45 protein-coding genes, 2 tRNA genes and 1 CRISPR repeat array (1 of these 48 running past the window's edge) are annotated in these 57671 nt (G+C 66.5%); of the genes, 31 read left to right on the forward strand and 16 right to left on the reverse strand.

Annotated elements, in window-relative coordinates:
- Positions 1–18 precede the first annotated feature (18 nt).
- A tRNA-Met gene (locus FHT19_RS00005) sits at positions 19–95 on the forward strand.
- A gap of 116 nt (positions 96–211) precedes the next feature.
- Here FHT19_RS00005 and FHT19_RS00010 read toward each other — a convergent pair.
- Entirely contained in the window at positions 212–439 is a 228-nt protein-coding gene (locus FHT19_RS00010) for a hypothetical protein (protein ID WP_169473151.1), read from the reverse strand.
- 258 nt (positions 440–697) lie between these two features.
- Between FHT19_RS00010 and FHT19_RS00015 the strand changes: the two genes are divergently transcribed.
- The 7 genes from FHT19_RS00015 to cas2 all read left to right on the forward strand — a co-directional run bounded on the left by FHT19_RS00015 (position 698) and on the right by cas2 (position 8805).
- A complete protein-coding gene (locus FHT19_RS00015; protein ID WP_169473161.1) occupies positions 698–3016 on the forward strand; it encodes a CRISPR-associated endonuclease Cas3'' in 2319 nt (772 codons plus the stop codon).
- A gap of 133 nt (positions 3017–3149) precedes the next feature.
- Positions 3150–3821 carry a type I-C CRISPR-associated protein Cas5c gene (gene cas5c / locus FHT19_RS00020; protein WP_169473163.1) on the forward strand — a complete coding sequence of 224 codons (672 nt, stop codon included), beginning with the start codon at positions 3150–3152 and terminating at the stop codon, positions 3819–3821.
- Complete coding sequence (gene cas8c, locus FHT19_RS00025) at positions 3818–5656, forward strand: type I-C CRISPR-associated protein Cas8c/Csd1 (RefSeq protein ID WP_169473165.1); 1839 nt, start codon at positions 3818–3820, stop codon at positions 5654–5656. The genes cas5c and cas8c overlap by 4 nt, the downstream gene beginning before the upstream one ends.
- Complete coding sequence (gene cas7c / locus FHT19_RS00030) at positions 5653–6585, forward strand: type I-C CRISPR-associated protein Cas7/Csd2 (RefSeq protein WP_169473167.1); 933 nt, start codon at positions 5653–5655, stop codon at positions 6583–6585. Before cas8c ends, cas7c begins: the two co-directional genes overlap by 4 nt.
- Before the next feature lie 220 nt (positions 6586–6805).
- Complete coding sequence (cas4, locus tag FHT19_RS00035) at positions 6806–7468, forward strand: CRISPR-associated protein Cas4 (protein ID WP_169473169.1); 663 nt, start codon at positions 6806–6808, stop codon at positions 7466–7468.
- Between the two features lie 3 nt (positions 7469–7471).
- Positions 7472–8512 (forward strand): type I-C CRISPR-associated endonuclease Cas1c, encoded by a 1041-nt coding sequence (gene cas1c / locus FHT19_RS00040; RefSeq protein WP_169473171.1) that lies wholly within the window; start codon positions 7472–7474, stop codon positions 8510–8512.
- Positions 8513–8514: 2 nt separating this feature from the next.
- Positions 8515–8805: a CRISPR-associated endonuclease Cas2 gene (gene cas2 / locus FHT19_RS00045; RefSeq protein ID WP_169473173.1), complete on the forward strand. Its 291-nt coding sequence runs from the start codon at positions 8515–8517 to the stop codon at positions 8803–8805.
- A 203-nt stretch (positions 8806–9008) separates the two neighbouring features.
- Positions 9009–11820: a CRISPR direct-repeat array (repeat unit 32 nt; unit sequence GTCGCCCCCTGCGCGGGGGCGTGGGTCGAAAC).
- A 494-nt stretch (positions 11821–12314) separates the two neighbouring features.
- On the opposite strand, the gene FHT19_RS00050 is transcribed toward cas2, so the two are convergent.
- Complete coding sequence (locus FHT19_RS00050; RefSeq protein ID WP_169473175.1) at positions 12315–14009, reverse strand: acyl-CoA dehydrogenase family protein; 1695 nt, start codon at positions 14007–14009, stop codon at positions 12315–12317.
- A gap of 99 nt (positions 14010–14108) precedes the next feature.
- On the opposite strand from FHT19_RS00050, the gene FHT19_RS00055 reads away from it, so the two are divergent.
- A complete protein-coding gene (locus FHT19_RS00055) occupies positions 14109–14717 on the forward strand; it encodes a TetR/AcrR family transcriptional regulator (RefSeq protein WP_169473177.1) in 609 nt (202 codons plus the stop codon).
- Between the two features lie 135 nt (positions 14718–14852).
- Here FHT19_RS00055 and FHT19_RS00060 read toward each other — a convergent pair whose 3' ends face one another.
- Positions 14853–15425: a ferritin-like domain-containing protein gene (locus tag FHT19_RS00060; RefSeq protein WP_168553775.1), complete on the reverse strand. Its 573-nt coding sequence runs from the start codon at positions 15423–15425 to the stop codon at positions 14853–14855.
- Between the two features lie 218 nt (positions 15426–15643).
- On the opposite strand from FHT19_RS00060, the gene FHT19_RS00065 reads away from it, so the two are divergent.
- The 4 genes from FHT19_RS00065 to FHT19_RS00080 all read left to right on the forward strand — a co-directional run bounded on the left by FHT19_RS00065 (position 15644) and on the right by FHT19_RS00080 (position 18296).
- Positions 15644–16561 carry a heme o synthase gene (locus FHT19_RS00065; RefSeq protein WP_168553776.1) on the forward strand — a complete coding sequence of 306 codons (918 nt, stop codon included), beginning with the start codon at positions 15644–15646 and terminating at the stop codon, positions 16559–16561.
- A 16-nt stretch (positions 16562–16577) separates the two neighbouring features.
- Positions 16578–16766 carry a hypothetical protein gene (locus FHT19_RS00070; protein WP_210425592.1) on the forward strand — a complete coding sequence of 63 codons (189 nt, stop codon included), beginning with the start codon at positions 16578–16580 and terminating at the stop codon, positions 16764–16766.
- A 43-nt stretch (positions 16767–16809) separates the two neighbouring features.
- On the forward strand, positions 16810–17364 hold the full coding sequence (locus tag FHT19_RS00075) for a cytochrome c oxidase assembly protein (RefSeq protein WP_169473179.1): 555 nt from the start codon (positions 16810–16812) through the stop codon (positions 17362–17364).
- A gap of 107 nt (positions 17365–17471) precedes the next feature.
- Complete coding sequence (locus FHT19_RS00080) at positions 17472–18296, forward strand: cytochrome c oxidase subunit 3 (RefSeq protein ID WP_168553779.1); 825 nt, start codon at positions 17472–17474, stop codon at positions 18294–18296.
- Between the two features lie 106 nt (positions 18297–18402).
- Here the strand turns inward: FHT19_RS00080 and FHT19_RS00085 are convergent, their stop codons facing one another.
- Positions 18403–21060, reverse strand: coding sequence for a M1 family metallopeptidase (locus tag FHT19_RS00085; RefSeq protein ID WP_169473181.1), 2658 nt, complete (start codon positions 21058–21060; stop codon positions 18403–18405).
- A gap of 247 nt (positions 21061–21307) precedes the next feature.
- A complete protein-coding gene (locus tag FHT19_RS00090; protein ID WP_169473183.1) occupies positions 21308–22882 on the reverse strand; it encodes a helicase HerA-like domain-containing protein in 1575 nt (524 codons plus the stop codon).
- Positions 22883–22986: 104 nt separating this feature from the next.
- On the opposite strand from FHT19_RS00090, the gene FHT19_RS00095 reads away from it, so the two are divergent.
- From FHT19_RS00095 to arfB, 4 genes are all read left to right on the forward strand, one after another.
- On the forward strand, positions 22987–24879 hold the full coding sequence (locus FHT19_RS00095) for a chorismate-binding protein (RefSeq protein WP_169473185.1): 1893 nt from the start codon (positions 22987–22989) through the stop codon (positions 24877–24879).
- A gap of 6 nt (positions 24880–24885) precedes the next feature.
- Positions 24886–26061, forward strand: coding sequence for a pyridoxal phosphate-dependent aminotransferase (locus tag FHT19_RS00100; RefSeq protein ID WP_248290202.1), 1176 nt, complete (start codon positions 24886–24888; stop codon positions 26059–26061).
- Between the two features lie 100 nt (positions 26062–26161).
- A complete protein-coding gene (locus FHT19_RS00105; protein ID WP_169473186.1) occupies positions 26162–26815 on the forward strand; it encodes an RNA pseudouridine synthase in 654 nt (217 codons plus the stop codon).
- A 32-nt stretch (positions 26816–26847) separates the two neighbouring features.
- On the forward strand, positions 26848–27231 hold the full coding sequence (gene arfB / locus FHT19_RS00110) for an alternative ribosome rescue aminoacyl-tRNA hydrolase ArfB (protein ID WP_168555358.1): 384 nt from the start codon (positions 26848–26850) through the stop codon (positions 27229–27231).
- A 156-nt stretch (positions 27232–27387) separates the two neighbouring features.
- Here the strand turns inward: arfB and rimO are convergent, their stop codons facing one another.
- Positions 27388–28803 carry a 30S ribosomal protein S12 methylthiotransferase RimO gene (gene rimO, locus FHT19_RS00115; RefSeq protein WP_248290203.1) on the reverse strand — a complete coding sequence of 472 codons (1416 nt, stop codon included), beginning with the start codon at positions 28801–28803 and terminating at the stop codon, positions 27388–27390.
- Between the two features lie 186 nt (positions 28804–28989).
- On the opposite strand from rimO, the gene FHT19_RS00120 reads away from it, so the two are divergent.
- On the forward strand, positions 28990–29403 hold the full coding sequence (locus tag FHT19_RS00120) for a DUF1761 domain-containing protein (protein ID WP_168553786.1): 414 nt from the start codon (positions 28990–28992) through the stop codon (positions 29401–29403).
- A 45-nt stretch (positions 29404–29448) separates the two neighbouring features.
- Here the strand turns inward: FHT19_RS00120 and FHT19_RS00125 are convergent, their stop codons facing one another.
- Entirely contained in the window at positions 29449–30255 is an 807-nt protein-coding gene (locus tag FHT19_RS00125) for a M23 family metallopeptidase (RefSeq protein ID WP_169473188.1), read from the reverse strand.
- A gap of 2 nt (positions 30256–30257) precedes the next feature.
- Entirely contained in the window at positions 30258–31538 is a 1281-nt protein-coding gene (gene serS, locus FHT19_RS00130; RefSeq protein WP_169473189.1) for a serine--tRNA ligase, read from the reverse strand.
- A gap of 93 nt (positions 31539–31631) precedes the next feature.
- On the opposite strand from serS, the gene FHT19_RS00135 reads away from it, so the two are divergent.
- Together FHT19_RS00135 and FHT19_RS00140 are read left to right on the forward strand one after the other, a co-directional pair.
- A complete protein-coding gene (locus tag FHT19_RS00135; protein WP_169473190.1) occupies positions 31632–32417 on the forward strand; it encodes an enoyl-CoA hydratase-related protein in 786 nt (261 codons plus the stop codon).
- 369 nt (positions 32418–32786) lie between these two features.
- The gene (locus FHT19_RS00140) at positions 32787–35750 is read left to right on the forward strand and encodes a TonB-dependent receptor (RefSeq protein WP_169473191.1); all 2964 of its coding nucleotides are present in this window, start codon (positions 32787–32789) and stop codon (positions 35748–35750) included.
- A gap of 71 nt (positions 35751–35821) precedes the next feature.
- Here the strand turns inward: FHT19_RS00140 and FHT19_RS00145 are convergent, their stop codons facing one another.
- From FHT19_RS00145 to FHT19_RS00155, 3 genes are read right to left on the reverse strand one after another with little or no spacing between them, the layout of a single operon-like run.
- Positions 35822–37039: a Xaa-Pro peptidase family protein gene (locus FHT19_RS00145; RefSeq protein WP_169473192.1), complete on the reverse strand. Its 1218-nt coding sequence runs from the start codon at positions 37037–37039 to the stop codon at positions 35822–35824.
- Between the two features lie 27 nt (positions 37040–37066).
- Positions 37067–38326 carry an FAD-binding oxidoreductase gene (locus FHT19_RS00150; RefSeq protein WP_169473193.1) on the reverse strand — a complete coding sequence of 420 codons (1260 nt, stop codon included), beginning with the start codon at positions 38324–38326 and terminating at the stop codon, positions 37067–37069.
- 39 nt (positions 38327–38365) lie between these two features.
- On the reverse strand, positions 38366–41116 hold the full coding sequence (locus FHT19_RS00155; protein ID WP_169473195.1) for a DUF5695 domain-containing protein: 2751 nt from the start codon (positions 41114–41116) through the stop codon (positions 38366–38368).
- Positions 41117–41260: 144 nt separating this feature from the next.
- Here FHT19_RS00155 and FHT19_RS00160 point away from each other — a divergent pair, with 144 nt between their 5' ends.
- The 4 genes from FHT19_RS00160 to FHT19_RS00175 are packed head-to-tail and all read left to right on the forward strand — an operon-like array spanning position 41261 to position 47082.
- A complete protein-coding gene (locus tag FHT19_RS00160) occupies positions 41261–43672 on the forward strand; it encodes a glycoside hydrolase family 127 protein (protein WP_248290204.1) in 2412 nt (803 codons plus the stop codon).
- Between the two features lie 46 nt (positions 43673–43718).
- Positions 43719–44642 carry a dihydrodipicolinate synthase family protein gene (locus tag FHT19_RS00165; protein ID WP_169473197.1) on the forward strand — a complete coding sequence of 308 codons (924 nt, stop codon included), beginning with the start codon at positions 43719–43721 and terminating at the stop codon, positions 44640–44642.
- Positions 44643–44653: 11 nt separating this feature from the next.
- On the forward strand, positions 44654–45652 hold the full coding sequence (locus FHT19_RS00170; protein WP_169473199.1) for a 4-hydroxyproline epimerase: 999 nt from the start codon (positions 44654–44656) through the stop codon (positions 45650–45652).
- A gap of 14 nt (positions 45653–45666) precedes the next feature.
- On the forward strand, positions 45667–47082 hold the full coding sequence (locus FHT19_RS00175) for an amino acid permease (RefSeq protein ID WP_168553797.1): 1416 nt from the start codon (positions 45667–45669) through the stop codon (positions 47080–47082).
- Here the strand turns inward: FHT19_RS00175 and FHT19_RS00180 are convergent.
- The 4 genes from FHT19_RS00180 to FHT19_RS00195 form a co-directional block, all read right to left on the reverse strand.
- On the reverse strand, positions 47079–47726 hold the full coding sequence (locus tag FHT19_RS00180) for a GntR family transcriptional regulator (protein WP_169473201.1): 648 nt from the start codon (positions 47724–47726) through the stop codon (positions 47079–47081). The two genes, FHT19_RS00175 and FHT19_RS00180, sit on opposite strands and share 4 nt — an antisense overlap.
- 97 nt (positions 47727–47823) lie before the next feature.
- Entirely contained in the window at positions 47824–49635 is a 1812-nt protein-coding gene (locus FHT19_RS00185; RefSeq protein ID WP_169473203.1) for a DUF885 family protein, read from the reverse strand.
- Positions 49636–49669: 34 nt separating this feature from the next.
- Positions 49670–51007 carry a peptide MFS transporter gene (locus FHT19_RS00190; protein ID WP_169473205.1) on the reverse strand — a complete coding sequence of 446 codons (1338 nt, stop codon included), beginning with the start codon at positions 51005–51007 and terminating at the stop codon, positions 49670–49672.
- A gap of 262 nt (positions 51008–51269) precedes the next feature.
- Positions 51270–51344 (reverse strand) — tRNA-Val (locus tag FHT19_RS00195).
- A gap of 111 nt (positions 51345–51455) precedes the next feature.
- Here FHT19_RS00195 and FHT19_RS00200 point away from each other — a divergent pair.
- On the forward strand, positions 51456–51806 hold the full coding sequence (locus FHT19_RS00200; RefSeq protein WP_168553801.1) for a DUF3297 family protein: 351 nt from the start codon (positions 51456–51458) through the stop codon (positions 51804–51806).
- A 25-nt stretch (positions 51807–51831) separates the two neighbouring features.
- Here FHT19_RS00200 and FHT19_RS00205 read toward each other — a convergent pair whose 3' ends face one another.
- Positions 51832–52632, reverse strand: a complete 801-nt coding sequence (locus FHT19_RS00205; protein ID WP_169473207.1) for a CHAP domain-containing protein — start codon at positions 52630–52632, stop codon at positions 51832–51834.
- A 200-nt stretch (positions 52633–52832) separates the two neighbouring features.
- Between FHT19_RS00205 and der the strand changes: the two genes are divergently transcribed.
- The 6 genes from der to FHT19_RS00235 form a co-directional block, all read left to right on the forward strand.
- On the forward strand, positions 52833–54209 hold the full coding sequence (gene der / locus FHT19_RS00210; protein WP_169473210.1) for a ribosome biogenesis GTPase Der: 1377 nt from the start codon (positions 52833–52835) through the stop codon (positions 54207–54209).
- Entirely contained in the window at positions 54206–54643 is a 438-nt protein-coding gene (locus tag FHT19_RS00215) for a DUF983 domain-containing protein (RefSeq protein ID WP_168553803.1), read from the forward strand. The genes der and FHT19_RS00215 overlap by 4 nt, the downstream gene beginning before the upstream one ends.
- A 199-nt stretch (positions 54644–54842) precedes the next feature.
- Entirely contained in the window at positions 54843–55148 is a 306-nt protein-coding gene (locus FHT19_RS00220; RefSeq protein WP_169473212.1) for a hypothetical protein, read from the forward strand.
- Between the two features lie 55 nt (positions 55149–55203).
- A complete protein-coding gene (locus FHT19_RS00225) occupies positions 55204–55941 on the forward strand; it encodes a response regulator transcription factor (protein ID WP_168553805.1) in 738 nt (245 codons plus the stop codon).
- 13 nt (positions 55942–55954) lie between these two features.
- Positions 55955–57340 carry an ATP-binding protein gene (locus FHT19_RS00230; protein ID WP_248290205.1) on the forward strand — a complete coding sequence of 462 codons (1386 nt, stop codon included), beginning with the start codon at positions 55955–55957 and terminating at the stop codon, positions 57338–57340.
- 105 nt (positions 57341–57445) lie between these two features.
- Positions 57446–57671 carry the 5' end (the start) of a carbonic anhydrase gene (locus FHT19_RS00235; RefSeq protein ID WP_168553806.1) on the forward strand. It continues 470 nt past the right edge of the window, so 226 of the gene's 696 nt are visible here — the first part of the coding sequence; the start codon lies at positions 57446–57448; its stop codon lies off the right edge, out of view.

The raw sequence follows: 57671 nt of genomic DNA on the forward strand, positions 1-57671 counted from the left end.
GGGCTTTGTTGCTAACATCGCGGGGTGGAGCAGCCCGGTAGCTCGTCAGGCTCATAACCTGAAGGTCGCAGGTTCAAATCCTGCCCCCGCAACCACTTACACACTCACAACATCTCAGCCGCCTCTCACAACGAGGCGGCTTTGCTGCGTCTGGCGCATGCGCAGGACCAACAACCCTTCCCGTGAACGGGTGAGGCTTTGGGCGTTCAGCCTAGCTGCGTCGGGTCGACGCGGGGAAGGCGGACACCAGATCGCTTCCTTGGGCGACCAAGGCTGCCTCGCTCAGCGCTTGCGCCTTCGCCATCAGCAACCAATGGCGGCCCAGCGCGGCGAGGTGATCGTGGGTCGGCGTGCCCGATAAGGCCGCCAGGCGCGCGGCGATCCAGCCGGTCGTGCAAGCGAAGCCAATTGCAGGCAGTACACCAACGGCTTCGATCATCCGCGTAGGTCCCATTCATACCTGGGCAGGCTGAGGCTGCTCGCATTCGAGACCAGGCTTGCGTATTGAGGTATGTGACTGGGACGACGCGTTACAAATCCATATCTCTGCCACAACGCAGCTCTTCTCGGCGGTGCTCCCGCCGGGCCGTATCGGTCCATACCAACGTTCACTATCACTTTTTGTAAGGCGGGTTTTAGCTGTAAAAAATGAAATACATTAACAAAGTCCAGATCAACCTCTGAGGCAAGAATGTTGATGACCTACGCGCATTCGAAACAGGGCGAGCGAGAGGCAAACTGGGAACCTCTGGAGCATCATTTATCGGCAGTTGGACACCGGGCCGAGGGTTTTGCGACTTGGTTTGGCGCTGGAGTCATGGCGCGCGCGATGGGCCTGCTACATGACATCGGCAAGTGTTCGGCGGCGTACCAGGCCTATATTCGGCGTCCGGCCAACAGCGGGGGGCCAAAAGGGCCGGATCACAGCACCGCCGGCGCGCGGGAAGCCTGCAACATCTATGGCGAGGGCTATGGGCGCATCTTGGGCTTTGGCATTGCGGGCCATCACAGTGGGTTGATGAACGGCAGCGGTGAAGAGGGCAGGACCTTGTCAACCCGGCTGTCGAAGGCAGTCGAAAACTATGCCGGCTGGCAAGCGCATGTGGCTGGCCTGCCCGACGCCGCCACACTGAAAGCCGCGGCGCCCATGCTTCGCGCCAATACGATCGACAAAGGGTTCAGTGCTCCCTTTCTCACCCGCATGCTGTTTTCCAGCCTGGTTGATGCGGATTTCCTTGAAACCGAGACGTTTTACGCGAATGGCAATTCGCCGCGGCGCGGTGGTTGCTTGCAGCCGACGCATCTTGAGCAGTTGCGGACGTTCCTGGCCCGGCATCGTCGTGCCGACAGCGAAGTCAACAAACTGCGTTCGCGCATTCTCGACCATGCCAATGCCAAGGCTGAACTGGAGCCTGGCCTGTTTACCCTGACGGTGCCAACCGGCGGTGGCAAGACGTTGATCTCGCTCAGTTTTGCGATGGAACACGCGGCGCGCCACGGCCTGCGCCGGATCGTCTATGTCATTCCCTTCACTTCGATCATCGAGCAGACGGCGGCGATCTTTCGCGACGACGTGGGCCTGGCCGATGCCGTGCTAGAGCATCACGCCAGCTTCGACTGGGATCAGCGCCGCCCACGCAGCGATGACGAGGATGGGGAAGGCGCGGGCGGCCTTGCCAAGCTGCGGCTGGACGCGGAAAACTGGGATGCGCCAGTGGTGGTGACCACGGCGGTACAGTTCTTTGAAAGCCTGTTCGCCGCCCGCACCAGCCAGGCGCGCAAGCTGCACAATCTGGCCCAAAGCGTGATCGTGCTGGACGAGGCGCAATCCATCCCCGTGCACCTGCTGCGCCCATGCATGGCCGCGATCGAGGAACTGGCCCGCAACTATGGCGCCAGCGTGATCCTGTGCACGGCCACCCAACCCGCCTTGCGGATAGAGGATGGCGCGCTGCCCCTGCGCACCGACAAATCCGCCGATGGCCTGGATATTCCCGAGGAACGCGAACTGGCGCCCGATCCGGCAGACCTCTATCGCCGCCTGCGCCGCGTGGCGGTGGCGTGGCGCAAGGCGCCCGTGGCCGACGAAGAGATCGCCGCCCGCTTTGCCCAGGCGCCGCAGATGCTGTGCGTGGTCAACAGCCGCGCCCATGCCCAGGCGCTGTTTGCCCGCCTGCATGCAGAAGGGCAGCAGGGCGCAGCCCATCTGACCACGCTGATGTGCGCGCGCCATCGGCGGGAAGTTCTCGCCCGGCTGCGCCACGATTTGCAGCAGCAGCGCCCGGTGCGGCTGGTTTCCACCAGCCTGATCGAGGCGGGGGTGGACATCAGCTTTCCCGAAGTGTGGCGCGCGGCGGCCGGGCTGTTCAGCGTGGCGCAGGCCGCCGGGCGCTGCAACCGCAGCGGGGAACTGGGCGCCCTGGGTGAAGCGTTCGGCAAGGTGGTGCTGTTCGAATCCGCCGATCACGCCACGCCCCGGATGATCGAGGCGTTCTATGCCCCGGCGCGCACGGTCTTGCGTCGCGGGCTGGACGATCCATTGGGCCTTGATGCGGTGCGTGCCTATTATGAGGAACTCTATTTCCGCAAGGGCTATGCCGCGCTCGATGCTGGGCGGCTGGACGGGGTGGTCTATTCCATTGTCGAAATGCTGCGGTTGGGCGGGCGCGGGCAGGCCTGGCCTTTTGCCGATGTGGCCCGGGCCTTTCGCATGATCGATGATGTGATGGACCCGATCATCGTTCGGTTCGACGATGCGGCCGAAGACGCCGTACATGCGCTGTATCACGCGCCAGTTCCGCCGGCGGGCTTGTCGCGGCTGTTGCAGCAATATGTCGTGCCCGTGCCCGCGCGGGTGCGGGCTGAGATGATCGCGCTGGGCGCGGTGCAATGCATCCGGCCGGAAGACTATGGCGATCGCTTTGCCGTGCTGGAAAACCGGGCGCTTTATGATGCGCGCATCGGCCTGCGGCTGGACGATCCGGTCTGGCGCGCTGCGGAAACGAATGTCTTTTGAAGTTCCAAAATGGATATTTTATAGTGTGCCTTGAATGATTATAATCAATCATGTCATTTGCTTATGCAGATAGGGTAAAGAACGATTGCCCCGTTATATTCATAACGAATGTATCGAGGCGCAAAGGGGGCATATGGGGATTCGGCTGCATGTCTGGGGTGAGCGGGCGTGCTTCACGCGCCCCGAACTCAAGGTGGAGCGCGTCAGCTATGACGTGATCACGCCTTCGGCGGCGCGCGGCATTCTGGAGGCGATCCACTGGAAGCCGGCGATCCGCTGGCATGTCGATCGCATCCATGTGCTGCGGCCCATCCGGTTCCAGTCGTTCCGGCGCAACGAGGTGGGCGCCAAGGCCAGCGCGCGCAATGCCGCCAGCGCGATGGAGCGCGGCACCACGCAGGGGTTGGGGCTGGCGGTGGATGAAAACCGCCAGCAGCGCGCCACCTTGGCGCTGGTCGATGTGGCCTATGTGATCGAGGCGCATTTCACCCTGACCGACCGCGCCGGGCCGGAAGACAGCGCGGCCAAGCATATTTCCATGTTCAACCGCCGGGCCGAGCAGGGGCAGTGCTTTCACCGCCCCTGCCTGGGCACGCGCGAATTCGCGGCGGAATTTGCGCTCGTGCCGGACGGGGCCGCCCTGCCGCCGTGCGAACTGGCACCGGACAAGCGCGATCAAGATTTCGGCTGGATGCTGCACGATATCGATTTCGATCATGGCAACACCTCGCGCTTTTTCCGCGCGGTGATGCACGATGGGGTGATCGATGTGCAGGCCTGCCTGGCGCAAGGATCGGCGCGATGACCATGCTGCAGGCGCTGGATGGATACTATCACAGGCTGGCTGCGCGGGGCGAAGTGACGGCGCCGGGGTGGAGCCCGGAAAAGTTCGGCTGGTGTATCGTGATCGATGCCGATGGCGCGCCGGTGGATGTTTACGATCTGCACGATGTTTCGGGCAAGAAAGCGCGGCCCACGCTGCATTCCGTGCCGGCTGCGATCAAGCGCACCGTGGGCATCGCGCCGAATTTCCTGTGGGACAAGACCGCCTATGTCCTGGGCCGCACGGCGGGCGAGGGCAGGCGCACGGCGCAGGAACATGCGGCCTTTGTAAAGCACCATCAGGAACGGCTGGCCGGGCAGACGGATGAAGGCTTGGTGGCGCTACTGCGTTTTCTGGAACGGTGGACGCCCGAGCGTTTTGATGCAGCGCCGTTCAAGGCCGAGATGCTGGATGCCAATGTCTTGTTCCGCTTGCAGGGCGAAATGGGCTATATTCATCAGCGGCCGGCGGCGCAGGCCCTAGTTGGCACGGGCGCGGCAGCGGCTGGCGAGGGGGACGGAATTTTTTGCCTCGTCACTGGCGGGCGCGGTTCGCTGGCCCGGCTGCATCCCACGATCAAGGGTGTTGAAAACGCGCAATCTTCTGGCGCCGCGCTTGTCTCGTTCAATCTCGATGCCTTCACCTCGCTGGGTAAGGAGCAGGGCGCCAATGCGCCAACCAGCGAAGCGGCCGCGTTCCGCTATGGCACGGCGCTCAACCACCTGCTCACGCGCGGTGGCCCCAACCGGGTGAAGCGCCCGATCGGCGATGCCACCGTGGTGTTCTGGGCCGATGCCAGCGATGCCCAGGCGGCAGAGGATGCCGAGGCGCTGTTCGGCGGCGCGCTCGACCCGCCCGAGGATGCCGAAGAAGCGCGCAAAATTGCCGAGGTGATGGAGGCCATTGCCCAGGGGCGTGCGCTGGCGGAATTGCGGCCCGGGATCGAGCAGGGCACGCGGTTTCATGTGCTGGGCCTTTCGCCCAATGCCGCTCGGCTTTCGGTGCGGTTCTGGCTGACCGACGATTTCGGGGTTTTCGCGGCCAATCTTGCCTCTCACTTCAACGATCTGCGTGTCGAGCCTCGGCCGCTGAACTGGAGTGGGGCGCCTGCTGTCAACCGCCTGTTGGCACAGACCACCGCGTTGCAAGGCGATTACAAGAATATCCCGCCCCTGCTCGCCGGCGAAGTGATGCGCGCGGTGCTGACCGGCACGCGCTATCCGCAAAGCCTGCTCGCCGCCGTGATCACGCGCCTGCGCGCCGGGGAGACGGCCAACATCGGCTGGCATGCGGCGGTGCTGCGCGCCGTTCTCGTCCGCGCGCGGCGCACATCCCACCCGCATCACGCCATTTCCGCAAAAGGAGAAGTGCCTGTGGCGCTTGATCGAGAGCATCGCAACATCGGCTATCTGTTGGGCCGGTTGTTTGCCGTCTATGAACTGGCGCAAGTGGCCGCGCTGGGGCGCGGGGTGAAGGCGACCATGCGCGACAAGTATTTCGCCAGCGCCGCTGCCACGCCCGCCACGGTATTTCCGCTGGTGATCGCCCATGGGCAAAACCACCTGGCCAAGGCGCGCAAGACGCCCAAATCGGCAGGCTGGGCCTTTCTGATCGAGCAGGAATTGAACGCGATCATCAACCAGATCGAACCGGCGCAGCCGCACAGCCTGCCCCGGTCGCTGCGGCTGGAGGATCAGGCCGAATTCGCCATCGGCTATTACCACCAGCGCAGTGCCAAGTTGAAGAGCGACAAGGGCGAGGAAATCAGCCTGGCGAACGAGGAATCCGTTGCCGGCCAAGAGGGGGATGAGGGATGAGCACGCCCGTTAGCAACCGTTATGAGTTCGTCCTGTTCTTCGATGTGACGAACGGCAATCCCAATGGCGATCCCGATGCCGGCAACATGCCCCGGCTCGATCCGGAAACCAACCAGGGGCTGGTGTCCGATGTGGCGCTCAAGCGCAAGGTGCGCAACTATGTGGCGCTCGTCGGCGAAGAGAAACCCGGCCTGGAAATCTATATGAGCGAAGGCGCCACGCTCAACAACCAGCACAAGAAAGCCTGGGCCGCTGTCTTGCCCGAGGTGAAGGACGACAAGACGCTCAAGGAAGGCCCCAAGGACAAGGCCAAGGCACGCGACCTGACGCAATGGATGTGCGCCAATTTCTGGGACATCCGCACGTTCGGCGCGGTCATGTCCACCGGGGTGAATGCCGGGCAGGTGCGCGGGCCAGTGCAGTTCTCGTTCGCGCGCTCGGTGGAGCCGATCCTGCCGCTGGAAGTGTCGATCACCCGCATGGCCGCCACGACCGAGGCCGATGCCGAGGCCAAAGGCGGGCGCACCATGGGGCGCAAGCATATCGTGCCGTATGGCCTGTATCGCGCACATGGCTATGTCTCGGCGCCGCTGGCCTCGCATCCGACCAAGGGCACGGGCTTTTCTGAGGATGACCTGGAATTGCTGTGGCAGGCGCTCGATCAGATGTTCGACCATGATCGCTCTGCCGCGCGTGGGGAAATGGCCACGCGCAAGCTGATCCTGTTCCGCCATGCCAGCGCGCTGGGCAATGCCCGCGCGCAAAGCCTGTTCGACCGGGTAACGGTGGAGCGGATGTATCAGGGGCGGCCTTATGTGATCGGCAGCGAGGGCACTGGCAACCTGCCGCCCGCGCGCCACTGGTCCGACTATCGCGTGTCGATCGATCGCGCCGATCTGCCGCAGGGCGTGGATGTCATCGAGCGGTGAAAATGGGCTTCGGATTGTTATTCCGAAGCCCACATACTCCATCTACGGAGCAATAAGATTTCAATCCACGTCCCCAGATTGTGGACGACAACGTGCGCTATGGAGGCTCCCACTCAACCTTCACGACAAAACTGCCAATCGAGATTTTCAATCTCCAACCCCGTTTTCGCATGTCGGTCACCTCGGATAGCACCTGGGAGCTATAAGGAAGTAGGTGTCTATGTCAAGAATTGAGCTTGATCCGGCTGCGGAAGACCGCCTGATCCCGCTTTCGGCCTTGCAGCACTATCTGTTCTGCCCGCGCCAATGCGCGCTGATCCATGTGGAGCAGATGTGGGCTGAAGATGGCGCTACGGCCGAAGGGCGGCTGCTGCACGAGCGCGTGGACAGCGGCGGGCCAGATCGGCGCGCTGGTGTGCGCACCGTGCGCGGGCTGGCGATCCGTTCGTTCGCGCTGGGCGTGGCGGGCAGGGCTGATGCCGTGGAATTCCACGGCACGGGGCCGGACGCAGCGATTTTCCCGGTGGAATACAAGCGCGGCCGGCCCAAGGCCCATCGTGCCGATGAAGTGCAGCTTTGCGCGCAGGCCATCTGTCTTGAGGAAATGCTGGGCCTTCCGGTGCCCGAAGGGGCGCTGTTCTATGGCGAGACCCGGCGGCGCCTGGTGGTGGATTTCGATGCCGAACTGCGCGCCCTGACCGCCGATGTGGCGCGCCAGGCAAATGCCATGATCGGCGCGGGCACAACGCCGCCCCCGCATCTTCAGCCGGGATGCCGCAAGTGCTCGCTGCAGGATCTGTGCGCGCCGGGTGCCCTGGAAAAGCCGCGCAAGGTTGCTGCTTGGCTGGCGGCGCAGATCAACACGAGCTTGGGGCAGGAGTGAACCATGCGGCGGCTGCTCAACACGATCTATGTGACCAGCGAAGATGCCTGGCTGCGCAAGGACCGCGAGAACATCGTGATAGAGATCGAGGGGGCAGAAAAGGGCCGCGTGCCGCTGCATATGCTGGAAGGGCTGGTGTGCTTCAACCGGGCGGGCGTTTCGCCCGGCGCCATGGCGGCCTGTGCGGAAAAGGGCATCGCGCTCTCGTTCCTTCAGCCCAACGGTCGATTTCTGGCCCGGGTGGAAGGGCAGCGCAGCGGCAACGTGTTGTTGCGGCGGGCGCAATACCGGATTGCCGATGATCCGGCGCGCGCCGTTCCGGTGGTGCGCGGCATCGTGGCGGGTAAGGCCGCGAACCAGCGCACCGTGATCATGCGTGCGCTGCGCGATCATGCGGCGACGCTGGCGGCAACTCACAAGGATGCGCTTCAGGCCGCTGCCCTGCAATTGTCCCACGCGGCCCGGCGCACGCTGGCGGCGGCTGACATTGCGGAACTGCGCGGAGTGGAAGGGGATTGCGCGCGAATCTATTTCGCCGCCATGCCGCATCTGATCCGCCATGACGATCCGGCCTTTGCCTTCACCGGCCGATCGCGTCGGCCGCCGCTCGACCGGGTCAATGCCTTGCTCTCGTTCCTCTACGCCATGCTGGGCCATGATTGCCGATCGGCGCTGGAAGGTGTGGGGCTCGATCCGCAGGTTGGCCTGCTCCATGCCGATCGCCCGGGGCGTGCCAGCCTGGCGCTCGACCTGATGGAAGAGATACGCCCGGTTCTGGCCGATCGCGTCGCGCTCAGCCTGATCAATCGCCGCCAGCTCGCCGCGCGCGATTTCATTGTGGAGGAAAGCGGCGCGGTGCGCATGACGGACGATGCGCGCAAGGCGGTGCTGGTCGCCTGGCAGCACCGCAAGAAGGAAGAGCTGCGCCATCCCTTCGTGGGCGAGGTTGTGTCGATCGGGCTGATCGCGCACGTGCAGGCACAATTGCTGGCCCGCCACTTGCGCGGCGATCTGGATGGCTATCCGCCCTTCATCTGGAAATAGGCATGCTGGTTCTGATTACATATGACGTGAATACCCAGGACACGGCCGGCAAGCGGCGCTTGCGCCGGGTGGCTAAGGCATGCCAGGATTTTGGTCAGCGGGTGCAGAATTCCGTGTTTGAGTGTGAGGTGAACCCGGCGCAATGGGCGGGCCTGAAAGCCGCCCTGGCCCGCGAAATCGTGCCGGAGAAAGACAGCTTGCGCTTCTATCAGCTCGGCGCGGCCGGCAAGCGCCGGGTGGAACATATCGGTGCCAAGCCCGCGCTTGATCTGGATGGGCCGCTGCTGTTTTGAAAGGCGGACGGGGCAGTCTCGGGCATCTGCGCGAACCTGTAGCTGTTCCCGAAATTCCGGTAGGTTCGCGGAAAATCATGTTGCTGAAACGATGTCATAGTTTTTGCTGTTACTGACAACTGGCCGCTTCGGCGTCGTCAAGCGACTTGGTTCGCGGACGATGGTGATTTTCCTGTTCATTCTCATCGTGTAACACAAACCCAGTCGCCCCCTGCGCGGGGGCGTGGGTCGAAACGCCGACACGCTGCCATACCTGCTGAAGCCCCGCAGTCGCCCCCTGCGCGGGGGCGTGGGTCGAAACACGTCGTCAGGCAGCGTCTCCATCGTGCGCAGCGGTCGCCCCCTGCGCGGGGGCGTGGGTCGAAACCGCATCGGAAAATCCTGTGTCGCCGCCGAACTCGAGTCGCCCCCTGCGCGGGGGCGTGGGTCGAAACACCGACTGGAAGCAACTCGTCTACACGTACCTGTCGTCGCCCCCTGCGCGGGGGCGTGGGTCGAAACACCTCGCTAGTACGTCTCGCCGTTGGCGTCCACCGTCGCCCCCTGCGCGGGGGCGTGGGTCGAAACCGGTGAAGGGCGTCCTGCTCAACAACTTCCCGTAGTCGCCCCCTGCGCGGGGGCGTGGGTCGAAACACTTCGACGGTATGGTAGCGTCCCGAATACGATGGTCGCCCCCTGCGCGGGGGCGTGGGTCGAAACGAGATCCGGGGAAGGGATCCGCTGCGCATTGTGGTCGCCCCCTGCGCGGGGGCGTGGGTCGAAACAGCGCCTCGTCCACCATGCGCGGAAGCGGGGCGAGGTCGCCCCCTGCGCGGGGGCGTGGGTCGAAACACGACTGCTGCTCCCTGGCAGAGCAGGGCCGATTGTCGCCCCCTGCGCGGGGGCGTGGGTCGAAACGGTCGCATGTTTCGTTTCCTCGATCTGGGCGCGCGTCGCCCCCTGCGCGGGGGCGTGGGTCGAAACGCGCGGCTATCGCGTGCTTGAGGGGTATTGGCTCGTCGCCCCCTGCGCGGGGGCGTGGGTCGAAACACGGTGGAGGAATCCGCGTGATCGAAGTGGCGTGTCGCCCCCTGCGCGGGGGCGTGGGTCGAAACTTGGGCGTTCGCAACTTGACGCGAATGCGTGTGGTCGCCCCCTGCGCGGGGGCGTGGGTCGAAACATGGCTGAGACGCCCAGCAAGCACGCCGCTGCCCTGTCGCCCCCTGCGCGGGGGCGTGGGTCGAAACGAGACAAGCGGCAGTGACCGCCACCATGGCCAAGGTCGCCCCCTGCGCGGGGGCGTGGGTCGAAACGGCAATGGCACCACGGCCTGGAACAGCCTGCCCTAGTCGCCCCCTGCGCGGGGGCGTGGGTCGAAACCGTAAGCGGCTCTACTACACGGCGCCCCGGGTGAAGGTCGCCCCCTGCGCGGGGGCGTGGGTCGAAACCATTGCCAAAATGAAGGATGGCACTGTCGCTGTTGTCGCCCCCTGCGCGGGGGCGTGGGTCGAAACAGGCATGTTGGTAATCAAGCGCCGTGTCTGGGTGTCGCCCCCTGCGCGGGGGCGTGGGTCGAAACCGTGCCTATGGCTACAGCGTCAACATCGACACCCGTCGCCCCCTGCGCGGGGGCGTGGGTCGAAACGTCTAGCGAGCAGGGCAAACCCTCCGGCTGGGCCGTCGCCCCCTGCGCGGGGGCGTGGGTCGAAACTACCACGAGGAGATCTGACGATGACGGCCAAGCGTCGCCCCCTGCGCGGGGGCGTGGGTCGAAACCAATGCCACGGCGGTGGAGTTCCAGCGGGTGGCCTGTCGCCCCCTGCGCGGGGGCGTGGGTCGAAACCCCGAGCAGAAGGCCCTGGAAGACTATCGGCAGAGTCGCCCCCTGCGCGGGGGCGTGGGTCGAAACGTTTGCGGACGATTTGGACGACGAAATTCCGCCGGTCGCCCCCTGCGCGGGGGCGTGGGTCGAAACAAGCACTGCAATACGGACGCATTGATGGCGAAATCGTCGCCCCCTGCGCGGGGGCGTGGGTCGAAACCGCCTGATCGACATGGACGATGACGGGCTGGCAGGTCGCCCCCTGCGCGGGGGCGTGGGTCGAAACCACTACGACTTCCAGTGGAAAGGGCGGCGCTATCGTCGCCCCCTGCGCGGGGGCGTGGGTCGAAACTTCGATATCGGCTTCGGTACGCTGACCGATCCGCGTCGCCCCCTGCGCGGGGGCGTGGGTCGAAACACCTGCGACGCGATGACGCGGACCGCCGCAAGCGGTCGCCCCCTGCGCGGGGGCGTGGGTCGAAACATTGTCGAACACATCTGCCAGTGACGCGCAGAACACGTCGCCCCCTGCGCGGGGGCGTGGGTCGAAACGTGAAGTCGGCGCCCAGAAAGCCTGTGATTGACAGGTCGCCCCCTGCGCGGGGGCGTGGGTCGAAACAGCACGCCGGAAGCAATGGAAATCATCATGCGTGGTCGCCCCCTGCGCGGGGGCGTGGGTCGAAACTTCGCGACGCGAAACAGCTCCGCGCAGGCGACCGGGTCGCCCCCTGCGCGGGGGCGTGGGTCGAAACCACTCACCGGGGGTGAACCGCATGTTGCCGCCCTGTCGCCCCCTGCGCGGGGGCGTGGGTCGAAACCAGCCAGCCATGTGCGGCAGTCCACGCGCAGCCGGGTCGCCCCCTGCGCGGGGGCGTGGGTCGAAACACGTCTGTCGCCAGTTCCGGCGGCACCGGTGTCGTCGCCCCCTGCGCGGGGGCGTGGGTCGAAACGGTCAACGGCATGGTCGGCGCCGTGGTGCTCAATGGTCGCCCCCTGCGCGGGGGCGTGGGTCGAAACTTCCCCTTGGGAATATAGACCAGCATGTTCTTGAGTCGCCCCCTGCGCGGGGGCGTGGGTCGAAACAGCGGCGTTGCAGGCTCAAGGATCGGCCACGCCGTCGCCCCCTGCGCGGGGGCGTGGGTCGAAACATCAGCCGACTGATTTTGGACAGCGCTCTCCTGTGTCGCCCCCTTGGCCATGGCGACGATGTGCAGGCCTGGGCCGTCTGATTTCTTGATCGGCGAGGTACGGCATAGGGACGTGATCAATTGATCGGTCACCCGAAGCTCGCCGTGCTGAACGACCATCAGCGTTTCATATCGCGAGATTTTGGCATCGCTCATCGCGATCACCGTCATCGTGCGCACATCACCGTTGCCGAGGGTAGCATCGCATCTAGCTGCTGCGAAACAGAGGTTGTCCAGTGTCTGTGTTGCCCGCCAGCAGTTCGTCGCGCATCTTGGGTATCACATCGATCTAAGCAATATTGGGGGTAAAATCAGGGGTGTCGCCTAACATTGTGCCAATATTATTTAGGAAAATTAAGTACTTGTGTATTTGTAGATGGCTGTTCAAATCCTGCCCCGGCAACCATAGTCTCACGAAGCCCCGTCGCTAACGCCTCGGGGCTTCGTTGCGTCCAGCACTCGCGCAGCTTCACAACAGCCCCTCCCCATACCCCTCCCACTCGCGCGTGGGCTTTGGGCGTTCAGCCTAGCTGCGTTGGGTCGACGTGGGGGTAGGCGGACACTAGATCGCTTCCGTGGGCGACCAAGGCTGCCTCGCTCAGCGCTTGTGCCTTTGCCATCAGCAACCAATGGCGGCCAAGCGCGGCGAGATGATCGTGGATCGGCGTGCCGGACAAAGCCGCCAGGCGCGCGGCGATCCAGCCGGTCGTGGCAAGCGAAGCCAATTGCAGGAACGGATAGGCGACGATGACGCCTTTGGTCTTGTCGAGGCCGGCGGTGGCTTGCTCCAGCATGTCCAGCAGTTCGCCCAGCGCGTTGTTGCCCAGCTGAGCCGCGTCTGCCCGCGCGCGGGTGAGGAATGCGTGGTAGGCGCGGCCTTCGTCGCCCAGCACGCGCCGCAACACGAGGTCGAGCGCCTGCATGCCGCTGGTGCCTTCGTAGATCGCCAGGACGCGGGCATCGCGCAAGTATTGCTCCGCCGGCCATTCGCGCGTGTAGCCCGCGCCGCCCAGAACCTGGATCGCTTCGCTGGCGCAGAGACTGGCTGCTTCGGCTGCAAAGTTCTTGGTGATCGGAAGCAGCCACGACAGCAACAGGCCAGCTTGCGATCGGGCCGCTTCGTCCGGTTCGCGCGCCTGAAGATCTGACACGGCCGATGCGGTGAGCACGAGCCCGCGCGTGACTTCCGCCCGCGCCGCAAGCGAGAGCAACATGCGCTGTACATCGCCGTGCCGGTCGATAGTGACTGGCGGCGCGTCGGCCTTGCCACCCTGGCGACGTTCGGCGGCATAGCGCCAGGCGAGGGCCGTCGCCGCGCCGGCAATGCCTGCACCCTGACTTCCGACCGACAGGCGCATGCCGATGATCATCGTGAACAATTGCGCCAGCCCGCGCCCCGGCGTGCCGATGAGGTGGCCGATCGCCCCGTCGAAGCCCATCGCGCAGGTGGGCGAGCCATGCAGGCCAAGCTTTTCCTCGATCCGCCTCACGATCACGGCGTTGCGCGCGCCGTCGATATCGGACGGCACCAGAAACAGGCTGAGCCCGGCCGAGCCCGGCCCGCCTTCGGGCGTGCGCGCCAGGACCATGTGGGCGATGCGCGGGGTGAGATCATGGTCGCCATAGCTGATCCAGATCTTTTCCCCCGTCACCCGCCAGGTGCCATCTTCGTGCGGCGCGGCCATGGTGCGCAGGCGCGGCACGTCGGACCCGGCATCTGGTTCGGAAATGCAGATCGTGGCGGCCCAACTCCCATCCACCAGGCGCGGCGCCCATTCCGCGCGCAGTGCCGGCGCCGCATAGCGCTCGATCACTTTGGTGGCGCAGCGCATCGGCGTGGGCAGCATGCCGAACGCCGGTGAGGCGCGGTTGAACAATTCCTCGCACGCCGAATGGACCAGCATCGGCAAGCCCGCGCCGCCCCATTCGGTGGCGCCTTCGAGCGTGGGCCAGCCCCCTTCGACAAAGGCCTGCCAGGCCGCATGGTGGCCAGGGGCAAGTCCGACGCGGCCCTGGTCGAGCGTGCATCCCGCGCGGTCTGCCTGCAGGTTGAACGGGGCGATCACGCCTTCGGCCAGATCGGCCGCGCCGCCAACGATTTCGGCCAAGGTCGCTTCATCCAGCCCGGTATCGGGAAACAGCGCCTGGACGCGGGCAAATTCCGGCAGCGCCAGGATCTGGGCAACGATCGTACCGGCAGCGGCGGCGTAGGACATCGGCGTTTCCTCTCTCAATACGCTACCGTATGGTGAGGCGCGACGCCCCGGTCAAGACCGGTTCTGGACGCGCTGCTGCCGTCGGCCTAAGCCCAGGGCATGACGCAAGCCGCGCCCCCGCACCCAAACCCGCCTGCCGCCAAGCGCCTCACGCGGTCAGACTGGATCGCGGCCGCGATCAGCGTGATGGCCAACAGCAGCGTGGAGCAGGTGCGGGTGGAAAAGCTGGCCGTGGACCTGGGCGCGTCAAAGGGCAGTTTCTATTGGCATTTCAAGGATCGAAGTGCCTTGCTGGCAGCGGTTCTGGAAGAATGGCAGGCGCGGTCGACACTGGCGGTGCAGGACCGCCTGGTCCGCGAGGAGCCCGACGTGCGGCTGCGCATCCTGCGCTTGATGGAACTGCCGTTTCATTCGCAGGCTGCCGCTCGCGCTGCCGATCTCGAACTGGCAATCATGGGCTGGGCGCGCCGGTCGGACGCAGCGCGCACGGCGGTGGCGGCGGTGGACGACGCGCGCACGGCCTATCTGGCGGACTTGTTCGCCAGCCTTGGCCTTGGTCAGGAGGATGCCGCCTGGCGCGCGCACCAGGCCTATGCCTTGCTGCGCTATGTGGCCCAGCGCACCGATCTGCCATTGGCCGAGCGCAAGGGCATGGTGCTGCGCCTCCATGCGCGGCTGACGGAAGGCCATGCGGCCGAAGGGGCCTGACGATCGCGCGATCATGGCACGCGGTGGTCTGGGGCGGTAGTAGCAGCCCAGCCAGAGCTTTAGGCGCGCGTGCGACCGGGCTTATCCGGGCCCACGCGCGCCGATACAGGGGAAATGCTGTGGGCGGCGAAGCAGTTATTCGCCCTGCCAGCCTTCCAGCAGATCACGGAATTCGTCGGCGTGGTCTTCTTCCTGGGCCAGGATGCCTTCGAGCATGATCCGGGTGGTGGAATCGCGATCGCCGACATAGGCGATCAACTCGCGATAGGCCTCGACGGCAATGCGCTCGGCGATCAGGTCTTCCTTGACCATGTCCTTGAGCGTCTTGCCCACCTGGTATTCGGCGTGGCTGCGCTGGGTCAGCGTGGCGGGATCGAGGTCGGGCTCGCCGCCAAGCTGCACGATACGCTCGGCCAGCTTGTCGGCATGGGCGCGTTCTTCGTTGGCGTGCTCAAGGAAATGGGCCTTGATCGGTTCGGAAACCAGGCCGTCGGCGGTATAGTAGTGGCGCATGTAGCGCAGCACGCAGACCCATTCGGTGGCCAGCGCCTTGTTCAACTGGGCGATGATCACCTCGCGGTCCTTGGGGAAGGACTGGGTCACGGGCCCCTGGTCGATATGCTTGCGGGCCTGCGCACGCAGCGTTGCGGTGTCGGTGAACGTGGCTTCGGGCGGGGTCGTCGGCTTGGCAATGCTGGCGGTGGCCATGGAACATGCTCCTGCAATGGGGCGGCATGCGCGCGGGGCCATGCCGTGTCATCGGGCAAATGATCGGGCTGCCTTGCGGTTCCAATGCACCTTTGGGGCCAGGGCGTTTGCGGCATGCGGATCAATGCCGCCCGCGCGATCGCTCTGCCGGGTAATCCGGTCCGTCGCCGTTCGGATTGCCTTCCCCTCATGAGCGGGACTGCTATAGCCCCCTCACGATGGACCTTGTGACGACTCCGCTGCGCATGCCCGCAGACTGGCGCGATTTCTTTGCGCTGACCAAGCCGCGCGTGATGACGCTGGTGATCTTTACCGGCCTGTGCGGCTTGTTGGCCGCGCCCGGAGAGATTCATCCGGTGCTGGGCTTTGCCGCGATCCTGTGCATTGCCGTGGGCGCGGGCGGTGCCGCCGCGCTCAACCAGTGGTGGGAAGCCGATCTGGACGCGGGGATGAAGCGGACGGCCAAGCGGCCGGTGCCCGCAGGCCGGATGGAGCGCGAATCGGCGCGCGATTTCGGCTTTGCCCTGTCGGGCGGCTCGGTCGTGGTCATGGGCCTGGCGATCGGATGGCTGGCCGCCGCGATCCTGGCCGTCTCGATCTTTTATTATGCGTGGGTCTATACCGTGTGGCTCAAGCCGCGCACGCCGCAGAACATCGTGATTGGCGGTGGGGCCGGGGCCTTTCCGCCGTTGATCGGGTGGGTGGCCGTGACCGGGCACATCACCTGGATGCCGGTGGTGCTGTTCCTGATCATCTTTTTCTGGACGCCGCCACACTTCTGGGCACTCGCCCTGTTCGTCCAGACCGACTACGCCAAGGTCGGCATCCCGATGCTGCCGGTGGTGGCCGGCGAACGGGTGACGCGGCGGCAGATCCTGCTCTACACGCTGCTCTTGGTGCCGCTCAGCCTGGTGCCCTGGGCGCTGGGTGGTACAGGGCTGGTGTTCGGCGTGGCGGCGGCGCTGCTGGGCTTGGGCTTCCTGGCGTTGGCGCTGCGCGTGGGGCTGCGCCAGAGTGTGCCGAACGACACGATGAAGCCGGAAAAGCGGCTGTTTGCCTATTCGGTGCTCTATCTGTTTGCATTGTTCGCCGCGCTGGTGCTGGATCGGTTTGCCGGGCTCCATGGGTGGGCCTGACGGGAGAGGACGAGACGTGGGCAAAGACCCGGAACAATTTGATCTCAAGGCTTTTCGCAACCGGCAAAAGGCGCGCAACCGTGCGCTGGGCGTGCTGCTGGGTGCGCTGGTCGTGCTGTTCTTTGCCATCACCATCGTCAAGCTGGGCGTGCAGGCGGAACATCGCCAATCGGCGCAGCGGCCGGCCGGCGCGAGCCATGCCTGAAGCCATGACGCGGGCCTGAAGGCTCCATAACGGGAGAATGACGATGGCAGCGGCAATCGAGAAAACCGCCCGTGCCAATCGCAAGGTGGCAGCCATCGCGGCAGGCGTGGCGCTGGGGATGCTGGGGCTGGGCTATGCGGCCGTGCCGCTTTACCGCATGTTCTGCCAGGCCACCGGCTTTGCCGGCACCACCCAGCGCGCCACCGCGGCGCAGGCGGCGGCGGTCAAGGCCACGCTGCGCCCGATCACCATCCGCTTCGACGCCAATGTCGCACCGGGCCTGCCCTGGACGTTCAAGCCCGAACAGGTGACCCAGGACGGGCGAATCGGCGAGCGCAAGATCGCCTTCTTCACCGCACGCAACAATTCCGACTCACCGATCGTGGGCCGCGCGGTGTTCAACGTGACGCCCGAGCAGACCGGCGCCTATTTCCACAAGATCCAGTGCTTTTGCTTCAACTATCAAAAGCTTATGCCTGGACAGGAAGTGCGCATGCCGGTGGTCTACTACGTAGACCCCGCTATGCTGGATGACGCGAACACGCGCAACGTGCCGGAAATCACGCTGAGCTATACGTTCAACAAGGCCGCAAATTGACTGGACCGGCAGTGCGCAGGCCGATAGACGTTGCAACCATCACAAAATTGGCTCCCGCTGCGCAAATGGCGAGGATGCCAGGCAAGCCTTGGGGGAAGTAGACGATCATGGCCGGTGCCAAGAACCACGATTATCACATCCTGCCGCCTGATATCTGGCCACTGATGGGGGCTTTGTCCGCCCTGGTGATGACCAGTGGCGGCGTGCTGTTCATGCACAAGATCACCGGCGGCACGCAGATCATGCTGCTGGGCCTGCTCGGCGTGATCCTCACCATGTTTTCCTGGTGGGGCAAGGTGATCAAGGAAGCCCACGCCGGCGATCATACCCCGGTGGTGCAGTTGCACCAGCGCTATGGCATGATCCTGTTCATCGCTTCGGAAGTGATGTTCTTCGTCGGTTGGTTCTGGGCGTTCTTCGATTTCTCGCTGTTCCCCAGCAAGATCAACACCGACGTGATCGGTGGCGTCTGGCCGCCCAAGGCGATCGAGGCGGTGATCAACGCGTTCGACCTGCCGCTGCTCAACACGCTGATCCTGCTGTGCTCGGGCACCACGCTCACCTGGGCGCACCACGCGTTGATCCACGGCGATCGCAAGAGCCTCAAGCAGGGCCTTGCTGCCACGATCCTGCTTGGCCTGCTGTTCACCTCGATCCAGGCCTACGAATACGTCCACGCGCCCTTCGGCTTTGGCCAGAACACCTATGGTTCGGCCTTCTTCATGGCCACCGGCTTCCACGGGTTCCACGTGATCATCGGCACGATCTTCCTGATCGTGTGCTGGATCCGCGCCGAACGCGGCGAATTCACCCCGCGCCAGCATTTCGGCCTGGAAGCGGCGGCCTGGTACTGGCACTTCGTCGACGTGGTGTGGCTGTTCCTGTTCGTGGCAATCTACGTGTGGGGCAACTGGGGCGCGGTGGTCGAATAAGCCACTGCTTTTCCGCACCGCCTAAAAAAGGGGCGCCTTCCAGATGAGGAAGGCGCCCCTTTTTTTTGGCTGCGGGGGAAGGCCGGCTGGCCTCCCCGCTCGACCATTACTTCACAGCGGCGAGTTCGGCAGACAGCCCGGCCGCGCGCTGGTCCTTGAGCACGGCGCAGTCCTGCACCCGCTCGATCGCGCGATCGAGTTCCAGCGCACCCGAGTTGTTGGCAAAGCGGGGCCGCCACGCAACAATCGCCTTGGCCTTGTCGGCCGAACAGAACCCGCTCACCACCTGCGGCAGGCTGCGTGCCAGGAAAATGCCGCCGCCGCTCGACAACAAGCTGTCGAGATGCGCATCGGCCCAGGCAAAGGCCTGATCCGCCGTCTTGGGGGAAGCGATGGCCAGCGAAATGCCCATCAGCTTTTCCGAAAGGCGCAGGCGCTTGTCGGAAAAGTCCTCGACCAACCACTTGGCCACGGCCGGATCGTTGCTGCGCCCCACGGCGCGGAGCAGGGCCGGGCGCAGCACCGGGTCTTCCGAAGACAGCGCCTTCTCCATCAGCGTCTTGGCGCCGGCCAGTCCATGCGGCTTGAGCCAGGCCTTGAACGCGCTGTTGTAGAAGGCAGGATCGAGCGCCTTGGCATCGCCCGCCAGCATGGCATCCACCGCGCCCGCCAGCTTGGTGTTGAGCGCAGCATCTTCGGCGGTGTCGGCCAGTTCGGCCACCAGCGCCACGCGGCGTTGCTGCGTATCGGGATCGTCGCCGGCATGGGCGCCTGCGCGCGGATCGAAGCCCAGCTTGGCCAGTTGGGGAGCGCGCACTTCGCCCACCAGGCGGCGCAGTCCATCGTGCGCGGCAGGCGTCAACAGGCCCTGGGTATCGAACGCGATCAACTGGCCGGTGGCGCCATCGCTGGCATAGCTGTCGAGATTGGCCGCAAAGCTGCGCGCGGCGGCCACCAGTTGGGCCGGGGTGGCACGGCCGGCCATGAAGCTCGCTTCCAGGCTGTCGATCGTGGCCAGCGCTTCGCCGCCGGGCAAGCTGGCCCCTTGGGCGATCAGGCTGTCCCACTGCGCGGCGGGCAATTCGAAGCGGTAATAGCCGGTGCCGCCGGCATTGGGCACCAGCGCGCCGGTCCCGGCAATCGAGACCGTGGCGGTCTTGTCCACCAGCAACTGGCAGGCGCGGGCGTCGCCCTGGCGCAGGCACAGCGGCACGCCCCAGGTTTGGGTCGGCGCCTGGGTGCCCAGTCGCGCATAGCGGCTTTGCGTCACCGTCCACTTGCCCTGGCCCGCCGGCGCGAAGGTGACGAGTGGCACGCCCTGCTGGTCGGTAAAGCTTTGCATCGCGGGCAGGATACGCGGATCGCCGGCAGCATCGGCCATGGCGCCAAAGAAATCGGCGGTGCTGGCATTGCCGTACTTGTGCTTGGCCATGTAGCCGCGCACGCCATCGCGGAACTTGGTATCGCCCATGAACGCGGCGATCATCGATACGACGTGGCCGCCCTTGCCATAGGTGATCGTGTCAAACGCGGCATCGATCTGGCTGTTACGCGTGATCGGCTGGTGGATCGGCCGGCCAACGAGCAGGGCATCGGTGCGCATCGCGGCAAAGCCTTCTTCCAGCGCGCCGGCGCCGATGTTGAGATCGGGCCGCCATTCGTTGCCGATGCGGAAGCCCATCCAGTTGGCAAAGCTTTCGTTCAGCCAGATATCGTCCCACCAGGCCGGGCTGACCATGTCGCCAAACCATTGGTGGGCCAGCTCGTGCGCCACGACCATGCCGAAATTGCGCTTTTGCGACGTGGAGGCCTTGTCATCGAGCACGAGGAGCGAATCCTCGTAAAGATCGGCCCCGGCGTTTTCCATCGCGCCCGGCATGATCGGCGCGGTGATCTGGTCGAGCTTGGGGAAGGGGAAGGCCTGGCCGAAATAGTTCTCCAGATGGCTGACGATGCCCTTGGTGCCTTCCAGCGCGAAAGTCAGTTTCTCGGCATTGGGCCGGGTGGACACGACCCGCAACGGCAGCGGGGTGGCGCGCTGGGGCGTGGCCGGCACGGTGCCGTCCACGCTCACGAACGGCCCAGCCATCACCGCCACCAGATAGCTGGGCAGCGGCAGGGTTTGGGCAAAGCGGTGCACGGTCTGGTTGCCACGGGTCTCGGTCGCCACTTCGGGCGCATTGCTCACCGCGCGCTGGCCGGCGGGCGTGGTGATCGTCACGGTATAAGGCGTCTTGAAGCCGGGCTGGTCGAACGACGGGAAGGCACCGCGCGCATCGATCGATTCGAACTGGCTCCAGCTATACCACTGGTCGCCCACGTGGACGCGGAACAGGCCGGTGGGGCCATCGTTGAAGCCGGCGTCATAATCGAACACCAGCGTTGCCGGCCCGGCAGGAAGGCCCTGTGCAAACGTGACGAGCGCCACGCCGGTATCATCGGCTTGGCTGAACGTGCCGGCAATGGTCTTGCCGCCCACTTTGGCAACCACACGCTTCACCCCCAGGTTTAGCCCGTGCATCCACACATAACGGCCGCCCTCGTTCACGGTCACGTCGATCTCGGCATGGCCAGAAAAGCGCGGCTGGGCCGGATCGAGCGTGAAATCGAGGCGATAGGCCTTTGGCACCACTGCGTTGCCCAGCTTGCCTACCGGCATGGTGCCTGCAGCGGCGGGAATGGCCTTCGCCTCGGGAGCGGCGAGCGCTGGCGTAGCGGCAAGAGTACCCGCCAGCATGGTGGCAGCAAGAAGCAGAGCGCGCATGGGATCCTTTCACGCGAAAAAGAGCATGCCCGCGTGCTTGCGCGCGCTTTGTTGCAGGGGCAACCGGTTTCGACGAACCGCAGGCAACGATCTGCCAACGGCATTGCCCAGATCCTCCCCCGCCACGCGGGGGAGGTGGCAGCCCGCAGGGCTGTCGGAGGGGGCAGGTGCGGTGCGGCGCAAAACAGAACGCCAGAGTAAATCGTCGCTGTGGATCAAGTTCGGTGTGGCTTCGGAAGGAGAGGGCCTACCGCAACAACCCGCCCAGCAACCCGCGGGCAAAGCGGCCCAGGGCTTCGCCGCCCAGGCTGGTGGCGATGGAGCCGACCACGGCGCTGACGCCGCTGGCCACCGGCGAGGCGCGCGATTTCTTGCCGGCGATTTGCGCCGCGATCATGGCCCCGGCGGAGGAAGCGACGGCACCTGCTGCGGCCTTGCCAGCCTTGCCCCATAGCGAGGGAGACTGGCGCGGCTGCGCGCGTTGCGCGGCTTCGCCCTGTTCTGCCGCCACTTGCGCCGCTGCGGCGGCATCGGCGGCCTTCTGCGCCAAGACTTCGGCCGCGCTTTCGCGGTTCACGGAGGTATCGTACTTGCCGCCAAACGGGCTGGCCGCCTGGATCGCGGCGCGTTCGGCCGGGGTGACCGGCCCCAGGCGCGAGCGTGGCGGCGCGATCAGGGTGCGCGCCACCATGCCCGGTGCGCCTTCGGCGTCGAGCGTGGAAACCAGCGCTTCGCCCACCTTCAGTTCGGTGATCGCCTGCGCCACATTCAGATCGGGGTTGATGCGGAAGGTTTCTGCCGCGGCGCGGATCGCCTTCTGGTCGCGCGGGGTGAACGCGCGCAGGGCGTGTTGCACGCGGTTGCCCAGCTGGCCGGCGACCTTTTCGGGAATGTCGATCGGGTTCTGCGTGACGAAATAGACCCCCACGCCCTTGGAGCGGACGAGGCGGACGACCTGCTCGACCTTGTCCATCAAGGCATCAGGCGCATCGTCGAACAAGAGGTGGGCCTCGTCGAAGAAGAACACCAGGCAGGGCTTTTCCGGGTCGCCCACTTCGGGCAGCGCCTCGAACAGTTCTGACAAGAGCCACAGCAGGAACGTGGCATAGAGCTTGGGGCTCTGCATCAGGCGGTCTGCGGCCAGCACGTTGACCAGCCCGCGCCCCTGTTCGTCCACGTGCAGGAAATCGTTGATCTCGAACGCCGGCTCGCCAAAGAAGCGATCGGCCCCCTGGCTTTCCAGGCCCAGCAACTGGCGCTGGATCGCGCCCACGCTGGCCTTGGTCACGTTGCCATATTTGGTGGCAAGCGCACCGGCATTTTCCGCGCAGGCCGCCAGCACGGCCTGAAGATCGGCCAGGTCCACCAGCAGCAGGCCGTTGTCGTCGGCATAGCGGAACGCGATGGTCAGCACGCCTTCCTGCGTTTCATTGAGGCCCATGAGCCGGGCGAGCAGCAACGGCCCCATTTCCGAAATCGTGGTGCGGATGGGGTGGCCCTGCTCGCCATAAAGGTCCCAGAACACCGCCGGATTGTCGGCATAGGCATAGTCGGCAATGCCCAGGTCCCTGGCGCGCTGTTCCAGCGAAGCGGCATGCTTGAACGTGGGGCTGCCAGGCATGGCGATGCCGGAAAGATCGCCTTTCACATCGGCCAGGAACACCGGCACGCCTGAACGGCTGAACTGTTCGGCCATGCCCTGCAGCGTCACGGTCTTGCCCGTGCCGGTGGCCCCGGCGACCAGGCCATGGCGGTTGGCCCGGCCCAGCAGCAGCACTTCGCGTTCGCCCTTGTTGCCCAGGCCCAGGAAAATCTCGTCCATCGCCGCACTCTCTCGTTTTGGTTTCACCCGTGTTTAGGATGGCGCGCGATTGCCCGCGAGGGCTTTTTGCATCCGCATCGGCTTGCCGCTATGCGCGTGGGGCCATGACACGCGCCCCCTTCCTTTTGCTGGACGATGCCCGCCAGGGCGATGCCGGCTCTGCCCGGCTCTATACCGACCCGCGCGAGATCGTGATCGCCCGCCGCCCGGAAGAAGTGGAAGCGGCCTTGGTGCGGATCGGTGCCACGCCGGGCCGGTGGGCCGGGGCGCTGGCTTATGAAGCCGGACTGGCGCTGGAAGAGCGACTGGCGCCGCGCGCGGCGGCGCGCACCGGGGCGGCCGGTCCGCTGGTGTGGTTTGCCCGCTTTGCGCAGATGAAAGCACTGACCAGCGCGCAAGTGGGCGCCTGGCTGGCGCGCGAAAGCAGCGCGCCTGGGCGGCTTGGGCCGCTTGGCCCGGCGCTTTCGTCCGGCGGCTATGCCCGCGCCTTTGCCAAGGTACAGGAAGCGATCCGCGCGGGAGACATCTACCAGGCCAATCTCACGTTCCAGCTCGCCGGATCGTGGTCCGGCGATCCGCTGGCGATCTATGCCGCGCTGCGCGAGGATGCACGCGGCGGGCATGGTGCCGTGCTGTGGGACGGTTCGCACTGGCACCTGTCGGTCTCGCCCGAGCTGTTCTTTGAGTGGCAGGGAACGCAAGTCACCGTTCGCCCGATGAAAGGGACTGCCCCGCGCGGCCGTACCGAAGCGGAAGACGCCGCGTTCAAAGCCGCGCTCGCCGGCAATGCCAAGGACCGCGCCGAAAACCTGATGATCGTGGACCTGATGCGCAACGACCTGTCGCGCGTGGCGGTGCCCGGCACGGTGAAAGTGCACGATGCCTTTGCCGTGGAAACCTATCCCACTGTGCACCAGATGGTGACGACGGTGACGGCGCAAGTTGTGTCCGGCACGGCGGCGGCCGATGTCTTGCGCGCGATATTCCCCTGCGGATCGATCACCGGCGCGCCCAAGATCCGCGCGATGGAATGGATCGACATGGCCGAGCGCGATGCGCGCGGGCTCTATTGCGGGTCCATCGGCTATGTCGATGTGCCCGATCCTGCCGGCAGCGCGGATGCCGATACACCTGGGGCCGATACACCTGGGGCCGATACACCTGGGGCCGATACACCGGGGGCCGATACACCGAGGACTGGCAGCGCGGCGTTCAATGTGGCAATTCGCACCGTGCGCCTGGTGCCAGACCATCCCGGCGCGGCCGGGGGGCGGGCGACCATGGGGGTCGGTTCGGCCGTGGTCGCGGATTCGGCGATGCTGGGCGAATGGCGCGAATGCGTGGTAAAGGGGAATTTCTTGCGCCTGAACGCCGGCAGTGCCGACCTGATCGAGACCATGGCCTTCGATCCCGCGGCGGGCATTCCGCTGCTGGAACGCCATCTCGAACGGATCAAGCAAAGCGCGCAAGCCTTGGGCTTTGCGTTTGACCGGCACGCCGTGCGCAATGCCATCCACGCGCTGTGTTTCGATCTCGATGCACCGGCCAAAGTGCGGCTGGTCGTGGCCAAGAGCGGTGCCCATGCGCTGGAGGCCGCGCCTTTGCCCGCGCCGTTCGATGGCGCGGCGGTTTGCGCGGTGCTGCCCTTGCCGGTGGACGCTGGCGATTGGCGCCTGCGCCACAAGACCAGCGATCGCGGCTTTTATGAGGCCGGCCTCAAGGCCGCGCGCCGCGCCGGTGCGCACGAGGCCCTGATGCGCCGCGACGATGGCCGGCTGACCGAAGGCTGCTTTACCAACCTGTTCGTGCCGCGCGATGGCGTGCTCGTCACCCCGCGTGCCGAGCTTGGCCTGCTGCCCGGTGTGCTGCGCGCACAATTGCTCGATGATGGCCGCGCGGTGGAAGGCGATGTCACGCTTGATGACCTGGCCCCGGGCTTTTTCATCGGCAACGCCCTGCGCGGCTTGATCCCCGCCCGCCTGCTGGGGCAGGGCTGACCCGCCATGGACAGCCAGAAAACCAGCCAGGCGCTTGGGCGCATCTCGCCCTCGCGCACCAATGCGATGACCGACCGCGCGATCGAACTGCGCGCGCAGGGCAAGGACATCATTTCGCTCTCGGTGGGCGAACCCGATTTTCCCACGCCGCCCCATGTGATCGAAGCCGCCAAGGCCGCGCTCGACAATGGCCAGACGCGCTATACCGCCGTGCCCGGCACCCAGGCCCTGCGCGAAGCCGCGGCGCTCCATTTCCGCCGCGACCTGGGGATCGTGGTGCCGCCATCGCAGGTGATCGTCACGGCCGGCGGCAAGCAGGCGATTTTCGAAGCGCTGCTGGCCACGCTCGACGCTGGCGACGAAGTGCTGATCCCTTCGCCTTGGTGGGTCAGCTATCCTGAAATCGTGCGTTTTGCCGGTGCCACGGTGGTCGATCTGCCGACGCGCGCAGAGGGCGGCTTTCGCATCACGGCGGAACAACTGGACGCGGCGATCACGCCCGCCACGCGCTGGCTGCTGCTCAACAGCCCGGGCAATCCCACCGGCGCCACCTATCCGGCGCACGAATTGCGCGCGCTGGGCGAGGTCTTGCGCCGCCATCCGCGCGTGCTGGTGCTGTCCGACGATATCTATGCCTCGCTGCGCTATGGCAGCGGCGCCCATGCGACGCTCAGCGTGGAATGCCCCGATCTGGCGACGCGCATCCTCACGGTATCGGGCGTTTCCAAAAGCCATGCGATGACCGGTTTCCGTATCGGCGTTTCCGCCGGGCCGGAATGGCTGATCCGCGCCATGGCCAAGCTGCAATCACACAATTCGGGCAATCCCTGCTCCATTGCCCAGGCGGCGGCGACGGCGGCGCTGGCCGGGCCGCAGGATTTCCTGGCCGATTGGCGCAAACGCTTCCGCGCGCGGCGGGACAAGGTCGTGGCGGCGATCAACGCCATTCCCGGCCTGTCCACGCCGGTGCCCGATGGCGCATTCTATTGCATGATCGACGCTGCCCCGCTGATGGCGCGCTTTGGCGATGACGAGGCGCTGGCGCTGCGTCTGCTGGAACATGGCGTGGCGGTTGTGGCGGCCTCTGCTTTTGGCGGGGCGCAGGGCTTCCGCATCTCGTTCGCGGCCGACGATGCCGTGCTGGACGAGGCGCTGCGGCGAATTGCGGCGGCGCTGGCCTGACTCCTTCGACAAGACGGGCGCAAGCGGCTAAGGGGCAGCCAACAACCCCGTTCGTGCTGCGCCTGTCGAAGCACGCCAGCGCAAGGCATCACCCGAATTCATGATTGAAATCCCCATCCTGTTCGAAGACGGCGAAGCGCTGGTCATCGACAAGCCCGCCGGCCTGCCGCTCGACCGGCCCCGCGCCGGCGGCATCTCGCTGGAAGACCGCATCGAGGAACTGAAGCTCGGTTTCCAGCGCCCGCCGATGCCGGTGCACCGGCTGGACCGCGATACCTCGGGCTGCCTGCTGCTGGCCCGCAACCCCAAGGCGCTCAAGCGCTTTTCCGCCGCGTTCGAAGCGCGCCAGGTGGAAAAAGTCTATTGGGGCGTGGTCGCCGGCGACGTGGAAGGCACGGCGGGCACCATCGCGCTGAACCTTTCCAAGATTTCCAGCGCCGCTGCCGGCTGGCGGATGATTGCCGCGAAAAAGGGCAAGCCAGCCGTCACCCACTGGCGCGTGCTGGCGCGCCTGCCGGGGCGCACGCTGGTGGAGTTCCGCCTGGAAACCGGCCGCACCCACCAGGTGCGCGTCCATGCGCTGACCGGCCTGGGCGCGCCGCTGCTGGGCGATCCGGTCTATGGCGATGGCAAGGGCGCCGCGCGCACGCTGCTGCACGCCACGCGCCTTGTCATGCCGCGCGAAGGCAAGGACGCGATCGTGGCCGAAGCGCCGATCCCGGCCGACATTGCGGGCCTGGGCTTCACCCTGTGAGCGACACTCCCGAGGCAATCGTGGCCCGTGCCATGGGCCTTGTGGAGGAAAGCTTCATCGCCGCGGCCGGGCCCGGTGGGCAGAACGTCAACAAGGTGGCGACGGCGGTGCAATTGCGCATCAACGTTTTCGCCCTGCGCCTGGCCCCGCCGGTGTTCCATCGCCTGAAGGAACTGGCGGGCAGCAAGTTCACCAGCGGCGGCGAAATCGTGCTGACCGCACGCCGCTTCCGCACGCAGGAGGCCAACCGCGAGGATGCCCGCGCGCGGCTGGCCGAATTGCTGCGTGACGCGTGCAATCTGCCGGAAAAGCGCGCCAAATCCCGCCTCAACCGCGTGGGCAAAGTGCAGCGGCTGCAAGGCAAGAAAATTCGCGGCGCGGTGAAAGCCGGGCGCGGCAAAGTGCGGCTGGATTGAGCGGCGCTGCGGCGCTTCACCTGGCAGAAAATACAACGTCACCCCGGATTTGATCCGGGGTCCCGCTTGTTCTGGGCGCCTCGCACCACCGCTCAAAGAAAAAGCGGGACCCCGGGTCAAGCCCGGGGTGACGAGGGGATGGGAGCGGCGCGGAGTTTACCCCGCGATCACTCCGAACAGGTCGTGCGCGTCGGCCTCTTCCACCACCACATCGACGAAATCGCCGGCCTTGAGGCTTTCGGACACGTTGCGCAGATAGACGGCGCCGTCGATTTCAGGGGCATCGGCCTGGCTGCGGCCGGTGGCGCCGATGTCGCCATCCTCGTCCGGCTCGCCCACATCGTCGATGATCACGCGCAGGGTGCGGCCCACCTTGGCGGCCAGGCGCGCGGCGCTGATCGCTTCGGTCTTGGCCATGATCCGGGCATAGCGCTCTTCCTTCACCGCGTCGGGCACGGGATCTGGCAGAGTGTTGGCCGCGGCGCCTTCGACGGGTTCGAACCGGAACGCGCCGACGCGATCGAGTTGCGCTTCATCCAGCCAGTCGAGCAGGTACTGGAAATCCTCTTCGGTCTCGCCGGGGAAGCCGACGACGAAGCTGGAGCGGATGGCCAGATCGGGGCAGATGTCGCGCCAGGCCTTGATCCGGTCGAGCACCTTGGCTTCGTTGGCCGGGCGCTTCATCGCGCGCAGCACTTTGGGGCTGGCGTGCTGGAACGGGATGTCGAGATAGGGCGTGAGCAGCCCTTGCGCCATCAGCGGGATGACCTGGTCGACATGCGGATAGGGATAGACATAGTGCAACCGCACCCAGGGCACCTGGCCATCGGGCGTGCGCAGTTGGCCCAGTTCGCGCGCGAGGTCGGTCATGTGGGTGCGCACTTCGCGGCCCTTCCACTGCCTCGTTTCGTGGCGCACGTCCACGCCATAGGCCGAGGTATCCTGGCTGATCACCAGCAGTTCGCGGGTGCCCGCCGCCACCAGCTTTTCCGCCTCGCGCAGCACGGCGTCGATCCGCCGGCTGGCCAGCTTGCCGCGCAGATCGGGAATGATGCAGAACGAGCAGGCGTGGTTGCAGCCCTCTGAAATCTTGAGATAGCTGTAGTGGCGCGGGGTGAGCTTGACGCCGCCCATGTCGTCCAATGCCTGCGGGATCAGGTCGAAGTATGGCCCCATCGCCGGTGGCGCGGCCTCGTGCACCGCTTCCACCACGGCTTCGTACTGGTGCGCGCCGGTCACGGCGAGCACGTCGGGGAAGCGGGCGCGGATCACTTCGGCTTCGTTGCCCATGCACCCGGTCACGATCACGCGGCCGTTTTCGGCAATCGCCTCGCCGATCGCGGCCAGGCTTTCCTCCTTGGCGGAATCGAGGAACCCGCACGTGTTGACCAGCACCACGTCGGCCCCGGCATAATCGGCGCTCATGGCATAGCCATCGGCGCGCAGGCGGGTGAGGATGCGTTCGGAATCGACCAGCGCCTTGGGGCAGCCCAGGCTGACCATGCCCACGCGCTTGGGCTCGGGGGCGGGGGTGGCGGAATTTTCGCGGGAATCGGGGGGAAGTGTGGCCATTGTGGGCGCGCCCATACGCGCAAATCGCGGCCACGTCATCCTATCATCGGTTTTCCCCGGCGGCACGCCGATTGCTGCGATGGGGCGTGAAGGGAAAGCGATGACTTCCTGATGCATGTTTGCGCTTTGGCGCTGCCGGGTCTAGGCACTGCGACATACGGGGGCGCCGCACAGGAAAGAGGTGCAATGGGTCCGGTAAACTGGTTGGCAGTCGTAATGGCCGTGGTGGCGGCCTTGGTGGTGCAGGGCCTGTGGTATGGCCCGCTGTTCGGCCGCGCGCGCCTGGCGGAAGTGGGGCCCGGTGGCCTGGGCCTGCGTGCCGCGCCGGGGCGCACCCTGGCGCTCACCGCCGTGCTGCTGCTGGTCACGTCGTCGATGATGGGCCACATGTTCGCGCGCGTCGGTGCCGGCACGCTGGCGGTCAAGCCCTGGCTCTATTTCATGATGTCCGGCGGCCTGGCCGGCGCCTTCGTGATCCCGTCGCTGTGGATCAGCTATACCCAGCAGCGTGTTTCCACCCGCCTGGCCCTGATCGATGCCGGCTGCGTCATGCTGTGCTACCTGGCAATGGGCACGGTGTTCTGGCTGTTGGGGCATTGAGGCTGGCTTAGGCCTTTCGCCAACACAACATCCTCTCACAAACCCCTACAACCGCACCGGCAGATAAGGCGCGGGATCGCGCGGCACGTTGTCGCGGCGCAACTCGAAATGCAGCGTCGGCTTTTTCGCTTCGCCGCTCTTGCCGATGCGGGCGATGGCCGCACGCGCGGCAACCTGCTGGCCTTCCCTGACCTGCACTTGCCCGAGATAGGCATAGGCGGTGACCCAGCCGCCGCCATGATCGATCAGGATCAACTGGCCAAAACGTTCGGGTTCGGTGCCGGCAAAGATCACGCGGCCGGCCGCGGCGGCGTGGACGGTGGTGCCAGCCAGTGCGGCCAGGTCGATGCCGTTGTTGGGCCGTGTGCCGGTGCGGCCGGTCACCGGCACGCCATAGCGGCCCATGATCGCGCCCGATGTCGGCCAGGCCAGGCGCGGGGCGCCGGCCTCGCGCGCGTGGCTGGGCGCAGGCGTGGGCGCCGGGCGAGGCGGCGGCGCAGGGCGGATCACCGGTGGCGGGCGGCGCACGGGTGCCTGGGCCGCGACCGGTGGCGGCGGCGGAGGGGGCGGGGCAGAAGCCGGGGAGGGCCGGCGCAGCACTTGCCCCTGCGCAATCAGATAGGGCAGCGGCACGCGATTTTCTGCCGCCAGCGCTTCCATCGAAACGCCCATGCGCCGGGCGATCGCGGCAAAGGTGTCGCCCGGCTGGACCACATAGGTCCAGGCGATGATCGGGCTCTCATAGGGCGGGGGCGCGCTGGCCTTCTGCGCCGCCAGCGGCGCAGAAGGCAAAAGCAGGGCCGGCAGCAGCGCGCGCAGCAAGCCCTTACCGTGCCGCTGCGCGCCCGCCACGATCAGGCCTGCGGCACCAGGCGGGTGATCCCGCCCATATAGGGGGCAAGCGCCGCCGGCACTTCTACCGAGCCATCCTCCTGCTGGTAGTTTTCCAGCACGGCCACCAGGGTGCGGCCCACGGCCAGGCCCGAACCGTTGAGCGTGTGGACGAACTCGGTGCCTTTCGCGCCTTCCGGGCGATAGCGCGCGTTCATCCGCCGCGCCTGGAAATCGCCGCAGTTGGAGCACGAGGAAATCTCGCGATAGGCATCCTGCCCCGGCAGCCACACTTCCAGGTCATAGGTGATGCGCGCGGTAAAGCCCATGTCCCCGGCACAGAGCAGCATCTTGCGATAGGGCAGGTCCAGCGCCTGGAGCACGGATTCGGCCGCCTGCGTCATTCGCTCGTGCTCGGCCGCCGAATCCTCGGGCTTGCAGATCGTGACCAGTTCCACTTTGTCGAACTGGTGCTGGCGGATGTATCCGCGCGTGTCGCGCCCGGCGGCGCCCGCTTCGCTGCGGAAGCACGGGGTCAGCGCGGTCATGCGCAAGGGCAGCGCGCTTTCGGCCAGGATCTGTTCGCGCACGGCATTGGTCAGCGAGACTTCGGCCGTGGGGATCAGCCAGCGCCCATCGGTGGTGCGGAACAGGTCTTCGGCAAACTTGGGCAGCTGGCCGGTGCCGAACACCGCCTCGTCCTTGACCAGCAAGGGCGGTGCGCATTCCACGTGGCCGTTCACCCCGGTCTGGTGATCGAGCATGAATTGCGCCAGCGCGCGCTGCAGGCGGGCCATCTGGCCACGCAGGAAGGTGAAGCGCGCGCCCGAAATCAGCGCGCCGGTTTCAAAGTCCAGCCCCAGCGCGGGGCCAAGATCGGCATGTTCTTTGGGCGCGAAGGCAAACTGGCGCGGGGTGCCCCAGCGCGCCACTTCCACGTTGCCGGCTTCGTCTTCGCCTTCCGGCACGGCGTCGGCGGGCAGGTTGGGCAGCGCGGCGAGGGCGGCGGCGGCCTGGGCAGAAAGCTGGCGTTCTTCTTCTTCCAGCGCGGGCAGCGTGGTCTTGAGCGCGGCCACTTCGGCTTTCAGCGCTTGCGCGGTGTCCTTGTCGCCCTTGGCCATGGCCGCGCCGATCAGCTTCGAGGCTTCGTTGCGGCGGCCTTGCGCTTCCTGCATGCGCGTGGCCACGTCGCGGCGCCGCGTGTCGAGCGCCAGCAGATCGGCAGAGGCAGGGGCCACCCCACGGCGGGCGAGGGCGGCGTCGAAGCGGTCCGGGTTTTCGCGGATCAGGCGGATATCGTGCATGGTCGGGCGGCTATGCCCGCAAGCCTGCGTCGATGCAATCGGGCGGATGCGATCAGGCTTGTCGGCAAGGCGCGAATGGGGAACAACGCGGCCATGACGCAGACCCGCCCTGGCCTGGACATCCAGGTTTCCGAACCGCTTGGCATCATCACCCTGGCCAACCCGCCGCTCAATTTCCTGTCGGTGGACCTGCTGGGCCAGATTGCCGATGCGGTGGATGCGTTGGATGGCGATGCCCGCGTGCGCTGCATCGTGCTGCGCGCGGCCGGCAAGACCTTTTGCGCCGGGGCCGATCTGGTGGGGGGCGCTGCGGGCGAAAGCGGCGCGCAAGGGCTGGCTGCGATCCGCCGCCTTTATGACCACGCCGCGCGCCTCTTTGCGCGGGCCAAGCCGATGATCGCGGTCATCAATGGCGCGGCGGTGGGGGCTGGACTGGGCCTGGCACTGTCTGCCGATTTCCGCATTGCCAGCCCGCTTGCGCGCTTTTCGGCCAATTTCGTGGCGTTGGGTTTTCACCCCGGCTTTGCCATCAGTTGCACCCTGCCGCGCGTGGTGGGCGCGCAGCGGGCGGCGTGGATGATGCTTTCGGCCGATCGGGTCAAAGGCGAACAGGCCCTGGAATGGGGCTTGGTCGATCGCCTGGCAGCGCCCGAGGCGCTGGACGAAGCGGCCCTGGCGATGGCGCGCCAGGTGGCGGCCAACGGGCCGCTGGCCCTGGTGGAGGTACGCGCCACCATGACGCGCGGCCTGGCGCAGGACGTGGCCGCCACACTCGATCACGAACTGGCGCGGCAGACGGTGCTGCGCGAAACGGCCGATTATGCCGAAGGCGTGGCCGCGGTGTTCGAACGGCGCGAGGCGCGCTTTACCGGCCGGTAGCAGGGTGCACCCCGTCGACGGTTTGGCTGATAGTATCAAATATATCAGATAATTTCGTGCGCTGCTATGCACGTGTGGTCAACGCAACGCGCCCGAGACGGTGTGCTCACGCGGTCGAAGGTGCTCGTCAAATCGGACTTAATCATATAGAAATAAAGGATTATATGGCGATGTGCGCGCCAGTCCTGCAATTATGCCACCGGTAGCACGGCGAAAAATGCATTAATATATTGATTAAAAAACATAAAAATCCATTTCCCAGCTTTTTTTGTCCGATTTATCCGTCACGATATGATATCGTATAATATATTTGACTCATATTCTGAGATATGATGGATTGCGCCCCATTCAGAACATGAGGGGCAAAACATGCGATCGAGATCTCACCTTTTCCGGGGTTCGGCGGGCCTTGGCGCGCTGACGATGGTGCTGCTGTCGTCGGCTGCGGCGGCGCAGGACTATGTCGCGCCGCTGCCAGCCAATCCCGCCGTTTCGCCCGACACCTCGGACGGTGCGATCGTCGTCACCGGCACACGCATCAAGCGGGCCGACCTGCAAAGCAACAGCCCGCTCAGCGTGGTGAGCGCCCAGGAACTGCAATACCAGGGCAACACCAATGTCGAAGACGCGCTCAACCGCATGCCGCAGTTCACCGCCGACGCGAACGACAACGTGTCCAACGGGTCTGACGGCACGGCGCAGATCAACTTGCGCAACCTCGGCGCCAACCGCGTGCTGACCTTGCTCAACGGCCAGCGCATGCTGCCCGGCCAGGCGATGGACATCAACTTCGTGCCTTCGGCGCTGATCGAGCGGATCGACGTGGTCACGGGCGGCGCATCGGCGGTCTATGGCTCTGACGCCATTTCGGGCGTGGTCAACTTCATCCTGCGCGACAAGCTGGAAGGGCTGCGCGTCGATGCCCAGGGCAGCATCAACAACCATCACAACAACAATGCCTATGTGCGCGGCCTGCAATCCGCGCGCGGCTATGAAACAGCGCCCAACTGGGTGACCGACGGCGGCAAGGTGGATGTGAACGGCGCCTTTGGCCACAGCTTTGCCGGCGGGCGCGGCCATGTCACGGTCTATGGCGGCTATCGCAAGACCAACCCGGTGCTGCAATCCTCGCGCGATTATTCGGCCTGTGCGCTCAACCAGGCGGACGATGTGGGCACGGGGTTGGCCTGCGGGGGTTCGTCCAACACCACCTATGGCACCTTCGTGCCGCTGACCGGGCCCAGCGCCGGATCGGGCTACATCACCAATGCCAAGGATGGCTCCAAGACCTGGGTGCCTTACGATTCATCCTATGCCTACAACTACACGCCCACCAACTACATCCAGCGGCAGGACACGCGCTATACCGGCGGTGGCTTCCTCAGCTTCGACGTGTCGGATGCGGCCAAGCTCACCGGCTCGCTCATGTACATGGACGACCAGACCCATTCGCAAGTGGCACCCTCGGCCCTGTTCCTGGGCACGTCGTTCAACATCAACTGCGACAATCCGCTGATGAGCGCGAGCCAGGCGACCGCACTGTGCGGCGCGGCGGCGGGCACGAGCCAGACCGAAAGCACGCTGATCGGCTATCGCCTCAACAACGATTTCTCGCGCCGCGACGATCTGCGCCACAAGGACTATCGCTATAACCTGGGGGTGCAGGGCGATCTCGGCCACGGCTTCAGCTATAACGTGGACTACATGTTCGCCCTGGTCCGCTACAACGAGACCTACAGCAACAACGTGGACAACGTGAAAGCGCAGCGCGCGCTCAACGTGGTCAATGTCAACGGCACGCCCACCTGCCAGTCGGTGATCGACGGCACCGATCCCGATTGCGTGCCGATCGACGTGTTCCAGGCCAACGGCATCACCTCCGCCCAGGCCAAGTACCTGTTCAGCAACAGCAACACCGCCAGCCGCAACAGCCTGCGCCAGGTCACCGCCGGGCTCAACGGCGATCTGGGCACGTTCGGCATCAAGACGCCTTGGGCCAAGAATGGCGTGGCCATCGCGCTGGGCGTGGAAAACCGCAAGGAAACCCTGCTGTTCACTGCCGATGCCGTGGCCAAGCAGGGCGGCACCACCGACGCCGATGGCGAAATCAGCGTGTGGGAAGGCTATGGCGAAGTAGAAGTGCCGATCCTGGAGGACGTGCCCTTTGCCCACCGCCTCACGCTCAACGGCGGCCTGCGCTATTCCTCGTACACCAACGACCAACTCTCCAGCGGCAATCATTCGGCCTATCGCGTGTGGACCTACAAGGGCGAACTGGCCTGGGCGCCCGATACCACGGTGCGCCTGCGCACCAGCTACAACCGTGCCATCCGCGCGCCCAACATTACCGAACTGTTCGGCTCGCAAAGCGTGGGCAACGTCTCGCTCAGCGATCCGTGCGCGGGCACCGATCCCACCGCTTCGGCCACGGCCTGCGCGGCCACCGGTGTAACCGCCGCCCAATATGGCACGGGCGCGGTGATCCAGTGCCCGGCCGATACCTGTTCTCAGCTCTCGGGCGGCAACCCGGCGCTCAAGCCGGAAAAGGCCGATACGATCACCGTGGGCCTGGTGCTGACGCCTGCGGACTTGCGCAATTTCTCGGTCTCGGTGGATTATTACCACATCAAGGTGAAGGACTATATCTCCACCATCGATCCCTCGCTGATCGTGTCGCAGTGCGTGTCGACGGGCGATCCCTATTACTGCGGGCTGTTCCACCGCGATCCGCAATCGGGCGCGATCTTCGGCACCAACGGCTATATCGTCTCCACCACGCTCAACACCGGTTCGCTCAAGACCGACGGCATCGATCTCAACATCGATTACATGCGCGATCTGGGCCGGATCGGCCGCCTCAGCTTCAACTTCGCCGGCACCTTCCTGCTCAGCCAGGTGAACGAGCCGCTGCCGGGCCTGGGCACCTATGATTGCAAGGGCTATTTCGGCTATACCTGCGGCCAGCCCAACCCGGAATGGCGCCACAATGCCCGCCTCACCTGGTCGGCCCCGCGCGAGGTGGCCACCGTGTCGCTCGCCTGGCGCCACATCGGCGGTACGCGCCTGTCGAGCACGTCGAGCAACAGCTTCCTCACCGGCACGGGCAGCCTGATCAACGGGCGCATCAAGTCCTACGACTATATCGACCTGGCGATGACCGGGCGGATCAACCGGGCGATCAACGTGCGGGCAGGCGTGAACAACCTGTTCGATCGCGATCCGCCGGCGATCGCCTCGGGCATCCTGTCCTCGTTCGGCAACGGCAACACCTATCCGGGCGTCTATTCGGCGCTGGGCCGCAACCTGTTCGTGGGCGCCACCCTGGCGTTCTGATCCCTGGCCAACGCAAAGGCCCTGGTCGCTGTGCAGCAACCAGGGCCTTGTTCATTGGGGGCCGGGGTGGTTCAGGCGGCCAGGCCGAACGGATCGTCGATCGAATGGGCTGGCTGGGTGAACCATGCGGCGCCGGTTTCGGTGACGTGGAAATGGTCTTCCAGGCGGATGCCAAAGCGTTCTGGCAGCACGATCATCGGTTCGTTGGAAAAGCACATGCCCGGCGCCAGCGGCGTGGTATCGCCGCGCACCAGATAGGGCCCTTCGTGGATCGACAGGCCAATGCCGTGGCCGGTGCGATGGGGCAGGCCGGGCAGGCGATAGTCCGGGCCCAGCCCGGCGCGCTCCAGCACGCGGCGGGCGGCCGCGTCGATCGCTTCGCAGGCCACGCCCGGCCGCACCGCATCGAAAGCCGCCGCTTGCGCCTCGCGCTCCAGGTTCCAGATACGGCGATGCTCGTCGCTGGGTGTGCCGAAAACATAGCTGCGCGTGATGTCAGACGTATAGCCTTGCACATAGCAGCCCGTGTCGATCAGCACGACATCGTCCTGCTCCAGCCGCCGTTCGCCCGGCAGGCCGTGGGGAAACGAGGTGCCCCGGCCGAATTCGACGATGCAGAAACTGTTGCCGGCCGCACCCAGCGCGCGATGCGCCGCCTCGATGAAGCGGGTCACTTCGCCCGCCGTGATGCCGGGGCGCAGGATGCGCGCGACGCGGCGATGCACTTCCAGTGTCATCTGCTTGGCCTGGGTCATGATCGCCAGTTCGGCGGGGGACTTGATCGCGCGGCAAGGCTCGATGATCGGCCCGCCATCGGCCAGGGCCACGCCCGGCGCGGCCGCTTGCAGGCGCAGCGCCATCTGGAACGGAAAGGCCGGATCGATCGCCAGACGCGTCACCCGCCCGCCCGACAGCAGCGCGGCCATCAGGGTGTGGGGGTTTTCGTGCTCTTCCCACGCGTGGATTTGCGCAGGAATGGCCAACTCTGCTTCGAGCGAACCCAGCTCAAAGCGCGGCGCCACAATCTGCGGGTTGCCGTCGGGCAGGATCAGCATGGCCACCAGACGCTCGCTGGCACCCCATGGCACACCGGCAAAATAGCGCAGGCTTGCCCCGGCATTGACCAGCAGCGCGTCGACGCCCTGTGCGGCCATCAGGCCCCGCGCCTTGGCCAGGCGATCATGATATTCGCCTGCGGTGATCGGCGCAGCACGCGCTGCCCAGGGTTGCAATTGCGCCAGTTCGGCTTGTGCGGTGGAGCCACCGATACCCAGCGTGGTCATGGTCATGATCCTTTGGTGAAAGCGGAAAACGGGTCAGGCAAAGCGATCGAGATCGAACGGCGCCAGATCGATCGCGGGTGCGGTGCCGTCCACCAGGTCTGCCACGATGCGCGCGGTGGCCGGCGCCAGGGTCAGCCCCAGGTGCTGGTGGCCAAAGGCATAGACCAGATTGGCGGCGCGGGTGCTGCGGCCAATGGCGGGCAGGTAATCGGGCAGGGTGGGGCGCGCGCCCATCCATTCGCGGTGCGTGGTCTCGAACGGCAGGTTCAGGGCCCTGATGCGATGGCGCAGCGCCTGCCATTTGCGCGGGTCCGGGGGGGAATCCGGGCGGGCCAGTTCGACAAAGCTGGACGCACGCACCCCATCGGCAAAGCGCGTGACGATCATCGCATGGTCCTCGAACACCACGGGCGGCAGTTCGGCTGGCCAGTGTGCGCCTGCGGCGTGAAGGTGATAGCCGCGCTCGGCAATCATCGGCACGGTATGGCCCAGGGCCTGCGCCAGCGGGCGGGATCCGATCCCCGCAGCCAGCACGACGACGTCGTCAGGGGGGCTGCCCACCACCCGGCAATGGCCCAGTGCCGTTCGCTCCAGGCGCGCCGGGCCATCGCGCCAGCGGCCGCCGGCCGCGGCAAAGGCTGCATGCAGCGCGGCAAACACCGCGGCGTGCCCGACGATGCGCCCGCTGCCGATACAGCGGATCGCCCCGGCCGGACGCCGCCCGATGAGCGCGGCGATTTCGTCCAATTCGCCTGCGTCGGCAGGACGAAACCGCGCGGTCGGCGTGTCGAGTCCCAGCCAGCCCGCCGCGCCCGCCTTGGCGCGGGCGGGATCGGACCACACGACCAGGTGGCCATCCTGGCGCAGCAGGCCCGGCGCGTCGAGCCGCTGGGCGAGTGCCTGCCAGGCCGGCATGGCATCGGCCATCAGGGCGGCAAGCGCGGCGCGCCCGGCGGCAAAGCGGCCGGGGGTGCTGGCGGCCAAGAGGCGCAGCCCGAACGGCAGCCACGCCCCCGCGTCGCGCGGGGGCAAAGACAGCGCGGCGCCCTGTCCCCACAACCGGCGCGGCAGGGCGCGCAAAGCGGCGGGGGAAGCCAGCGGCTCCACCTGCTCCACCGCGATGTGCCCGGCATTGCCCCACGATGCCGAATGTCCGCGTCCGGCGCGCGTGCCGCTATCGGCATCATGGATGGTGACAGCATGGCCACGGTCTTGCAGCGCCAACGCAATGGTCAGGCCAACGATGCCGCCGCCGATCACGGCGATGGAAGCAGGGCGGGAAGAGGCAGGCATCGCTGAAATCCAATAGAGGTTGCGATCGGGCGCGCAAGCTCAGCGCGGGGTAAGCGTGAGGACGGTGGGCCCTGTTCCCAGCGCCAGGGCGGTGGCGCCGCGCTCGGCCGTGCCGCGGTCGGCGGCATAGCGGCGCCCGGTCGCGGTCGTGGTGGTCAGCACGAGGCGGGCCTGCGGTTCGTTGGGCCCGGCCGGATCGAGCGTGAGCTGCACTTTGCCGCTGGCGAGGTCATAGCGCGCGCGGGCGATGCGCCCCGCTTCCAGCGTGATCCACAGGCCGGCCGGGGCAATGAACAGGCGGCGGCGTGCGCCATCCTGCGGAACGATGGCGATGGAGCGCTGCCCCGGCGTCACCGCCCCGCCAAACCCCAGCCAGCCCAGGCGATCGTCATGCACCAGATAGGTCGCTGCGGCGATGGCGTGGCCATAGAAGCCCATGCCGTAATCGCCGCTATAGGCATCCCAGCGCATCATGTCGGGCCAGCTGTGGAACGCGGCCGAACCAAAACCCTGCTGGTCGATATTGGTGATCCCGCCCATCAGCCCGCCATAGGCGACGCGCAGCAGGTGCAGGTCTGCCGGATCGCGGCGATAGGCATCGAACAGCGGCACGGCATTGAGCGCGGAGCCATAGTGGTGGATCTGCCGCTCGATCCGCGCCACTTTGCCGCCATAGAGGAAATCCCAATAGCGGCGGGCATTGCCGTTGTAGCCCCAGCTTGGGATCGTGGGGTCATAGCCTAGGATCACTTCGCGGGTCTCCTCGGCCTGGCGATCATGGCCGAAATGGCGCATCCAGGCATAGACTTCGGCCTGGCCGGTGGAATCCCAGGCCATCTCGCTGCCGAATGGATAGGCCAGGCTCTTCCAGTGATCGGCCCGCGCGCGCATCGCCGCCTCCATCGCATCGGCCTTGTCGGTCATGCCTTCGTGGCGCAGGTCGGCCAGGATATCGAGGAAGACATCGCCCTCCATCTGCCCGAACTGCGCATATTCGGGCGCCTCGCGCACCATCGCCATGCTCGTGCGCCAGGCCCAGTCGAGGTGGAACCGCCAATCGTGGCGCGTGACCAGGCCCGCCTGGTTGCGCGCCAGGCGATAGAGCACCCAGTGCCCGATCGCGACGTGGGGATAGTTGTAGGATCGCCCCAGGTCTTGCGCCTGCGCCTTGGACCACGATGCCCAGGTGTGCCAGTCGATCTTGGGGTCATAGGCCTCGGGCAGGGCCGTGGGGTCATAATAGAACAGGCTCTTGCGCACGCCGCCGGCCTGCGGGCCGCTGTCGACCTGCAGGTGGCCCAGCACCGTTTCATCGACCAGTCGCTCCAGCTTGGCCACTTCCGCGCGGTTGGGGTTGTCGAGCTGCTTGGCGATGGCTGCCACCCAGCTGCCCGCGCCGCCTTCATCGCTCATCCCCGCGATCCACACCCGCGCGTCCTGCGTCACCACGTGGTTGGCCTCGCGGTCATAGGTCAGGATCGCGGGGTTGCGGTGGAACGGGTCGGATGCCGGTTCGAACCATTGCGCCGTGGTGGAAAAGTGGCCCAGGTCCGCCATGACCTGCGGCAGCGGCTTGGTGATGAAATAGCTGACGGTCTGCTTTTGCCCGTCGGCATAGGCGATGGTCAGCCGTGCCTGGCCCCAGCCATGGGCGGTCACGCGATAGAGCGCCCAGGGCTTGCCCTGCTTGCCCGGCCCGCTGCCATCGCGCCGGGCCACCAGCGCGCCCTTCGGCCAGGCGGTCACGCTGGTCACCCGGCTCGGGCTGTTGAGGAACAGCGTGGCCACCTGGTCGGTCGGCACGACATAGCCGGGAATGCCCACCGCCACCGGCCGGCCCTGCTGCACCAGCGTATCCTCGATCGCGCGGATCGAGGGGGACAGGGCAAAGCGCAGGCCCACCTGCCGCCGCGCGCCGGGCGCCAGGGTGAAGCTGGTGGGCGCGTTCCATGGCGTGCCGGCCCCGGCCCATTCGCGTTCGGCCAGGGCCTTGCTCGCGATGGTCCAGTCATAGAACCCTTCGGATACTTGGCTGCGCGGGCTCTTTTCGGTGAACGCCGTGCCCGCCGGCGCCTTGGCCGCTTCGGCCAGCGGCACATAGGCTTCCAGCGGGGTGCCGCGTTCGGGCAGGATCAGCAGCGCGGGGCCGGCGCCGTTGAGGCGCGTGACCTGCACATAGCCGGCGTCGCGGCCGATATAGGGATCGGCAAAGCTGGCCTGGGCATGGGCCTGTTGCAGATCGCGGTCGGCGATGATGTTGTCGAACACCATCGGCAGGCCCAGCGCGCCGATCTCCACCGGCAGGGTGCCGGTGTTGACCAGCACGAAGCGCAGCGCAGGCGCGCCATCGACCATGGCCCAGTGCCGCTCCACCCGGATCGGCAGGCCAGCGCCCAGGCTGGCGGAAATATCGGCGGCGGCCACTTCGCCGGGGCGCGTGGGCAGCGGGATTATCGCCTGGCGATGGCGGGCCGAAGCGTAATCCTGCCAGGCGCCCCCGCCCACCCGCAGGCGCAAGTGGATATCGCCCACGTGGTTGTACCCATCGCCCGCCCGCTCGCCTTCGCGCCCCGCCGGCACGAAATCGAACGCAGGGTCGCTGCGGGGTGACAGGCGCGCCAGCGTTTGCGTATCCTGGCGCAGCGCCATCAGGAACGCGGCCGTGTCGACCGGCATGGTGGCCGGCAGCGGTGCTTGCCTGGCGAGTGGCGTCGGTTCCGCCCAGGCCTCGGGCGCCGTGGCGAGCAAGGCCAGCGTGGTGGACAGGAACAGGTAAGGGGAGCGGATCATCGGGCAGGGTCCATCATCCGGCAATAGCGCGGCAGCCGTGGAACGGTGGCGTCAGGACGATGGCTTGTCAAATATAATATACGATATAATGTGCGGGGCCATTCCCTGGTCGTCAGGCCGTCACCCATACGAAAGATCTGCTCCATGAAACTCAGCCGGCGCGCATGGATGGCCAGCACGGGCATCGGCATCATCGCCTTGGCGCAAGCGGGCCGCGCCGTGGCGGCACCAGCCGATCTCGCCGCGTCCCGCATCCGCCCTCTGCCGCTCGACGCGGTGCGCCTGTTGCCTTCTGACTATGCCCGCGCGGTCGCGGTCAATCGGCAATACCTGCTCGCGCTGGAGCCTGATCGCCTGCTGCACAATTTCCATGCTTATGCCGGCCTGGCGCCCAAGGCGCCGCTTTATGGTGGCTGGGAAGCCGATACCATTGCCGGCCATACGCTGGGCCATTATCTTTCTGCCCTGGCGCTGATGTGGCAGCAGGTGGATGATGGCGAATGCCGCCGCCGCGCCGACTATATCGTGGCCGAACTCGCCGCCGCCCAGGCCGCGCGCGGCAGTGGCTATGTCGGCGCGCTGGGCCGCCGCACCAAGGACGGCAGGATCGTGGATGGAGAACCGATCTTCCACGAAGTGATGGCCGGGAAGATCACCTCGGGCGGGTTCGATCTCAATGGCTCGTGGTCACCGCTCTACACCGTGCACAAGGTCATGGCCGGGCTGCTCGATGTCCACGCCGCCTGGGGCAATGCCCAGGCGCTGGCCGTCACGCTCGGCCTTGCCGGCTATTTCCAGAACGTCTTCGCCGCGCTCGACGATGCACAGATGCAGACGCTTTTGGGCTGCGAATATGGTGGCCTCAACGAAAGCTATGCCGAACTGGCCGCGCGCACCGGCGATGGGCAATGGCTGGCGGTGGCGCAGCGCCTCTATGACCGGCGCGTGCTCGATCCGCTTGTCGCCGGCAAGGACGAGCTGGCCAATTTCCACGCCAACACGCAGGTGCCCAAGGTGATCGGCCTGGCGCGCATTCATGATCTGACCGGCAAGGACGAACCGGCCCGCGCCGCGCGCTTCTTCTGGCAGGCGGTGACGGGCCACCATTCCTACGTCATCGGCGGCAATGCCGATCGCGAATATTTCTCCGCGCCCGATACCATCGCCGATCACATCACCGAGCAGACCTGCGAGCATTGCAACAGCTACAACATGCTCAAGCTGACGCGGGCGCTCTATCGCTGGCAGCCCGACGCGGCCTGGTTCGACTATTACGAACGCACCCATCTTAACCACGTCATGGCCGCGCAAGACCCGGAAACCGGCGGCTTTACCTATATGACCCCGCTGATGAGCGGCACGGCGCGGGAATATTCGACGCCCGATGACGATCCGTTCTGGTGCTGCGTGGGCACCGGCATGGAAAGCCACGCCAAGCACGGCGATTCGATATTCTGGGAAGACGGCGCTACGCTTTACGTCAATCTCTATATCCCCGCCCAGGCGCGCTGGCAGGCCAAGGGCTTGGCCCTGCGCCTGGAAACCGCCTATCCCTTCGAACCCGAAGCCACGCTGACGCTGGATACCGTGCCGCGCAAGGCGGCCTTTGCCGTGGCACTGCGCGTGCCGGGCTGGGCACGCGGGCGGGCGCTGGTTTCGGTCAACGGGCAAACGGTGCGGCCGGTGGAGCGCAACGGTTATGCCATCCTGGCGCGCCCGTGGCGCAGCGGGGATCGCGTGGGCCTGGTCCTGCCGCTCGACCTGCGGCTGGAACCGGCGGCCGGCGCGCCCGATACCGTGGCCGTGCTGCGTGGTCCGCTGGTCATGGCCGCAGACCTGGGCGCGGCCCAGGCGCCGTGGACCGGCCCCGATCCCGCCATGGTCGGCGAAGCGCCGCTGGCCGCGTTCCGGGCGGTGCCCTCGGCCCATCCGCGCTATGCCACCAAGGGCGTGCTGCGCCCGGCCGACCTTTCCTTCGTGCCGTTCTACAGCCGGTATGCGCGGCGCAGTGCGGTCTATTTCAAGCGCTTTTCCGAAGCCGCGTGGAAAGACCAGGAAGCCGCCTATCTGGCCGAGCAGGCCCGCGCGCGTGACATCGCGGCGCGGTCGGTCGACGTAATGCACCTGGGCGAAATGCAGCCCGAACGCGATCATGCCCTGGCATCGGAACTGTCCTATCCGGTCACCTATCGCGGCCGCAACGGGCGCGATGCGCGCTCGGGCGGCTATTTCGAGTTCACCATGAAAGTGCAAGCCGGGCCGATGCGACTCCAGGCCAGCTATTGGGGCGCTGAGCGCCGCCGCGTGTTCGATATCCTGGTCGATGGCACGGTCATCGCCACCCAGACGCTCGACATGGATCGTCCCGGCCAGTTCATCGATGTGGAATACGCCGTGCCCGAACGGTTGACCGCCGGCAAGGCCAGCGTGCGCGTGCGCTTTGTCCCCCATGCGCGCGAAAGCGCCGGCCCGGCGTTCGGGGTGCGCATGATCGCGCCCGCGCCCGTGGCCAATCCGGCCGGCACGAACAAGGGTGATCCGGGGGTTGCCATTTGATGGAATATAGTATACGAAAACCGACAAGATTTCGGAGGAACGATAAATGACCATTGCCAAGGCGTTGTGGAAGGGCGTCTATCCTGCCGCCACGACCCAGTTCGCCGCCGATCTGTCGATCGATTATGATGCCACGCAAAAGGTGCAGACCGCGCTCGTCGACGATGGCGTCAACGGCCTGATCCTGCTCGGCACCTGCGGCGAGAACAATTCGCTCGAAGCCGATGAAAAGCGCAAGGTGCTGGCCGCCGGCGTGGAAGCCGTGGGCGGCCGCGTGCCGCTGGTGGCGGGCGTTTCGGAATTCACCACCGCGCGCGCCATCGACTATGCGCGCGACGCGGAAAAGCTTGGCGTCGATGCGCTGATGCTGCTGCCCGCGATGGTCTATGTGCCGACCACCAACGAATTGCAGGCCCATTTCCGCGCTGTGGCCGAGGCCACTTCGCTGCCGATCATGCTCTACAACAACCCGCCCGCCTATCGCGTGAATGTCGATTTCGACACGCTTGATGCGCTGCAGGACGTGCCCAACATCGTCGCGATCAAGGAAAGCGCGCCCGATACCCGCCGCATCACCGATGTGATCAACCGCTTTGCCGATCGCTACACCGTGATGGCCGGGCTGGACGACGTGGCGTTCGAAGGCTTGCTGCTGGGCGCATCGGGCTGGGTTTCGGGCCTGACCAGCGCGTTCCCCGAAGAATCCGTGCGCCTGGTGGCCGCGCTGGACGAAGGCCGGATCGAGGAAGCGCGCGATATCTATCGCTGGTTCATGCCGCTGCTGCACCTTGATGCCGAACACGATCTGGTCCAGTCGATCAAGCTGGCCGAACAGATCATGGGCCGGGGCAGCGAGCGTGTGCGCATGCCGCGCCTGCCGCTGACGGGGGCGCGCCGCGCCCAGGTGGCCGCCTGGGTGGAACAGTGTGCCGCCACGCGTCCCTGCCTCAAGGCGGCCGTCGCGGCCTGAGGAAAGACCGCATGCGCCATCACTTCTTCTGCGTCGATGGCCACACGGCCGGGAACCCCGTTCGCCTGGTGGCGGGCGGGGCGCCCCTGCTGCGCGGCGCAAGCATGATCGAGCGGCGCCAGGATTTCCTGGAGCGGTTCGACTGGATCCGCACCGGGCTGTGCTTCGAACCGCGCGGGCACGACATGATGTCGGGCGGGTTCCTCTATCCGCCCACGCGCGCCGATACCGATTGCGGCATCCTGTTCATCGAAACCTCGGGCTGCCTGCCGATGTGCGGCCATGGCACCATCGGCCTGGTCACCTTCGGGCTGGAACATGGCCTGATCCAGCCGCGCGAGCCGGGCTTCCTGCGGATCGAAGTGCCCGCCGGGGTGATCGAGATCCACTATGGGCAGGAGGGCCAGCGCGTGCGCTGGGTGCGCATCCGCAACGTGGCGGCCTATGTCGCCGCCACCGGCATCGCCATCGATGTGCCCGGCTTCGGCCCGCTCAGCCTCGACATTGCCTATGGCGGCAACTTCTACGCGATTGTCGAGCCGCAGGGCGCCTATACCGGGCTCGATGACCTGGGCGCCGCGCGCATCGTGGAATTGAGCCGCACCGTGCGCGAACTGGTGCGCGCACAGATCACGCCCGTGCACCCGCTCGACAGCCGCATCCAGGGCGTGAGCCACGTGCTCTGGGCCGATAAGCCCAAGGGCGAGGGCGCCGACGGGCGCAACGCGGTGTTCTATGGCGAGCGGGCGATCGACCGCAGCCCTTGCGGCACGGGCACCTCGGCGCGCATGGCGCACCTGGTGCACAAGGGCGTGCTCGCGCCGGGCGACCGCTTCGTTCACGAAAGCTACATCGGCAGCCGCTTCATCGGCCGGGTGGAAGACCGCGCCGATCTTGCCGGCACGCCGGGGATCATCCCCTCGATCGAGGGTTCGGCGCTGGCCACCGGCTTCAACACCATCTGGATTGACCGCGAAGATCCGTTCTGGGCCGGCTTCACGGTCGTCTGATAAAAGGGCAGGGCATGAAATCGCTGTTGGGGCCGCGCAAGCCGGTCGTACCCGAGGCTGGCGACACCAGCGGTTCGCATCGGCTGAAAGCCACGCTGTCCTGGCCGCACCTGGTCGCGCTCGGCGTGGGCGCCATCGTCGGCACAGGCATCTATACCCTGATCGGCGTGGGGGCAGAGCGCGCCGGGCCGGCGGTGATCCTGGCCTTCCTGGTGGCGGGCGCGGTCTGCGCCTGCGCTGCGCTCGCCTATGCCGAGATGGCCACGCTGATGCCCGCGGCCGGCGGCGCTTATACCTATACTTACGCGGTGCTGGGCGAAACACTGGCCTGGATCGTGGGGTGGAGCCTGATTCTGGAATATTCACTGGCCTGCTCCACCGTGGCGGTGGGCTGGTCGGGCTATCTCGTCGGCTGGCTGCAATCGGCGGGCATCCACCTGCCGGCGGCGCTGCTGGTGGGGCCGCACGCGGGCGGGCTGGTCAACCTGCCGGCGGTGGTGGTGTCGTTGGCGATCGCCGCCATGCTCACGCTGGGCACGCGTGAAAGCGCCACGCTCAACATCGTGCTGGTGGTGATCAAGATGGTCGCGCTTGCCGCCTTCGTCGCCCTGGCGCTGCCCGCGTTCGATGCGGCCCATTTGCACCCGTTCATGCCCTATGGCTTTGCCAGCCATGTGCAGGGCGGAGAAACGCGCGGCGTGATGGCGGCGGCGGCCGTGGTGTTCTTTGCCTTCTACGGCTTCGATGCCGTGGCCACCTCGGCCGAGGAAGCGCGCAATCCCGGCCGCGACCTGACGATCGGCATCGTTGGCTCCATGGCGCTGTGCACGCTGATCTATATCTTGGTGGCGGTGGCCGCGATCGGCGCGCTGCCGTTTACCGCGCTGGGGCAATCGGCCGAGCCATTGGCCCTGGTGCTGCGCACGCTGGGCCACCCGCTCGCCAGTTGGGCCATTGCCGGGGCGGCGCTGGTGGCGCTGCCTTCGGTCATCCTGGTGATGATGTACGGGCAAAGCCGCATCTTCTTCGTCATGGCGCGCGACGGGCTGCTGCCCCCGGTGCTGGCGCGGGTTTCGGCCAAAAGCGGCACGCCGCGCCTGGTGACGATGATCACCGGCGTGTTCGTGGCGGCGGTCGCCGGGTTCTTCCGGCTGGACGAGATTGCCGAGCTGGCCAACGCCGGCACGCTGCTGGCGTTCATCGCGGTGGGCCTGTCGATGATGGTGCTGCGCCGCACCGCGCCCGATCTGCGCCGCATCTTCCGCAGTCCCGCGCCCTATGTGGTGGGCACGCTGACCGTGCTGGGCTGCCTCTACCTGATGGCCTCGCTGCCCACCAAGACGCTGGTGCGCTTTGCCGAATGGAACGCCATCGGCCTGGCGATCTACTTGCTTTATGCCCGCGGGCGCAGCCTGGCGGGCCGCACTTAAAGCAGGTTCAATTGCTGGCGCAGGTCGTTGAGCGTGCCGGTGATGTGCGCGGCGGCCAGTTCCTGCGCCCGGCTGGCATTGCGCGAAAGCCAGGCCTGCAGCAGGCCGTTGTGTTCGTCATGCGCGCGGTCGCCGCGCCCGGCCGGCGCCAGGTGCGCCACGGTATAGCGCTCCGACATGATCTGCAGCCGCTCGATCAATTGCATGGTCAAGGCGCGGCGGCAGGGCCGGGTCAGCGCCACATGAAACTCGCGGTTGCGCATGGCCACCAACTCGGCCTGGCTGGTGGCGGCTTCGTCCAGCGCCTGCATCGCGGCAATGGCGGCGGCGCGTTCCTCGTCGGTGGCGGCCAGCGCGGCCAGGCCCACGGCGGCCGGCTCCACCGCCAGGCGCAGGGCATAGATTTCCTCGGCCTCGTCCGCGCTCATCGCGCGCACGAAATAGCCGCGGTTGGCATGGGAAACGAGCAGGTTTTCCTGCTCCAGCCGGGCCAGCGCCTCGCGCAGCGGGATCTTGCTCACGCCGAATTCGGCGGCCAGCGCATCCTGGCGGATCGGCTGGTCCTCGGCCAGTTGCCCGGAAACCACTTTCTCGCGCACAAGGTCGAAAATGCGATCGGCCAAGGTACGCACAACAAGGCTCATTCCTGATCACTCCCGAAGCCGCAGCCCTGCGGCAGATGCCGCGCCCGCCCCGCGCGGTGACCATATACGGGCGGGGCGGTCATCCGCAATGGCGCGCTCACTCCTCGTCCGGGTAGGGGCCTTTGCCGCCCTGCGCAATGAAGCGATCGACCGCCGCATCGAGCACCGGCAGCGGAACCGATCCCAGTTGCAGCACGGTATCGTGGAAGGCGCGGATATTGAACTTGGGCCCCAGCGCCTTTTGCGCGCGGGCGCGGGCCTCCAGGATCGCACGTTCGCCCAGGTAATAGCTCAACGCTTGCCCCGGCCAGGCGATGTAGCGGTCGGTCTCGGTCTCGATTTCGTGGTCCGACAGCGCGGTGTTGTCGTGCAGGAACTGCTGCGCCTGGGCCCGGCTCCAGCCCATGGTGTGGATGCCGGTATCCACCACCAGCCGCGCCGCGCGCCACATCTGGTACGACAGCATGCCAAAGCGTTCGTAGGGCGTGTGGTACATCCCCATGTCCTCGCCCAGCTTTTCGCAATAGAGCGCCCAGCCTTCGCCAAAGGCAGAGATGTAGGAATTCTGCCGGAACGGCGGCAGGCCCTTGTTCTCGGCGGCCAGCGGCATCTGGAACGCATGGCCCGGCGCGCTTTCGTGCAGGGTCAGCGCAGGCAGCGAATAGAGCGGCCGCGAGGGCAGGTTATAGGTGTTGACCAGATAGACGCCGGGCCCGCCGCGCCCGGCGGTGTAATAGGGGGCGATCGCATCGGGTACCGGCACGATGGCAAAGCGGCGGCGGGGCAGATGGCCGAACCAGTCGGCCGCCTTCCCGTCGAATTCCTTGGCGATCCACGCTGCGCGGTCGAGCAGGGCCTGGGGTGTCTTCACATAGAACTGCGGGTCGCTGCGCAGGAATTGCAGGAACGCGGGCAAGTCTCCCTGGAAATGCACGTCCTGCATCACCGCCTGCATCTGCCTGCGGATCTGCGCCACTTCGTCCAGCCCGATCTGGTGGATCTGCGCGGGTGTTAGGTCCAGCGTGGTGTATTCGCGGATCTGCGCCTGGTAATAGGCTTGGCCATCGGGCAGCGAATAGGCATCGAGCCGAGTGCGTGCGCGGGGAATGTAATCCGTTTTGAGGAATTGCAGCAGGCGCTGGTGCGCGGGCACCACCGCTTGCGCCAGGGCGGCGCGGGCCTCTTCGCGCAGCGCCGCCTGGCGATCGGCGGGGATCGTATCGGGCATCGCCACGAATGGCGCGTAGAACGGATTGTCTTCCACCTTGGGCGCCGCGGTTACCGGCAGGATCGTGTCGTCGCGCCCCTGCAGGGTGATTTGCGGCGGGGTGAAGCCACGCGCCAGGCCGGCGCGCATATTGGCGATCTGCTGGTCGAAATAGCGCGGCACGTCGCGCAGCATGGCGATATAGGCGGTGTAGTCGGCCTCGCTGCGCAGATGCGCCTCGCGCGCGCTGTCGGCCAGGTCGCCCCAGAAATTGGTATCGGCGTTGAGCGGCTTTTCATATTCGCGATAGCGCTGCGCGGAAATAAGCGTGCCGATCTGATAGCGATAGATCGCTGCGTTCACCTGGTTGGCCGGAGACAGTCGCTTGGTCTCGATCTTGTCGAGCTGGGCGCGCACGTCTTCCCACTTGCGCAGCCGGGCGGCCTGGGCGGCGGCTCTCACGTCGGGCAGCCGGGGCACGCCGTGGGTACCGCTGTCCTCGTCATCGGGAAACTGGGTTTTGCGCCAGGCCCATTCCGCCGCTGTCAGCGCGGCGAACCGGGCATCCTCGCTGCTTGCGGCTGCCTTGCCGGCGGGCCGGGCCATGGCGGTGGTGGGCAGCACCGCCGGCGCGATCGCGCCGGCAAGAAGCAGGCCTGCAACCAGGTCGCGGACGGGGGAGCGGCGCCAGGGGAAGGGCATCGGGGGTTCCTTTGTTGCAGGTCTCGAAAAGGGATTAGCGCGGCTCAACCGGCAGGGCGAGGGGGCGGCGCAGCGCCAGCGCGGCTAGCGCGCCAGCGGCCGCGATCGCGCCGTTGCCGGCCCAAAACGCGCTGGCGCCCCAGCTTTCGTAAAAGCGCGCGAGCCATCCGGCGGTGAGATTGGCGGCAAACAGCCCGGCATAGACGCCACCGATCAGCGTGGCGGTGAGATGGGGCGGTGCCGCGCGGGCCACGGCCGCCAGCAGCACGGGCATCACGAAAAGATAGGCCGATGACGCCAGCAGGAAATAGGCAAAGCCGGTTAGCGGCCCCAGCGCGTGGGCTTGGGGAAAGGTGTGGGCCAGCCCGGCCAGCAGCGCATCGGCCGCTGCCAGCATGGCGCAACCGATGCCAATGCGCGCGGCGGCATCCGGCAATCGGTCGGCTCGCGTCTGCCGTGCCCACAGCGCCAGCACCACCGGTGTTGCCAGCACGGTGATCAAGCCGTCGCTGGCCAGATACCAGGCCACTGGCATGTCCATGCCGCCAATGCGGCGGTCGGCGGCATGGTCGATCCACAGGGGAAAGACATTGTAACTCTGCCCCACGGGAATGTTGTAGAACAGGCTGAGCGCGATCAGGCCCAATAGCACGCCCAGCCGCGCGCGCGGGGCGTTATCCGCCGTGCCTTCGGCCAAGGCAGCCGGCCCGTCTGCGGGCAGGTGGCGCCAGCCGGCCACATAGACCGCCATGCCCACGAGCATGCCCACCCCCGCACAGGCAAAGCCCAGGTGCCAGCCCGCATCCTGCCCCAGGAAGCCGCAGACCAGCGGCCCGGCAAAGGCGCCGATGTTGATGCCCAGGTTGAACCACAGATAGGCCTGGTCGCGGCGCTGGTCGGCCGGGGCATAGAGCCGCCCCACTTGCGTGGCGATATTGCCCTTGAGGCAGCCCGATCCGGCAATCAGCAGCACCAGGGCCACCAGGAAGAATGGCTGCAAAGCCAGCAGCAGGTGCCCCATCGCCATCAGCCCCGCGCCGATCAGCACGGTGCGCCGCCCGCCCAGCAAGCGATCCCCGATCAGCCCACCGGCCAGCGGCGTCAGATAGACCAGCCCGGCATAAAGCCCGAACACCTGCGAAGCGAAGGCCTGGTCCGACATCGGCCCGACCACGGCCGAAAGCGCCTGGCGCAAGCCGGCCAGCCCCAGCACCCGCGTCCCGCCATCGCCGCGCGCCTGGGGCAGCAATTGCGTGGTCATGTAGAGCATCAGCAACGCCTGCATGCCGTAGAACGAAAAGCGCTCCCACGTTTCCGTGGCGGCAAGCACCGCCAGACCGCGAGGATGGCGCAGCGGCGGCGCAGCGGTCATCGCCGGCCCCCGGTTGTGAGCGCAAGGCAGGCAGGGCGGGACGCGCAGGTAACGTGCATATATGGTATTTTGTATAATATTTTTGCGGATGTCCAGCCCGCATGCGCCAAGTGAGTGCCGCCAGGGCGCACCGCGGCACAATGGCCGCAAAGCCTGTCTGTGGCGATGGCGAAGAAAGGGGATAGGCGTATTGGCGCGTTGCGAAACGCTGCCGTCATCCCACCTGGGATGAAACCATAACCTCTTGATGTTCAGGAGATCATGGTGGGCGCGACAGGGATTGAACCTGTGACCCCACCCGTGTGAAGGGTGTGCTCTACCGCTGAGCTACGCGCCCGCCTCGATGGCGTCCCGCCGCGGCCGTTTGGGGCCGCCCGGGTGTGGAGGGGGCCTCTAACGGCCTTGCACAGCGTTGACAAGTGGGCACGTAAAGATATTTCGCACACACATGACCGATGCAATCGAAACGCCCGAAAACGCGGGCACCGAAACTGTGGACACCACTGCCACGTCCGCTCCCGCGCCTGCCGCTTCGGGCGATGTGCCGCCCGATCGCCTGGCGATCAACCCGCGCAGCCCGTTCTTTGATGCCGATAAGCTGACGCGTGGCGTCGGCATCCGCTTCAAGGGCACGGTGCGCAAGAACGTGGAAGAATATTGCATTTCCGAAGGCTGGGTGCGCGTGCAGGCTGGCAAGACGATGGACCGCAAGGGCAACCCGCTGACGCTCAAGCTCTCGGGCGCCGTCGAAGCCTGGTATGAAGACCTGGGCGAAGACGCCCCCGTGGCCAAGGCCTGATTCTGTTGGTGCCGGGTGCCTGCGTTCAGCGCAGGCGCCCAGTGCTGGCCAACGTGCTGGCCGCTGCGCCGCCCATCCGGCTGGCAATGATGCGGCCGATCGGATCATCCGAAAGCGCCGTCCGCGCCATGCCGCCCGGCACCGTACGCGGGGCCGGGCCACGCCTGGCCACCGTGGTGGTGGCCGCTGCGGGTTCATCGGCCACCCCTTTCAGGAAATCTGCATCGATGCGGCCACGCGCGGTCGCCGGTGCCCGGGCCATCAGCAATGTCTGGCGCGGGGCTGCCGTCGTGGCGCTGGCCAGCCGCAGCGGGCCGCCCAGGCCGATATTGGGCCGGCGCGCAGGCGCGCGGTTATAGATGAAGCCATCGACCGGCCAGTGCGTGGTGCCCAGGCCCTGGATCGGGGCAAACCACACGCGCACTTCGCTCCAGTCGTTGGCGTCCGAAACGTCCACCGCGCGCACGTCGTCTTCCCGTTGCCCGCGGGTGCCGTTGATGGGTGACCAGTTGGCATGGCGCAACAGCACCGTGCGCGAATCGATCACTTTGCTGACCATGGCGACATGGCCCAGGCGCATCGCGCCAAAGGGATGGAAGCTCATCACCGCGCCGGCCTTGGGCGTAAAGCCGCGTTCATAGCGGCCTTCTGCCTGGTCCCACCAGGTGTGGGCATCGCCATAGAGCTTGATGCCCGAAACCTGCCGCGCATAGGGCACGCATTGCAGATAGGGCAGGGCGCCGGTCGTGTCCGCTGGCGCGCTATCTCCCTGCTCAGGCCCGGGAATCAGCGCGATCGGGGCGGCGCGAGCAACCCCTGGGGCCATCAGCCCGGCGATCAGAGCCGCCCCCGCGGCCAGGCCCAGGGGCCTTGTTCTTGTCCACCACACCATGCCGCCGTTGTGCCGGCAAATGGTCAATGGCTGCCTGATCAGATTGGTTAACCGCGCGGATACGATTGGCCCGCCTTGGCGGCATGCATGCAACGCCCGCTTGCCTTTGCCGCCAAGCCGGGCCAACGGGGGCTATGCGTCCCCAGGTTATCATCATCGGACGGCCCAACGTGGGCAAGTCCACTCTGTTCAACCGGCTTGTCGGCAAGAAGCTGGCGCTGGTTGACGACCAGCCCGGCGTCACCCGCGATCGCCGCTTCGGCGATGCGTCGCTGCTGGGCCTTGAATTCACCATCGTCGACACCGCCGGGTGGGAAGACGACGATCCCGCCAGCTTGCCCGGCCGCATGCGCCAGCAGACCGAGGCCAGCCTCGAAGGGGCCGATGTCGCGCTGTTCGTGATCGATGCACGCGCCGGGATCACCCCGCTGGACGAGGAAATCGGCCGCTACCTGCGCGGGCACGACATTCCCGTGATTCTCCTGGCCAACAAGGCCGAAGGCCGCGCCGGCGACCATGGCCTGTTCGAAGCGTTCTCGCTGGGGTTTGGCGATCCCGTGGGCGTTTCGGCCGAGCATGGCGAGGGCATGGGCGACCTGTTCGAAGCGTTGCTGCCCCACATCGGCGAAACGCCGGAGGACGAGGGCGAGGCGAGCGACGAGGAGATCGAGTACGATCCCAAGGCCGTGCTCAAGCTCGCCATCGTGGGCCGGCCCAACGCGGGCAAATCCACGCTGATCAACCGCTTCCTGGGCGAAGACCGCCTGCTGAGCGGCCCCGAAGCGGGGATCACCCGCGATTCGATCGCGATCGACTGGAGCTGGACCGATCCCAAGGACGGCGAAACCCGCCCGATTCGCCTGATCGACACCGCCGGCATGCGCAAGAAGGCGCAAGTGGTCGACAAGCTGGAAAAGCTCTCGGTCGCCGATGCGCGCCGCGCGATCGACTTTGCCGAAGTGGTCGTGCTGCTGCTCGATGCCACGCGTGGGCTCGAACACCAGGACCTCAAGATCGCCTCGATGGTGCTCGAAGAAGGCCGCGCCCTGATCATCGCGATCAACAAGTGGGACGTGGCCGAGGATGCCAGCGGCCTGTTCAACGGCGTGCGCCAGGCGCTCGACGACGGGCTGGCCCAGGTGCGCGGGGTGCCGCTGGTGGCGGTTTCGGCGCGCACCGGCAAGGGGCTGGACAGTCTGCTGTCGGCCGCGTTCAGCCTGCGCGATGCCTGGAGCAAGCGCGTGCCCACCGCCGCGCTCAACCGCTGGTTCGATGATGCCCTGGCGGCCAATCCGCCGCCCGCGCCCGGTGGCCGCCGCATCAAGCTGCGCTATATCACCCAGGCCAAGACGCGCCCGCCCGGCTTCGTCCTGTTCGGCACGCGGCTTGACCAGTTGCCGGAAAGCTATCGCCGCTATCTGGTCAACGGCATCCGCCGCGAACTCGGCTTCGATGCCGTGCCGATCCGGCTCACGCTGCGCAGCCCCAAGAACCCGTTCGCCACGAAATGACCCACGTTCCCCCGCGCAGCCTGGCACAGGCCCTGTGGCGCGGGGGGCGGGGACACTGTCCGCGCTGCGACGGAGCGCGGCTGTTTGCCGCCTGGTTGCGGCCGGTGGCGCATTGCCCCGCCTGCGGGCAGGACTGGCGCGGCCATCGCGCCGATGATTTCCCCCCATATCTGGCGATCCTGGTCACCGGCCATGTCATGGCCCCGGTGATCATCGAGCTGGGCCTGCACACCGCGCTGTCGTGGCCGGTGATGCTGGCGCTGTGCCTGGTCATGACCGTCACCCTGGTGCTGGGCCTGCTGCAACCGGCCAAGGGTGCGGTGATCGCGCTGCAATGGTGGCTGGGCTTGCACGGCTTTGCTGCAGACCCCGGCAAGGCCGGCCGGCCGCTGTCCGAACCCGCGATCGAGACACGCAACCGCAACGAAACGTAATCGCCTGCCGCAGCGGGTGCGGTGGTGCAGGCACTGCCCCACCCCCGGATTGTCGGCGCTTTGGGCCGCATGCTGCGCCACGGCAGACATGAAGACGCAATCTTTTCTTGCGCAGCAACACTTCTTCACGAAGGCGCACCCATTGCGCAAAGGGCATGATGTTACCTCGGACACAACAACGAATGGAACGGAGTGTCCCATGATCATCGCCTCGCTTCTCGCCCTCGCCTCGCTGTCTGCGCCCGCTTCCCCGCTGCTGGCGGCGCCCACTGCCGCTGCCGCCCAGGCTCCGGTCTGCCAGGGTGCCCCCGGCCGTCCCTCGCTGTGCCGCCCGGCCGATGCGGTCAAGCCGGCTGCCGCCGCCCCTGCCGCCAGCGGTGCCCGCGTTGCCGTGGTCGCCTGCCATCCCGATCCCAGCAAGAACCGTGGTTGCTTCCGCCGTACCGAAATCGGTGGGGAAACCGCACTTGCTGCCAAGGCGCCGGTGCGCGAGGATGCGCGCTGAGACCGCGCTCATGACCGAGCCGGGAACCAAAGGAGCGCATCTGCGTAGCACAGCCATGCTGGCCACACGTCTTGCCCCCTCCATCGTCCTAGTCGAAGATGACGGCCCCCTCCGCACGCTGACCGCCCGCGCCCTGCGCGAGCATGGGTATGAAGTGCGCCCGGCCGCAACGGGTGCGGAAATGTGGGTGCTGCTCGACAGCGCACCAGCCGATCTCGTGGTGCTGGACATCATGTTGCCCGGCACCAACGGGATCGAACTGTTCCGCAAGCTGCGGCGGCTGAGCGACGTGCCGATCATCTTCATTTCCGCGCGCGGCAGTGAAGAAGATCGCGTGCTCGGCCTGGAACTGGGTGCGGACGATTACCTGGCCAAGCCGTTCGGCACGCGCGAACTGGTGGCCCGCGTGGGTGCCGTGCTGCGCCGCGGCGGGCAGGGCGGTGATGGCCTTGCCTCGGCCGAACCGGGCGAGCGGGCCAGCGAAATCCGCTTCGACGGCTGGACCTTGTCGCTCGCGCGGCGCGAACTGCATGCGCCGGGCGGCGTGATGGTCGATCTGACCGGGGCAGAGTTCGATCTGCTCGCGACGTTCGTGGCCCAGCCGCAGCGCGTGCTGGGGCGCGAACGCCTGATCGAGTTGTCGCGCACCCGCCTGGGCGACAGTTCCGACCGCAGCATCGACGTGCTGGTGTCGCGGCTGCGCCGCAAGTTGACAGCGGCCGGTGGCGAAGCCCCGATCGCGACGGTGCGCGGCGTGGGCTACATGTTCAAGGCCCAGGTCACGCGCACTTGAGCGCCATGCCTTCATGATCCCTCGGCGCGGTTTGTGGCTGCGCCGGGCCATGCGCCGCTTCGGCTTGCCGGAGCGGCTTTTGGCTATTCTGGTGCTGATGGCGGCGATGGATTTCGGCGCCAACGCGGTGCTGTTCGACCGCGCCAGCAATTTCGCGCTGCGCAGCGACGATGCCGCACGCATTGCCGAAAACCTGGTGATCGCCAGCCGTGCGCTGGAAGCCGAAGAGCCCGCGCAGCGCCCCGCGCTGGCCGAACGGCTCTCGTCCCCGCGCTTTTCCCTGGCGTGGAAGCCGCGCCTGGCCCACGCCGACGATGCCTTGCCGCTTGATCGCCTGCGCGCGCAGGTGCTGGACGCCGCGCCCGAACTGGCCGCGGGCGATCCGCGCTTTTCGCTGCGCTCGCTCGCCTCGCCCGGCTCGGTCAACGGCGCCATGCTGCTCAAGGACGGCACGGGCGTGGTGTTCCGCACCCAGGCGAGCGAGGCCTGGACGCTCAATGCCGGCCGGCTTGCCGTGCTGCTTTTGCCAACGCCGCTGCTGGTCGTCTTGGCCTGGGTGCTGTTTCGCGCCACCATTCGCCCGCTCAAGGCCCTGGTTTCGGCCACCGGCCGGGTCGGTGCCGGCCCGCCCGAGGCGCTGATCGAGCGTGGCCCGGATGAAGTGCGCCGGCTGATTCGCGCCTTCAACCGCATGCAGAGCCGCATCTATCGCCAGATGCTGGACCGCACCCAGTCGATGCTGGCGATTGGCCACGATCTGCGCACGCCCTTGGCACGGTTGCGCCTGCGGCTCGACGATGCCGGGATCGATCGCGAAACCCAGGCCGACATGGTGCACGACATTGACGAGATGATGCATTTGCTCGCCTCGCTCCAGGCCTATGTCGAAGGCGAAGGGCGCCAGATCCCGGCCGAGCCGGTTGACCTGGCCGCCATGGCCATGACCTTGGTCGACAATGCCTATGACCACGGCGGCGACGCCCGCTACGAAGGCGAGGATAGCCTGGTGATCCAGGCGCGGGCCGTCTCGCTGCGCCGCGCGCTTGGCAACCTGGTGGAAAACGCATTGCACTATGCCGGGCATGTCGAAGTGACAGTGCGCCGCACGGGTGATTTTGCCGAAGTGGTGGTGGCCGATCGCGGGCCGGGCATCCCGTCCGACCGGCTCGACGATGTGACCCAGCCGTTCGTGCGCCTGGATGCCGCGCGCGGCCGCGATACGCCCGGCATGGGCCTGGGCCTGGCCATCGTGAAACGCGCGATCAGGGCCGAAGGCGGCACGCTGATCCTGGCCAATCGCAGTGCCAGCATGGGCGGCAGCGTTGGAGAAACCGGGCTGATCGCCACGGTTCGTCTGCCGCTCAAGACGCCTCAGCCGCATGCCGCAGCGCGGAAATAGTTCCTTACAGTTCCGACGGAACCGGGCAAAGCCGGTGCCTTACCTCCCTGATGCAAGCGCTGCGGCTTTCATGCTGCGGCGAACAACCAGGATGGGGTAGCAATCATGAACGAACTCATCGGCCGGGTCTTCAGTTTCGAGAAGACCGTCTTTCCGCAGAGCAGTGAACTCTACGGGCAGCTTTCCACCCATGGCCAGGCGCCCAAGGCCCTGATGATCTCTTGCGCGGATTCGCGCATCGTGCCCGAACAGATCATGCAGGCCCAGCCTGGCGACCTGTTCGTGTGCCGCAACGCGGGCAACATGGTGCCCTCGTACTCCACCATGAACG

The organism is Novosphingobium sp. SG919 (assembly GCF_012932495.1).
In the GTDB taxonomy this organism is placed as follows: Bacteria; Pseudomonadota; Alphaproteobacteria; order Sphingomonadales; family Sphingomonadaceae; genus Novosphingobium; species Novosphingobium rhizosphaerae.

Coding starts and splice junctions, on each gene's coding strand:
- FHT19_RS00105 (WP_169473186.1), top strand. CDS start 26,162: ATGATTGAAATCCCCATCCTGTTCGAAGACGGCGAAGCGCTGGTCATC.
- FHT19_RS00120 (WP_168553786.1), top strand. CDS start 28,990: ATGGGTCCGGTAAACTGGTTGGCAGTCGTAATGGCCGTGGTGGCGGCC.
- FHT19_RS00060 (WP_168553775.1), bottom strand. CDS start 15,425: ATGGCCACCGCCAGCATTGCCAAGCCGACGACCCCGCCCGAAGCCACG.
- FHT19_RS00140 (WP_169473191.1), top strand. CDS start 32,787: ATGCGATCGAGATCTCACCTTTTCCGGGGTTCGGCGGGCCTTGGCGCG.
- FHT19_RS00050 (WP_169473175.1), bottom strand. CDS start 14,009: ATGTCCTACGCCGCCGCTGCCGGTACGATCGTTGCCCAGATCCTGGCG.
- FHT19_RS00200 (WP_168553801.1), top strand. CDS start 51,456: ATGACCGATGCAATCGAAACGCCCGAAAACGCGGGCACCGAAACTGTG.
- FHT19_RS00075 (WP_169473179.1), top strand. CDS start 16,810: ATGGCAGCGGCAATCGAGAAAACCGCCCGTGCCAATCGCAAGGTGGCA.
- FHT19_RS00010 (WP_169473151.1), bottom strand. CDS start 439: ATGATCGAAGCCGTTGGTGTACTGCCTGCAATTGGCTTCGCTTGCACG.
- cas1c (WP_169473171.1), top strand. CDS start 7,472: ATGCGGCGGCTGCTCAACACGATCTATGTGACCAGCGAAGATGCCTGG.
- FHT19_RS00015 (WP_169473161.1), top strand. CDS start 698: ATGACCTACGCGCATTCGAAACAGGGCGAGCGAGAGGCAAACTGGGAA.
- FHT19_RS00205 (WP_169473207.1), bottom strand. CDS start 52,632: ATGGCCCCAGGGGTTGCTCGCGCCGCCCCGATCGCGCTGATTCCCGGG.
- FHT19_RS00220 (WP_169473212.1), top strand. CDS start 54,843: ATGATCATCGCCTCGCTTCTCGCCCTCGCCTCGCTGTCTGCGCCCGCT.
- FHT19_RS00090 (WP_169473183.1), bottom strand. CDS start 22,882: ATGGACGAGATTTTCCTGGGCCTGGGCAACAAGGGCGAACGCGAAGTG.
- FHT19_RS00145 (WP_169473192.1), bottom strand. CDS start 37,039: ATGACCATGACCACGCTGGGTATCGGTGGCTCCACCGCACAAGCCGAA.
- FHT19_RS00175 (WP_168553797.1), top strand. CDS start 45,667: ATGAAATCGCTGTTGGGGCCGCGCAAGCCGGTCGTACCCGAGGCTGGC.
- FHT19_RS00150 (WP_169473193.1), bottom strand. CDS start 38,326: ATGCCTGCCTCTTCCCGCCCTGCTTCCATCGCCGTGATCGGCGGCGGC.
- FHT19_RS00180 (WP_169473201.1), bottom strand. CDS start 47,726: ATGAGCCTTGTTGTGCGTACCTTGGCCGATCGCATTTTCGACCTTGTG.
- FHT19_RS00165 (WP_169473197.1), top strand. CDS start 43,719: ATGACCATTGCCAAGGCGTTGTGGAAGGGCGTCTATCCTGCCGCCACG.
- FHT19_RS00230 (WP_248290205.1), top strand. CDS start 55,955: ATGATCCCTCGGCGCGGTTTGTGGCTGCGCCGGGCCATGCGCCGCTTC.
- FHT19_RS00055 (WP_169473177.1), top strand. CDS start 14,109: ATGACGCAAGCCGCGCCCCCGCACCCAAACCCGCCTGCCGCCAAGCGC.
- FHT19_RS00215 (WP_168553803.1), top strand. CDS start 54,206: ATGACCCACGTTCCCCCGCGCAGCCTGGCACAGGCCCTGTGGCGCGGG.
- arfB (WP_168555358.1), top strand. CDS start 26,848: ATGGGCCTTGTGGAGGAAAGCTTCATCGCCGCGGCCGGGCCCGGTGGG.
- FHT19_RS00185 (WP_169473203.1), bottom strand. CDS start 49,635: ATGCCCTTCCCCTGGCGCCGCTCCCCCGTCCGCGACCTGGTTGCAGGC.
- FHT19_RS00135 (WP_169473190.1), top strand. CDS start 31,632: ATGACGCAGACCCGCCCTGGCCTGGACATCCAGGTTTCCGAACCGCTT.
- serS (WP_169473189.1), bottom strand. CDS start 31,538: ATGCACGATATCCGCCTGATCCGCGAAAACCCGGACCGCTTCGACGCC.
- FHT19_RS00085 (WP_169473181.1), bottom strand. CDS start 21,060: ATGCGCGCTCTGCTTCTTGCTGCCACCATGCTGGCGGGTACTCTTGCC.
- FHT19_RS00160 (WP_248290204.1), top strand. CDS start 41,261: ATGAAACTCAGCCGGCGCGCATGGATGGCCAGCACGGGCATCGGCATC.
- FHT19_RS00170 (WP_169473199.1), top strand. CDS start 44,654: ATGCGCCATCACTTCTTCTGCGTCGATGGCCACACGGCCGGGAACCCC.
- FHT19_RS00155 (WP_169473195.1), bottom strand. CDS start 41,116: ATGATCCGCTCCCCTTACCTGTTCCTGTCCACCACGCTGGCCTTGCTC.
- FHT19_RS00095 (WP_169473185.1), top strand. CDS start 22,987: ATGACACGCGCCCCCTTCCTTTTGCTGGACGATGCCCGCCAGGGCGAT.
- cas8c (WP_169473165.1), top strand. CDS start 3,818: ATGACCATGCTGCAGGCGCTGGATGGATACTATCACAGGCTGGCTGCG.
- cas4 (WP_169473169.1), top strand. CDS start 6,806: ATGTCAAGAATTGAGCTTGATCCGGCTGCGGAAGACCGCCTGATCCCG.
- cas7c (WP_169473167.1), top strand. CDS start 5,653: ATGAGCACGCCCGTTAGCAACCGTTATGAGTTCGTCCTGTTCTTCGAT.
- rimO (WP_248290203.1), bottom strand. CDS start 28,803: ATGGCCACACTTCCCCCCGATTCCCGCGAAAATTCCGCCACCCCCGCC.
- cas2 (WP_169473173.1), top strand. CDS start 8,515: ATGCTGGTTCTGATTACATATGACGTGAATACCCAGGACACGGCCGGC.
- FHT19_RS00080 (WP_168553779.1), top strand. CDS start 17,472: ATGGCCGGTGCCAAGAACCACGATTATCACATCCTGCCGCCTGATATC.
- der (WP_169473210.1), top strand. CDS start 52,833: ATGCGTCCCCAGGTTATCATCATCGGACGGCCCAACGTGGGCAAGTCC.
- FHT19_RS00225 (WP_168553805.1), top strand. CDS start 55,204: ATGCTGGCCACACGTCTTGCCCCCTCCATCGTCCTAGTCGAAGATGAC.
- cas5c (WP_169473163.1), top strand. CDS start 3,150: ATGGGGATTCGGCTGCATGTCTGGGGTGAGCGGGCGTGCTTCACGCGC.
- FHT19_RS00065 (WP_168553776.1), top strand. CDS start 15,644: ATGGACCTTGTGACGACTCCGCTGCGCATGCCCGCAGACTGGCGCGAT.
- FHT19_RS00190 (WP_169473205.1), bottom strand. CDS start 51,007: ATGACCGCTGCGCCGCCGCTGCGCCATCCTCGCGGTCTGGCGGTGCTT.
- FHT19_RS00100 (WP_248290202.1), top strand. CDS start 24,886: ATGGACAGCCAGAAAACCAGCCAGGCGCTTGGGCGCATCTCGCCCTCG.